General features: G+C 51.4%; 54 protein-coding genes (1 of these 54 running past the window's edge). 23 read left to right on the top strand and 31 right to left on the bottom strand.

Annotation, left to right across the window (positions count from 1 at the left end; translation table 11 throughout):
• Positions 1 to 213: 213 nt before the first annotated feature.
• The gene (locus ACO0K9_RS21335; RefSeq protein WP_422988182.1) at positions 214 to 3393 is read right to left on the bottom strand and encodes a sensor histidine kinase; all 3180 of its coding nucleotides are present in this window, start codon (positions 3391 to 3393) and stop codon (positions 214 to 216) included.
• 363 nt (positions 3394 to 3756) lie between these two features.
• Between ACO0K9_RS21335 and ACO0K9_RS21340 the strand changes: the two genes are divergently transcribed.
• The 4 genes from ACO0K9_RS21340 to ACO0K9_RS21355 all read left to right on the top strand — a co-directional run bounded on the left by ACO0K9_RS21340 (position 3757) and on the right by ACO0K9_RS21355 (position 8491).
• Positions 3757 to 4098, top strand: coding sequence for a four-helix bundle copper-binding protein (locus ACO0K9_RS21340; RefSeq protein ID WP_422988184.1), 342 nt, complete (start codon positions 3757 to 3759; stop codon positions 4096 to 4098).
• Between the two features lie 146 nt (positions 4099 to 4244).
• The gene (locus ACO0K9_RS21345; protein ID WP_422988186.1) at positions 4245 to 5816 is read left to right on the top strand and encodes an oleate hydratase; all 1572 of its coding nucleotides are present in this window, start codon (positions 4245 to 4247) and stop codon (positions 5814 to 5816) included.
• Positions 5817 to 5874: 58 nt separating this feature from the next.
• Positions 5875 to 6909: a zinc-dependent alcohol dehydrogenase gene (locus ACO0K9_RS21350; RefSeq protein ID WP_422988188.1), complete on the top strand. Its 1035-nt coding sequence runs from the start codon at positions 5875 to 5877 to the stop codon at positions 6907 to 6909.
• 199 nt (positions 6910 to 7108) lie between these two features.
• On the top strand, positions 7109 to 8491 hold the full coding sequence (locus tag ACO0K9_RS21355; protein ID WP_422988190.1) for an NAD-dependent succinate-semialdehyde dehydrogenase: 1383 nt from the start codon (positions 7109 to 7111) through the stop codon (positions 8489 to 8491).
• Between the two features lie 37 nt (positions 8492 to 8528).
• On the opposite strand, the gene ACO0K9_RS21360 is transcribed toward ACO0K9_RS21355, so the two are convergent.
• From ACO0K9_RS21360 to ACO0K9_RS21395, 8 genes are all read right to left on the bottom strand, one after another.
• On the bottom strand, positions 8529 to 9158 hold the full coding sequence (locus tag ACO0K9_RS21360) for a GNAT family N-acetyltransferase (RefSeq protein ID WP_422988192.1): 630 nt from the start codon (positions 9156 to 9158) through the stop codon (positions 8529 to 8531).
• A gap of 32 nt (positions 9159 to 9190) precedes the next feature.
• On the bottom strand, positions 9191 to 9967 hold the full coding sequence (locus ACO0K9_RS21365; RefSeq protein ID WP_422988194.1) for an enoyl-CoA hydratase: 777 nt from the start codon (positions 9965 to 9967) through the stop codon (positions 9191 to 9193).
• A gap of 17 nt (positions 9968 to 9984) precedes the next feature.
• A complete protein-coding gene (locus tag ACO0K9_RS21370; protein ID WP_422988196.1) occupies positions 9985 to 10899 on the bottom strand; it encodes an alpha/beta fold hydrolase in 915 nt (304 codons plus the stop codon).
• Between the two features lie 100 nt (positions 10900 to 10999).
• The gene (locus ACO0K9_RS21375; protein ID WP_422988198.1) at positions 11000 to 12196 is read right to left on the bottom strand and encodes an acetyl-CoA C-acyltransferase; all 1197 of its coding nucleotides are present in this window, start codon (positions 12194 to 12196) and stop codon (positions 11000 to 11002) included.
• A 190-nt stretch (positions 12197 to 12386) separates the two neighbouring features.
• Entirely contained in the window at positions 12387 to 14774 is a 2388-nt protein-coding gene (locus ACO0K9_RS21380) for a 3-hydroxyacyl-CoA dehydrogenase/enoyl-CoA hydratase family protein (protein ID WP_422988200.1), read from the bottom strand.
• A gap of 57 nt (positions 14775 to 14831) precedes the next feature.
• A complete protein-coding gene (locus tag ACO0K9_RS21385) occupies positions 14832 to 16622 on the bottom strand; it encodes an acyl-CoA dehydrogenase C-terminal domain-containing protein (protein ID WP_422988202.1) in 1791 nt (596 codons plus the stop codon).
• A 73-nt stretch (positions 16623 to 16695) separates the two neighbouring features.
• On the bottom strand, positions 16696 to 17298 hold the full coding sequence (locus ACO0K9_RS21390) for a TetR/AcrR family transcriptional regulator (RefSeq protein ID WP_422988374.1): 603 nt from the start codon (positions 17296 to 17298) through the stop codon (positions 16696 to 16698).
• 323 nt (positions 17299 to 17621) lie between these two features.
• Positions 17622 to 17999 carry an RNA-binding S4 domain-containing protein gene (locus ACO0K9_RS21395; RefSeq protein ID WP_422988204.1) on the bottom strand — a complete coding sequence of 126 codons (378 nt, stop codon included), beginning with the start codon at positions 17997 to 17999 and terminating at the stop codon, positions 17622 to 17624.
• Between the two features lie 271 nt (positions 18000 to 18270).
• Here ACO0K9_RS21395 and ACO0K9_RS21400 point away from each other — a divergent pair, with 271 nt between their 5' ends.
• Genes ACO0K9_RS21400 through ACO0K9_RS21425 form a run of 6 tightly spaced genes read left to right on the top strand, consistent with a single transcriptional unit; the run spans position 18271 to position 21854 of the window.
• Positions 18271 to 18909 carry a TetR/AcrR family transcriptional regulator gene (locus tag ACO0K9_RS21400; RefSeq protein ID WP_422988206.1) on the top strand — a complete coding sequence of 213 codons (639 nt, stop codon included), beginning with the start codon at positions 18271 to 18273 and terminating at the stop codon, positions 18907 to 18909.
• Positions 18910 to 18962: 53 nt separating this feature from the next.
• A complete protein-coding gene (locus ACO0K9_RS21405; RefSeq protein WP_422988208.1) occupies positions 18963 to 19403 on the top strand; it encodes an AAA family ATPase in 441 nt (146 codons plus the stop codon).
• Positions 19400 to 19831, top strand: a complete 432-nt coding sequence (locus ACO0K9_RS21410) for a tRNA(His) guanylyltransferase Thg1 family protein (protein ID WP_422988376.1) — start codon at positions 19400 to 19402, stop codon at positions 19829 to 19831. The genes ACO0K9_RS21405 and ACO0K9_RS21410 overlap by 4 nt, the downstream gene beginning before the upstream one ends.
• Positions 19806 to 20168 (top strand): hypothetical protein, encoded by a 363-nt coding sequence (locus ACO0K9_RS21415; RefSeq protein WP_422988210.1) that lies wholly within the window; start codon positions 19806 to 19808, stop codon positions 20166 to 20168. The genes ACO0K9_RS21410 and ACO0K9_RS21415 overlap by 26 nt, the downstream gene beginning before the upstream one ends.
• Positions 20169 to 20198: 30 nt before the next feature.
• Positions 20199 to 20975 (top strand): hypothetical protein, encoded by a 777-nt coding sequence (locus tag ACO0K9_RS21420; RefSeq protein WP_422988212.1) that lies wholly within the window; start codon positions 20199 to 20201, stop codon positions 20973 to 20975.
• A 3-nt stretch (positions 20976 to 20978) separates the two neighbouring features.
• The gene (locus ACO0K9_RS21425) at positions 20979 to 21854 is read left to right on the top strand and encodes a hypothetical protein (protein ID WP_422988214.1); all 876 of its coding nucleotides are present in this window, start codon (positions 20979 to 20981) and stop codon (positions 21852 to 21854) included.
• Positions 21855 to 21861: 7 nt separating this feature from the next.
• On the opposite strand, the gene ACO0K9_RS21430 is transcribed toward ACO0K9_RS21425, so the two are convergent.
• The 13 genes from ACO0K9_RS21430 to ACO0K9_RS21490 form a co-directional block, all read right to left on the bottom strand.
• On the bottom strand, positions 21862 to 23124 hold the full coding sequence (locus ACO0K9_RS21430; RefSeq protein WP_422988216.1) for a hypothetical protein: 1263 nt from the start codon (positions 23122 to 23124) through the stop codon (positions 21862 to 21864).
• Positions 23121 to 24830 carry an Hsp70 family protein gene (locus ACO0K9_RS21435; RefSeq protein WP_422988378.1) on the bottom strand — a complete coding sequence of 570 codons (1710 nt, stop codon included), beginning with the start codon at positions 24828 to 24830 and terminating at the stop codon, positions 23121 to 23123. Before ACO0K9_RS21435 ends, ACO0K9_RS21430 begins: the two co-directional genes overlap by 4 nt.
• A gap of 15 nt (positions 24831 to 24845) precedes the next feature.
• Positions 24846 to 26555 (bottom strand): hypothetical protein, encoded by a 1710-nt coding sequence (locus tag ACO0K9_RS21440; protein ID WP_422988218.1) that lies wholly within the window; start codon positions 26553 to 26555, stop codon positions 24846 to 24848.
• 116 nt (positions 26556 to 26671) lie between these two features.
• A complete protein-coding gene (locus tag ACO0K9_RS21445) occupies positions 26672 to 27487 on the bottom strand; it encodes a DUF429 domain-containing protein (RefSeq protein ID WP_422988220.1) in 816 nt (271 codons plus the stop codon).
• Positions 27484 to 28647, bottom strand: a complete 1164-nt coding sequence (clsB, locus tag ACO0K9_RS21450) for a cardiolipin synthase ClsB (RefSeq protein WP_422988222.1) — start codon at positions 28645 to 28647, stop codon at positions 27484 to 27486. Before clsB ends, ACO0K9_RS21445 begins: the two co-directional genes overlap by 4 nt.
• On the bottom strand, positions 28644 to 29459 hold the full coding sequence (locus ACO0K9_RS21455) for an endonuclease/exonuclease/phosphatase family protein (RefSeq protein ID WP_422988224.1): 816 nt from the start codon (positions 29457 to 29459) through the stop codon (positions 28644 to 28646). Before ACO0K9_RS21455 ends, clsB begins: the two co-directional genes overlap by 4 nt.
• Before the next feature lie 11 nt (positions 29460 to 29470).
• Positions 29471 to 29947 (bottom strand): dihydroneopterin triphosphate diphosphatase, encoded by a 477-nt coding sequence (nudB, locus tag ACO0K9_RS21460; protein WP_422988226.1) that lies wholly within the window; start codon positions 29945 to 29947, stop codon positions 29471 to 29473.
• Between the two features lie 187 nt (positions 29948 to 30134).
• On the bottom strand, positions 30135 to 30617 hold the full coding sequence (locus ACO0K9_RS21465; RefSeq protein ID WP_422988228.1) for a cache domain-containing protein: 483 nt from the start codon (positions 30615 to 30617) through the stop codon (positions 30135 to 30137).
• 331 nt (positions 30618 to 30948) lie between these two features.
• The gene (locus ACO0K9_RS21470; RefSeq protein WP_422988230.1) at positions 30949 to 31755 is read right to left on the bottom strand and encodes a CsgG/HfaB family protein; all 807 of its coding nucleotides are present in this window, start codon (positions 31753 to 31755) and stop codon (positions 30949 to 30951) included.
• 30 nt (positions 31756 to 31785) lie between these two features.
• Positions 31786 to 33588, bottom strand: a complete 1803-nt coding sequence (aspS, locus tag ACO0K9_RS21475) for an aspartate--tRNA ligase (RefSeq protein ID WP_422988232.1) — start codon at positions 33586 to 33588, stop codon at positions 31786 to 31788.
• Between the two features lie 61 nt (positions 33589 to 33649).
• On the bottom strand, positions 33650 to 34252 hold the full coding sequence (locus tag ACO0K9_RS21480; protein ID WP_422988234.1) for a DUF502 domain-containing protein: 603 nt from the start codon (positions 34250 to 34252) through the stop codon (positions 33650 to 33652).
• Positions 34253 to 34306: 54 nt separating this feature from the next.
• Entirely contained in the window at positions 34307 to 34639 is a 333-nt protein-coding gene (locus ACO0K9_RS21485) for an FmdB family zinc ribbon protein (protein WP_422988235.1), read from the bottom strand.
• 116 nt (positions 34640 to 34755) lie between these two features.
• On the bottom strand, positions 34756 to 36180 hold the full coding sequence (locus ACO0K9_RS21490; protein ID WP_422988237.1) for a sodium:solute symporter family protein: 1425 nt from the start codon (positions 36178 to 36180) through the stop codon (positions 34756 to 34758).
• A 378-nt stretch (positions 36181 to 36558) separates the two neighbouring features.
• On the opposite strand from ACO0K9_RS21490, the gene ACO0K9_RS21495 reads away from it, so the two are divergent.
• Positions 36559 to 37239 carry a Bax inhibitor-1/YccA family protein gene (locus ACO0K9_RS21495; RefSeq protein ID WP_422988239.1) on the top strand — a complete coding sequence of 227 codons (681 nt, stop codon included), beginning with the start codon at positions 36559 to 36561 and terminating at the stop codon, positions 37237 to 37239.
• Positions 37240 to 37367: 128 nt separating this feature from the next.
• On the opposite strand, the gene ACO0K9_RS21500 is transcribed toward ACO0K9_RS21495, so the two are convergent.
• Complete coding sequence (locus tag ACO0K9_RS21500) at positions 37368 to 38321, bottom strand: M28 family peptidase (RefSeq protein WP_422988241.1); 954 nt, start codon at positions 38319 to 38321, stop codon at positions 37368 to 37370.
• Between the two features lie 227 nt (positions 38322 to 38548).
• Here ACO0K9_RS21500 and ACO0K9_RS21505 point away from each other — a divergent pair, with 227 nt between their 5' ends.
• Entirely contained in the window at positions 38549 to 39679 is a 1131-nt protein-coding gene (locus ACO0K9_RS21505) for a GNAT family N-acetyltransferase (RefSeq protein ID WP_422988243.1), read from the top strand.
• A gap of 13 nt (positions 39680 to 39692) precedes the next feature.
• Positions 39693 to 40001 carry a single-stranded DNA-binding protein gene (locus ACO0K9_RS21510; RefSeq protein ID WP_422988245.1) on the top strand — a complete coding sequence of 103 codons (309 nt, stop codon included), beginning with the start codon at positions 39693 to 39695 and terminating at the stop codon, positions 39999 to 40001.
• Positions 40002 to 40108: 107 nt separating this feature from the next.
• Here ACO0K9_RS21510 and ACO0K9_RS21515 read toward each other — a convergent pair whose 3' ends face one another.
• Positions 40109 to 40699, bottom strand: coding sequence for a DUF938 domain-containing protein (locus ACO0K9_RS21515; RefSeq protein WP_422988247.1), 591 nt, complete (start codon positions 40697 to 40699; stop codon positions 40109 to 40111).
• A gap of 133 nt (positions 40700 to 40832) precedes the next feature.
• Complete coding sequence (locus ACO0K9_RS21520; protein ID WP_422988249.1) at positions 40833 to 41456, bottom strand: LysE family translocator; 624 nt, start codon at positions 41454 to 41456, stop codon at positions 40833 to 40835.
• A 149-nt stretch (positions 41457 to 41605) separates the two neighbouring features.
• On the opposite strand from ACO0K9_RS21520, the gene ACO0K9_RS21525 reads away from it, so the two are divergent.
• From ACO0K9_RS21525 to ACO0K9_RS21535, 3 genes are all read left to right on the top strand, one after another.
• Complete coding sequence (locus ACO0K9_RS21525) at positions 41606 to 42061, top strand: Lrp/AsnC family transcriptional regulator (protein WP_422988251.1); 456 nt, start codon at positions 41606 to 41608, stop codon at positions 42059 to 42061.
• 151 nt (positions 42062 to 42212) lie between these two features.
• Entirely contained in the window at positions 42213 to 43010 is a 798-nt protein-coding gene (locus ACO0K9_RS21530) for a type IV pili methyl-accepting chemotaxis transducer N-terminal domain-containing protein (protein ID WP_422988253.1), read from the top strand.
• A 208-nt stretch (positions 43011 to 43218) separates the two neighbouring features.
• On the top strand, positions 43219 to 43899 hold the full coding sequence (locus ACO0K9_RS21535) for a flavin reductase family protein (RefSeq protein ID WP_422988255.1): 681 nt from the start codon (positions 43219 to 43221) through the stop codon (positions 43897 to 43899).
• Positions 43900 to 43902: 3 nt separating this feature from the next.
• Here the strand turns inward: ACO0K9_RS21535 and ACO0K9_RS21540 are convergent, their stop codons facing one another.
• Positions 43903 to 45111, bottom strand: coding sequence for a hypothetical protein (locus ACO0K9_RS21540; RefSeq protein WP_422988257.1), 1209 nt, complete (start codon positions 45109 to 45111; stop codon positions 43903 to 43905).
• Positions 45112 to 45587: 476 nt separating this feature from the next.
• On the opposite strand from ACO0K9_RS21540, the gene ACO0K9_RS21545 reads away from it, so the two are divergent.
• Complete coding sequence (locus tag ACO0K9_RS21545; RefSeq protein WP_422988258.1) at positions 45588 to 47576, top strand: OPT family oligopeptide transporter; 1989 nt, start codon at positions 45588 to 45590, stop codon at positions 47574 to 47576.
• 53 nt (positions 47577 to 47629) lie between these two features.
• Here the strand turns inward: ACO0K9_RS21545 and ACO0K9_RS21550 are convergent, their stop codons facing one another.
• Entirely contained in the window at positions 47630 to 47785 is a 156-nt protein-coding gene (locus tag ACO0K9_RS21550; protein ID WP_422988260.1) for a YgaP-like transmembrane domain, read from the bottom strand.
• A gap of 175 nt (positions 47786 to 47960) precedes the next feature.
• Between ACO0K9_RS21550 and ACO0K9_RS21555 the strand changes: the two genes are divergently transcribed.
• A complete protein-coding gene (locus tag ACO0K9_RS21555) occupies positions 47961 to 50195 on the top strand; it encodes a DUF6600 domain-containing protein (RefSeq protein WP_422988262.1) in 2235 nt (744 codons plus the stop codon).
• 356 nt (positions 50196 to 50551) lie between these two features.
• Positions 50552 to 51367, top strand: a complete 816-nt coding sequence (locus tag ACO0K9_RS21560) for a substrate-binding periplasmic protein (protein WP_422988264.1) — start codon at positions 50552 to 50554, stop codon at positions 51365 to 51367.
• A 37-nt stretch (positions 51368 to 51404) separates the two neighbouring features.
• Here ACO0K9_RS21560 and ACO0K9_RS21565 read toward each other — a convergent pair whose 3' ends face one another.
• The 3 genes from ACO0K9_RS21565 to ACO0K9_RS21575 form a co-directional block, all read right to left on the bottom strand.
• Positions 51405 to 52022, bottom strand: a complete 618-nt coding sequence (locus ACO0K9_RS21565; protein WP_422988266.1) for a DUF4337 domain-containing protein — start codon at positions 52020 to 52022, stop codon at positions 51405 to 51407.
• A gap of 293 nt (positions 52023 to 52315) precedes the next feature.
• Positions 52316 to 52534: a hypothetical protein gene (locus tag ACO0K9_RS21570; protein ID WP_422988268.1), complete on the bottom strand. Its 219-nt coding sequence runs from the start codon at positions 52532 to 52534 to the stop codon at positions 52316 to 52318.
• 74 nt (positions 52535 to 52608) lie between these two features.
• Positions 52609 to 52944 carry a PadR family transcriptional regulator gene (locus tag ACO0K9_RS21575; protein ID WP_422988270.1) on the bottom strand — a complete coding sequence of 112 codons (336 nt, stop codon included), beginning with the start codon at positions 52942 to 52944 and terminating at the stop codon, positions 52609 to 52611.
• A 230-nt stretch (positions 52945 to 53174) separates the two neighbouring features.
• On the opposite strand from ACO0K9_RS21575, the gene ACO0K9_RS21580 reads away from it, so the two are divergent.
• The 4 genes from ACO0K9_RS21580 (at position 53175) to ACO0K9_RS21595 (ending at position 57219) form a co-directional block, all read left to right on the top strand.
• Positions 53175 to 54440 carry a sensor histidine kinase gene (locus ACO0K9_RS21580; RefSeq protein WP_422988272.1) on the top strand — a complete coding sequence of 422 codons (1266 nt, stop codon included), beginning with the start codon at positions 53175 to 53177 and terminating at the stop codon, positions 54438 to 54440.
• Positions 54433 to 55203, top strand: coding sequence for a LytR/AlgR family response regulator transcription factor (locus ACO0K9_RS21585; protein ID WP_422988274.1), 771 nt, complete (start codon positions 54433 to 54435; stop codon positions 55201 to 55203). The genes ACO0K9_RS21580 and ACO0K9_RS21585 overlap by 8 nt, the downstream gene beginning before the upstream one ends.
• A gap of 5 nt (positions 55204 to 55208) precedes the next feature.
• A complete protein-coding gene (locus tag ACO0K9_RS21590; RefSeq protein ID WP_422988276.1) occupies positions 55209 to 56615 on the top strand; it encodes a DUF4407 domain-containing protein in 1407 nt (468 codons plus the stop codon).
• A 265-nt stretch (positions 56616 to 56880) separates the two neighbouring features.
• Positions 56881 to 57219, top strand: coding sequence for a hypothetical protein (locus ACO0K9_RS21595; protein ID WP_422988278.1), 339 nt, complete (start codon positions 56881 to 56883; stop codon positions 57217 to 57219).
• Between the two features lie 32 nt (positions 57220 to 57251).
• On the opposite strand, the gene pcp is transcribed toward ACO0K9_RS21595, so the two are convergent.
• A protein-coding gene (pcp, locus tag ACO0K9_RS21600) for a pyroglutamyl-peptidase I (RefSeq protein WP_422988280.1) crosses the window boundary here: on the bottom strand, positions 57252 to 57671 show its 3' portion. Its footprint extends 231 nt past the window's final position; the window shows 420 of its 651 coding nt (coding positions 232–651); the start codon falls outside the window, past its right edge; its stop codon occupies positions 57252 to 57254.

A 57671-nucleotide genomic window follows, 5' to 3' on the forward strand; every position in this document is an offset into this window, starting at 1 on the left:
ATTCCTGTGGCTTGGGCTAATTCCACAATGGCACGATTGATGGGAGGTATCATTTGTTGAATTACCCATTCCTTTTGTTCTGCCGTATAGCGTACTCGTTTCATCTTACTCTGCCTTTCGCTCTCCATTGAGTTATGTTTCTGATGACGCGACATCTATCCTGACATGGAGGGTCATTTGGAAAAGTAAGCTCGCGCTGTACCGCAGTTGGCTCTACTTAATCCTGCCCGGCAACAAGGATTTCAGTTGATTGGTCAGATTCGATATCAGGCTCGATACCAGACTTGAACCTTTGTCTTCCACATACACTATGCTGGCGGCGATAGTGAGCACGACTTCGCTTCCTCCGGTTACGCCATTCAAGATTTCAAGCTCGCCTCCCATTCCTGATGCCCGTTCCCGCATACCTGTCAATCCCCAGTGACCTGGACGCTTGCCCTGCTCTCGTATTTCCTGCGGCATACCCTTCCCATTGTCTCTGACATGCATGGAAAAATAGTCCGTGCCATAAATGAGATACAGCATTACCTGCGTTCCCTGTGCATGTTGGAAGGCATTCAACAACGCTTCCCTACCTATATAAAATATCTCACCCTGAATATCAGGCTTGATCTGCGCATGGCTACCTGTCGACGACAAGGTAAATGTCACTGGATAGTTTTCTTCCAGCGTTTTCCCCAAATCACGCAACGCTTTTTCCATGCCATCAGTAGCATTCTCGCTCACCCTCAGATTCATGACCTGATCCCGGCCTTCTGCCAGAACCTGGTCTGCCTGTCGCAACAGCTTACCCAACACAGGGCGTGAACTGACTTCTGGCGGCAAGCGATGGGCGACAGCCTGAAAACCCAGAATCAAGGCTTGTACACTTTGCAGGAAAGTGTCATGCAAAGCTCTGGCAATGCGTTCCCGCTCTTCTATGCGCTCAGTCATGCGTTCAGTAATTCTTCTCATTGTTATACGCAATCGCACCAAATACAGCAGATAGAGCATGACAAAAAAACCTATTGTGCAGACAGTGTAAAACCAGTACTTCTGGTAGAAAAATGCCTCAATTGAGAAATCCAGTGTGGCACCCTTCTCATTCCATACACCGTCTTCATTGCCTGCGATTACTTTAAAGCGGTAAGGCCCAGGTTCAAGATTGGTATAGTGGGCAGAACGTCGGGCACCTACCGTTTGCCATTCGCCATCTACCCCTTCCAGCTGGTATTTGATTTTTAGTTTTTCAGGATAGCTGAGACTCAAGGCCGTGAATTCTATGTCCAGGCTTTTCGTTCCGGCTTTCAGGGTAATGGCATTGCCCGTCAAGTGATGTTCACCATCGGTCACCAGATCCGTAATTTGAACCGTCGGTGCAATTGCATTATGAAAAAGCGTATCGGTATCAATGTACGCAAGCCCTGTAGTACTGACCATCCAGAGCCGCGTCTGCTTTTCTGCAACTGCTATAGGTGCTACTTTGATTAACGCTGCACCACTATAACCATCAGACGAATTCAGCAATTCATAGTTGATGCGCTGATCTGGATGACGAATAAACGCCTGCCAGTCAGCATACCGGATGTGCAGCAAGCCTTTGGAACCATTTAACCATCGATCACCATTTGGCGTTACCGCTACACCGGAAATCAAGGTGAGTATGCTGCTGTCACTATCAACAGTCAGGCGATGAAAGCGTCCGTTAATCATGACGGCAGTGCCGTTGTCTCCGGAAATGAGGGTGTCATACCTGGCATCTATAAAACCTATCGTACCCAGGTCTATCCCTTCTGTCGGGCCGAATTCTCTTATTTTTCCATCATGGAAATCGATGACTTTGTTATTGATGTAGCTGAGCCACAGATGCCCCTGATCATCTGCCGACATATTAGTGGCCCCTGTTGGGATGCCAAGCTGAATGCCACTGGTCCAGTGTCCATCCTTGAGGCGACGCAAACGAAAACTATAATCGTTGTCCCAGATATTCACCCCATCATCGACCAGCAAGCCTACTTCGGCCTGACTTGTCTTGCCCAAGCCTGCATCGCTGAAAGGCAAAGAAATGCGTTCTACCTGATTGTTCAACCGCCGTTCAAGATACTTGTCGCCGCCAGCTAAAATGCTGCCATCCAATCCGCGTGTCACTCTGGTATATGTTTGATCTTTGCTGATCAATGTCGTTGTTCCCCGAGCGTAATACCACAGCCCACCGGCGGGCTTGGTGACTATCCACAATTCGTCCTCGCCAGCGGCGGCAATCGAATAGAAGCGCGACTCTTCGGGCAAAGAAATGGACCGTATCTTGTTGGGTCTGTAGCGCTCCAACCCCAGTTGTGTTGCCACCCAGATGTTGCCTTCGCGGTCTTCCAGTATCGTGTTGGTCCTGGGGCTGTTTGGCGTAGCGACTTTTGGCCGGATTTTTTTTGCAAGACTACCTGGATTGAATTCTGTCAAACCTTGCAGTTCGTTCTTTGGTATTCTGCAAAGCCCTTGCAGACAGTTAACACTCCAAAAACTGGCTTCACGATCAAAAATGCCTTCACGTGATCCACGTCCGGTTAATCGCGCCGGTCGCGGAATGACTGTGGCATGCTGTCCCATGTCGACCTGGATGATTTTGTCCAGTGCGGCCATCCATAACTGTCCATCCGGGGACTCTATCAAGGACAGATCGTCTCCGCTCAGTCCGACAGGGCGGAAAACCTGATTCGTACGATCAAACAGAAACAAGTGATTTTTTGAGCTGGCCCACAATTGCCCGTATTGATCCAGCAGTACTGCCATCGCCCGGTTGCCAGGAAAACCTTGCCTCTCGTCGATTTTGGTCCATTTACCGTGCTGAAAACGAACCAGACCTTTGGTGGAAGCCACCCAGATGCTGCCGTCTATGTCAGACTCTGCCTCATACATTGCACCGACAATTCCCCCGTCATCCGGCGTGTAATGCTTCAGATGCCCGTTACGCAATACGCTGAACCCGCCGTAGGAATAACCTATCCATAGCTCGCCATTGGGCTGAGAAACAATATTCGCCAGGCGTTTTCTGCGCAGGGATTCACCTGGATAGGGAGTGAATTCTGAAAACTTCACCCCGTCGTACCGGAATAAGCCATTCGGTGTCGACAACCATAGCCAGCCATCCCTGGTCTGGGCCATGGAAATAATTTCAGCGGGGACGCCATCTTTCGCACCCCAGACATCACGGTGATAGTCGGCCAGCGTCAGTGGCTCTGTCGAAGACAGTGCGGGGGCCGCACCCAGTATGCCGGGCAATACAATAGCCAGGCAGTAAATCACCCGTACCTGGCGTCTGATGAAACAGGCAAGAAAATTGTTAAGTATGCAACCATTCCAAGCCTTGCACGCCACATTCAACACGACCCGGTTAACCAGTACAGACACAGAAGCCATTCCCATTTCAATTCTATTTCACTCCCATTGAATACCAACAAAGATCAACTCAGCGGATATTCGTATGATTTCTTTACGGAAAGTATATGGTATACAATTTTTGAATACAGGTTTTACTTTTTTTGCGATGCACAATCGACGCACCGTATTGCTCATCCCACAACGTCAGCACCTCAGCCAAGAACCATCACCGGGGATGGCACTGCAAACGATAGATATAGCTGCGTCATGTACGTCAACGCACATTCCATATCTTAAAAACGACGTATATGTGGGCTTCATGCTCATACGCACTATGCATAGTATTCAATGCTGCGCGCGGGCTTGATACCCCATCTGCCATGCTTATACAGGGAGCGCGTCATGAAACTTAAGCCACTCAATGAAAAAATGGAGCAATGTCTTGCCATCTGCCTGGCATGTCATCGCATCTGCACCGCCACAGCCGCCCATGTCATGCATGGGGATAGCAATCACAGCGAAGTGCTGCATCTTGTCAGCCTGCTTGACTGCGCCCAGATTTGCCTGGTGCATGCCGATTTCATGGCACGCCGTTCACCGCATCATTCTCATCTGGCCAGGGAATGTGCAGAAATCTGCAAGGCTTGCGCCACTCTTTGCGAAGCCCATGCAGACTCCGACGGCATGATGGACGATTGTGCAAAAGCCTGTCGTGCTTGCGCGACAAGCTGTACAGAGATGTGAATGACGAGCCTTGAATACTGCCAGGTTCTGCCTTTTGAAAACCCGGCTGTTATTTGTCATAGCACAAACCATGCACTTCAAAAGCGCGCCAAGCTTATATCAGGTCAATACATGGCTATACACATACTCTTATCCACTAGGAAATCATGACTACCAATACAAAAGCATATCTGATCGGCGGTGGCATAGGTTCGCTGGCAGCAGCGGCATTTATGATACGCGACGGCAAAATAAAGGGCGACCAGATCTCCATCCTTGAGGCGAGTTCTCTCATCGGTGGCAGCCTGGATGGTGCGGGAGATCCCGAACAAGGGTATTCATTACGTGGTGGTCGCATGCTGACCACCGACAATTATGAATGCACCTGGGATTTGTTCAAATCCATACCCTCATTACACCATCCGGGCAAATCGGTATTTGAAGAAACCCAAGAATTCAATCAACAGTTCCAGTCCAATTCAAAAGCCCGACTGGTCGACAAGCGTCGTGCCAGGGTGCCGGTAACATCCATGGGTTTCTCCATGCATGACCGCATGGAATTACTGAAATTGACCATGACAGAAGAAGCTGACATGGGCAACGGCAGGATTACCGACTGGCTTTCGCCTTCCTTTTTTGAGACAGAATTCTGGTTTATGTGGGCCACCACCTTTGCCTTTCAGCCATGGCACAGTGCGGTCGAGTTCAAACGTTATCTGCACCGCTTCATGATGGAATTTTCGCGTATAGAAACCCTGGCTGGTGTCAAACGCACTGTCTACAACCAGTATGATTCGCTGGTCTTGCCGCTGCAAACCTGGCTGAAACAGAATGGCGTTCATTTCATCACAAATTGTCAGGTACAAAGATTGACGCATACCGTCAACGACTCTTCATTGACCGTGACCGGCCTGGATTGCCAGCGCGATGGTATTCAAGAAAGCATCGTCGTCAATGAAGGCGACCTGGTGTTCCTGCAAAATGGATCCATGACCGATGCATCCAGTCTGGGGTCCATGAGTAGCGCGCCAGAAAAACGCAGCAAGCTTGATAGCAATGGCTGGCGCCTGTGGGAACAACTTGCTGCCGAACGGCCAGGCATGGGTAACCCCACAGCATTCAACAGCTGTATTGCACAATCGAATTGGGAATCTTTTACCGTCACACTGAAAGACCCACGCTTCTTTAACCTAATGCAAGAGTTCAGTGGCAATGAAGCCGGCACCGGTGGATTGGTGACATTCAAGGATTCCAACTGGTTGATGTCCATCGTGCTGGCGCATCAGCCACACTTCATCAACCAGCCAGAAGGCATTCAGGTGTTCTGGGGTTATGCCCTGTTTCCTGACCGCATAGGCGATTATGTCGCCAAACCCATGAGCGAATGCAATGGCGCTGAAATCTTGCAAGAACTGCTGGGGCATCTGCGTTTCGATACCGAAGTATTTGACAACGCCAATTGCATCCCATGCAGGATGCCTTACATCACCAGCATGTTTATGCCCCGTTCTGCTGGTGACCGTCCTTTGCCGGTGCCACCCGGCACCAGGAACTTCGCCTTCATCAGCCAGTTTGTCGAAATCCCCGATGATGTCGTCTTCACGGTGGAATATTCCGTCCGCGCGGCCCAGATGGCGGTCTACAAACTGCTGGCTGTCGACCGTCAGGTTCCACCTGTTACCGCACATGACAAATCAATCGGTACGAAAATGGAAGCTTTCATCAAAGCATTCAAATAACCGCACGTACGTAAGTTACGTAAGCCATATCGCCAAACACCTACTTTTGGAGAATCACATGACACTGACCATGCAAGCCGCCGTAGTTGAACAATTTGGACAAGCCCTGGTGTTGAAAGAGTTGGCTATTCCCGAACCTGGGCCGGGCCAGATCCTGGTCAAGACCGAAGTGTGTGGTGTGTGCCATACCGATCTGCATGCCGCCGGCGGTGACTGGCCACTCAAGCCACCTTTACCTTTTATTCCTGGCCATGAAGGTATCGGCATCGTTGTCGCACTGGGAGCAGGCGTCACTGCCGTCAAAGAAGGCGACCGCGTCGGCGTGCCATGGCTGTATTCGGCCTGCGGGCATTGTGAATACTGTCTGGCGGCGCACGAGCCGGTTTGCCCAGATGCGCAGTTCGGCGGCTATACAAAAAATGGCGGTTTTGCCGAATACATCATTGCTGATCCCAATTATGTTGCCCATATTCCTGCAGGTCTGGCAGCGCGTGAAGCTGCGCCATTGATTTGTGCCGGTGTCACCTCGTACAAGGGCATCAAGGAAACCCAGGCCAAGCCGGGCGACTGGATCGTCATCTCCGGTATCGGGGGTCTGGGCCATCTGGCTGTCCAGTATGCTAAAGCCATGGGCCTGCATGTCTGCGCAGTAGATATCGACGACAGCAAGCTTGCCCATGCCCAGCGTTTGGGTGCTGAGGCCATCGTCAACGCCAAAACTGCCGATGCCATAGAGATGGTCAGAGAAGTGACTGGCGGCGGTGCACATGGGGTACTGATTACGGCACCTTCACTCGCCGCATTCAAGCAAGGCGTGGGCATGACACGCAAGTTTGGCACTTGTGTTTTGGTGGGCTTGCCACCTGGTGAATTTCCTACCCCGCTGTTTGATGTCGTGGCGAATTGCATCACTATTCGTGGCTCTTTTGTCGGTAATCGTCGTGACATGGCAGAAGCCTTAGCCTTTGCAGTCGACGGCAAGGTCAAGGCCGATATTGAACTGCAACCGCTGTCTGCCATCAACAAGGTGTTTGAACGACTCAAACATGGTGAAGTGCCTTCACGTGTGGTAATTAACTTCCTGCCTGACTGAACTCAGCACCTGGCAGAGAAACGCGGGATCAATATATCTACGTATGCGCGCCACCTATACGCGCCACCTATGCGCGCCAGCGCACCGAAAGACAAGACATTGGGGACTAGCATCAAAGAACTCACCCGGTAAAAAATGCATGCAGCACCATCGCTGCATGCACAATTTTTTGCCAATTATTCAGAAAATGGCCCCTATCATGTCCTATCAAAGCATCAATCCCTACACTGGTAAAACCCTTAAAACATTTGAACATTCCAGTACTACACAACTGCAACAATCGCTGTCAACTGCCGATTCTTGTTTCAGTGTGTGGAAGCACACCAGCTTCAAAGAACGCGCCGCCATCGTCGCCAGAGCTGCACAACTCTTGCATGCACAGTTCGACGACTTTGCCAGGTTGGCTACGCTGGAAATGGGCAAACTCATTAACGAAGCACGCGCCGAAGTCAAGTTCAGTGCCGCCATCCTGGCTTATTATGCAGAACATGCTGAAAGCTTCTTGAAACCTGTCGAACTCAATCCAAAATCAGGCCAGGCGCATATGGAATGCAGCCCACTTGGTGTGCTGTTTTGTGTTGAACCCTGGAACTTCCCTTTCTATCAACTCGCCAGGGTGGCCGGGCCGCAACTCATGGCAGGGAACGTGATAGTCGTGAAGCATGCTGCATGCGTGCCACAATGTGCTATCGCATTCGAAAAACTCTGGATTGATGCAGGTGCACCGCTTGGTGCTTATACCAACCTGCTGATCTCCTATGAACAATCAAACATCGTCATTGATGATCCACGCATCAAAGGCGTCGCTCTGACAGGTAGCGTCACTGCGGGCAGGGCCGTTGCTGCACGCGCCGGACAAAACCTCAAAAAATCCACGATGGAACTAGGCGGCAGCGACGCCTTCATTGTGCTTGACGATGCCGATATGGATAAAACCATCCCGTGGGCAGTATGGGGTCGCATGTACAACGGTGGCCAGACTTGTTGCGCTGCCAAGCGATTCATCGTTCTCGAATCTATAGCCGATGAATTCATCACCAAATTCCAGCAAGCATTGTCAGGACTGACCCCGGGTGATCCTATGGATGAAAGTACCACGCATGGCCCCTTATCAAGCGAAGCAGCCTTGCTTCAACTGATTAAACAGGTCGAAGTCGCTGTTAAACATGGTGCCAGGGTCCTGATGGGTGGCAAACGACTGGATTGCCCCGGTTCATTTATGGAAGTGACTATTCTCACTGATATCAAACCGGAGAATCCGGCCTTCCGCGATGAATTTTTTGGTCCTGTGGTTTCATTCTATCGTGTCAAGGACGAGGCCGCCGCCATAGCGCTCGCCAACGATTCTGATTTTGGTCTGGGTGGCTCTGTCTTTACCAAAGATCTGGCCCGTGGGCAAGCTATCGCAAGTCAGGTCGATACCGGCATGATGTTCATCAATAATCTTGACTGGGCTGACGCAGATCTGCCATTCGGTGGTATCAAAAATTCTGGCTACGGACGAGAATTGGGCGACATGGGCATACAAGAATTCGTCAACAAAAAACTGGTCCGCACAACGGATGGCACTGCGCCAGGCTGAAATCTGTTTCTATGCGGCGCAGTGCTTCCCGTTGAAATTAGTACGGAATATGCGCCGTCGTGTATGGCGAGCGTATGCGCCATCCCAGCGATGAATATAAACGCTGTCCTGCAGCAGTAGCGACCAGTATCTGGGTCGAGGCACTGGATCGTCTTGTCGAATGCAATGCCCGCATCAGACAGGCACCCAGGCCACGTCGCCGGTGTTCAGCCTGGGTAGCAATTCTGTCGTAGATGAAAAAGCCATTGTGCTCTGCTGCATCACCGCTGGCGGCGAGTTCCCCTGTATCGGTCAGGATGCGTGCCGTGGTGGCAGTGGCACTGGAAGTCAGTTGCACGGTATAGCCAGGTGCGAGTGAAATATCGTCGACACAAAAGTCTTCGCCTGTCATCACATAGCGCAGGTCCTGCAATTGCCAGCGCGGTGGTAACAGGGCCTGCAGTTCTTGCTCGCTGCCGCATAATTTCAGGAAAATTTTTGGCGTGACAATCTCGTCTGCAAGTTGACGCAAACCATCTTCAACACCCGCAAATACATAACGCTGCAATTCGTCTGGAAGTTGCGTATCAACCCGCCAGCCGCCATGATCTGCAACCGGCGCCGGCAAGCCGCGTGCGAAAGAACGCGCACGTAGCCAGCCGGTGATCAGTTCGGATTCAACAGACATCTGTTTGCAATCACTGTTCTTAAGAAAAAATCTTAGTTGAACTGACTAAAATCCGGTTTGCGCTTCTGGAAGAATGCCATGAATGCTTCTTTCGCTTCCGGGCCACTGAGCATGGCGGCAAAATGTTTATTTTCTTCCAGCATCTTGGCGCTGATGGCGGCGGGCTGGTTGCCTTTCATCAGGCGCTTGGTGACACGTATGGATGCTGCCGGCAAAGCGGCCAGTTTGGCGGCTTGTTGCTGGGCATAAGGCAGTAATTCTTCGAGTGGCAAGACCTTATTGACGAAACCCATCTCAAAAGCTTCCTGGGCGCTGAAAGCTTCGCCCAGCATGAGTTTTTCTGCGGCGCGCTGATAGCCTACGATTTGCTGGAACACCATGCTGGAGGCAAATTCAGGGCACAAGCCCAATTGCGTGAAGGGCATGGAAAGTTTGGCATTGTCGGCCAGGTAAATCATGTCGCAATGCATGAGCAATGTGGTACCTATGCCGACTGCTGCACCAGACACAGCAGCAATGACAGGCTTGCCAAGTTCATTCAAGGCCTGCATGAACTGGTACACCGGTGGTAAATTATCTGGTGAGGCGATGCTGCCAGAATTTTTCATGAAATCTTCGAGATCATTACCTGCTGTAAAAATCTCGGGCTTGCCGGTAATCAGGATGGCACGCACGGCCACATCTGTTTCTGCATCACGCAGGGCATCGGCCATGGCCTGGTACATGGCCTGGGTAATGGCGTTTTTCTTTTCCGGACGATTGAAGCTGATCGTCAAAATACCGTTTTCTTTGTGGGTCAGGATATCCATGGTCTAGTCTCTTATCTTCAGGTCGATTGTTTTATTGGAGCAGTGTTTGGAGCAATATTGGGAGCAGTATTTGGAGCACTGTTGAGCCATTGCAAGGCTTGCTGCCATAGTGTATGCCGAAATTGCGGGCGGAAAAAACCGAAATGCCCGATACGTTTTGCATTCACTTCTGTGGGGTGGATATAACGCCGTTCCACTGCCGCGTTACTGTAATAATCATGCATGCTGTCTATGCTGCGACGGCTCATCATTTCGTCATCGGTAAAGCTCATGCACAGTATGGGTTTGTGGATTTTATGATGGCCGGTCTGCATGGGGCTGCCATCTTTCTCAACAAAATAGGCCGGGCTGCGGCACCAGCGCGACCACTGATAAATCACGCCCTTGGGCAAATCGCCCACCTTGCGCATTTTTTTGCCAGGGAAATAACCCCACAGACGCGTGTACAGCGGCACCAGGAAATACCACATCAGCCAGACAAAACGCTTCAACTGCGGGGAATTATCACGCCAGTAACCGCTGCCACAACCTATGGTCAGCATGCCATCAATCAGGTGATTGTCTGGCACCAGGCCCGGCAATTGGCCGCCCAGGGAATGACCAACAATCAGCAGCGGCACATCTGGCTGCCATTCCTTGGCGGTTTTCAGTGCAGCGTTATAGTCTTTTTCTGCCCAGTCATTGATATTCGCCTTGAAACCACGCAGCGATTCACGATACTGATCCGGAATGGATTCGCCCATGCCACGATAATCGAAGCTTAATACGGCGATACCGTGTTCGGCCAAAAATTCAGCGAAGGGTTCATAGAAATTCTGTTTCACACCCATGGCCGCAGGCATGACTACCACCGATTGTATGCTGACTGCAGGTGTGAATTTTTTTGCTGTCAGCGTAGTGCCGTCAGCCGTCACAATTTGTATCGTCTCCATCACAACTCCTTCGGTGCGGATGCGCAAGCATCTCGTAAAAAAACCGCGCAGAAAAAAAGTAATCTGCGCGGTTTGATTTTTTCCTGTGTTGGCTTACAGCTTACATGCGTTCAAAAATACCGGCTGCACCCATGCCTGTACCTACACACATGGTGACCATGCCGTATTTCAGGTTGTTACGATGCAGAGCATGAATTGTCGTTGCTGAACGTATCGCACCCGTCGCGCCCAGTGGATGCCCCAGCGCAATCGCGCCACCCATAGGGTTGACCTTGGCCGGGTCTAGACCAAGGTCTTGTACCACGGCCAGTGATTGTGCAGCGAACGCTTCGTTGAGTTCAAACCAGTCGATCTGGTCTTGCGTGATGCCAGCAGCACGACATGCCGCCGGGATGGCTTCTTTAGGACCGATACCCATGATTTCTGGCGGTACGCCACGTACTGCAAAAGAAGCAAAACGTGCCAGCGGTGTCAGGTTGAATTGCTTGAGGATTTTTTCACTGACGATGATCAGAGCACCAGCACCATCCGACGTTTGCGAGCTGTTACCGGCTGTCACGCTGCCTTTGGCGGCGAACACGGGTTTCAACTTGGCCAGACCTTCGATAGAGGTATCGGGACGTGCGCCTTCATCGCGGCTGACGGTGCGGGTTTTCAATTCGATTTCGCCGGTAGCCAGGTTAGGTAAGCGGTCAATGATGTCAACCGAGGTGGTCTCGGCATCGAAGTAACCGGCGTTTTGGGCAGCGATAGCACGTTGGTGCGATTGCAGGGCAAACGCATCTTGCGCTTCGCGTGACACTTTCCATTGCTGGGCCACTTTTTCTGCAGTCAAACCCATGCCGTAAGCCATGCCGACGTTTTCATCTTTCAGGATAGCCATGTTCATGGATGGGCTATTACCCATCATAGGCACCATGGACATGGATTCGACACCACCGGCGATCATCACGTCAGCCTGGCCGACGCGGATGCGGTCTGCCGCCATGGCAACAGCAGTAATGCCGGATGCGCAATAGCGGTTGATGGTGACGCCACCGATAGTATTCGGCAAACCCGCCAGCAGTACGCCCATGCGTGCCAGGTTCAGGCCTTGCGGGCCTTCAGGGAAAGAGCAACCGATGATGGCATCTTCAGCCAGTTTAGGATCAAGATTAGGCACCTGTGCAAAAGCAGATTGCAGTACGCGCACCAGCAAATCATCAGGGCGGGTGTTACGGAACATGCCACGACCAGATTTGCCGATCGGGGTACGGGTAGCAGAGACGATGTAGGCGTCTTGGAGTTGTTTAGTCATTTTTGATTACCTCAATTCGTTAAGGTCAGCTAAAACTTATTCTCAACAAAGACCCCTCACCACAGAGGCACTGAGACACAGAGGAAAGGTGGAGAAAATCGAGTTGCCAGGCTGTTCTCTGTGTCAACTCTGTGTCTCGGAGTCTCTGTGCTTCGGTGGTGAGAGGTCTTGGATCTTAAGTTTTTCCTTTTTAGTTACGGACTGGCTTACCAGTTTGCATCATGCCCATAATGCGCTCTTGTGTTTTTGGATGATTCAGCAATTCCATAAACGCCTTGCGCTCCATGTCCAGCAGCCATTGCTCGCTGACCAGGCTACCGTTATCGATGTCACCACCGCTAACCACTTCAGCAATCATTTTGCCCAGTTTGAAATCATGGGCAGAGATGAAACCGCCATCACGCATATTGATCAGTTGTGCAGCAATCGTGGCAATGCCATGACGGCCCGTGACTGGTACCAGTTTGCGCATTGGGGCGCGGTAACCGGCATCAAACATGGCGCGCGCTTCGACCTTGGCGACGTGCAGCAATTCATAGGGGTTGAAGACGATGACGTCATCCGCAGACAGGTAACCCATCTTCTGTGCTTCCAGCGCCGATTTGGATACAGCGGCGGTGGCAGCATTGGTGAAGTAGTTTTTCAGGAACTGCAACAAATCCGTGCCTTTGGCATCTGCCGCTGCACGTACTGCTGCTTCTTTCAAGCCACCACCACCAGGTACCAGGCCCACGCCCACTTCAACCAGGCCGATGTAAGACTCAATGGAAGCGACACGTTTGGCCGTGTGCATCATCAATTCGCAACCACCGCCGAGCGCCAGGCCGGAGACAGCAGCAACCACAGGGATGTTGGCGTATTTCAAGGCCTGATGGGCATTTTGCAGGCGAGAGATCGCAGGTTCAATCGCTTTCACGCCACCGGACATGAACAAAGGCAGCATCGCTTGCAAATCAGCACCGGCAGAGAATGCACCGCCGTCGGCAGCATCAGCACTCCAGATGACCAGGCCCTTGAAGTTTTTCTCGGCTTCAGCGATGGCTTTTTCCATGCCTTCAATCACGCCTGGACCAATCACATGCATCTTGGTTTTCAGCGACAAGACCAGTACGTCGTCATTCTGATGCCAGATACGGACAGATTCATCTTCAAAGAAAGTCGTGCCGGCAGTTGCGCCAGTTGCCACGCCCGTACCCAGTACCGGCGCACGGAAGGCTTGACGGTCGTACACAGCCAGGTTGGAGCGCGGCACATAAGTGCTGCTTGCAGGTGACCAGGAACCTTCAGCGGTGTGCACACCCGTGCGTCCGTCAAATACCCAGGTTGGCAGCGGTGCATTGCACAGTGCCTTGCCAGCATCGATATCTTCCTTGACCCAGCCTGCCACTTCCTGCCAGCCAGATGCCTGCCATGTCTCGAACGGGCCTACGTTCCAGCCAAAGCCCCAGCGCATGGCGAAGTCGATATCGCGTGCATTGTCGGCAATCGTTGCGCCATGCACAGCGATGTAGTGGAAGGCATCGCGGAAAATCGCCCACAGGAACTGTGCCTGTACATTGGTCGATTCACGCAGGGTCTTCATTTTCTTGACCGGGTCTTTTTCTTTCAGCATGCGGGCGACGACTTCGTCCGCCTTGGCACCGCCAGTCACATATTGTGCTGTGGCGAAGTCCAGACGCTGGATGTCTTTGCCGACTTTCTTGTAAAAGCCTGCACCGGATTTTTGACCCAGGGCACCTGCAGCGACCAATTTGGCCAGCACTTCAGGGGTTTTGTAGACAGCGAAGAACGGATCATCGCCCAGATTGTCTTGCATGGTCTTGATAACATGGCCCATGGTATCCAGGCCGACCACGTCAGCAGTACGGAAAGTACCGGAAGAAGCACGACCCAGTTTTTTGCCGGTGAGGTCATCGACGACGTCAACTGTCAGGCCAAATTTTTCTGCTTCATAGATCGTTGCCAGCATGCCGAAGATACCGACGCGGTTAGCGATGAAGTTAGGTGTATCCTTGGCGCGGACCACACCTTTACCCAGGGAAGTCGTCAGGAAGCCTTCGAGCTGGTCGATGATTTCTGGACGGGTAGCAACGGTAGGGATCAATTCCACCAGATGCATATAGCGTGGTGGGTTGAAGAAATGCACGCCGCAGAAACGGGCTTTCAGTTCTGCATCAAAGCCTTCAGACAAGGCGGTGATGGACAGGCCGGAGGTATTGGAAGCGAAAATCGCATTTGGCGCAATGTGCGGGGAAACCTTCTTGTACAGGTCATGCTTCCAGTCCATGCGTTCTGCAATGGCTTCGATGATCAGGTCGCAACCGGCCAGCAAGTCCAGGTTGTCTTCGTAGTTGGCTACTGCTATCAGGGCGGCGTCATCCTTGTTGCCCAGTGGCGCAGGATTGAGTTTTTTCAAATTCTCGATGGCGCGCAGGACGATGCCATTCTTCGGGCCTTCCTTGGCAGGCAGGTCAAACAGGACTACAGGTATCTTTGCATTGATACAGTGAGCAGCAATTTGCGCACCCATCACGCCAGCGCCCAGAACGGCAACTTTTTTAACGATGAAATTGGTCATTTTTAACCTCAGGTAGGACGCGCCACCCTGCGTGAGCAGGGTGGCGCGCATGTTTGATTAGAACAAGTCAGCTTCGAGTGCCAGCAAATTGGCAGAACCAGAACGCGCCTGGCGGATCAGCATCGCTGTTTCCGGATACAAACGGGCAAAATAGAAACGGGCTGTTGCCAGTTTGGAGATATAGAATTTGTCGCCAGAATCCTGCTTTTCAAGAGCGATCTTGGCCATTTGTGCAAAGAAATAACTGTAGACCAGGTGACCAACGACACGCAGATAAGGGACGGCAGCAGCACCGACTTCATCTGGATTCTGGAAAGCCTTCATACCGATTTCCATGGTCAGCTTGGTGACTTTGTCACCCAGCTCAGCCAATGGCGTGATGAATTCTGCCAGTGCTTCGTTAGTGCCATTGGCTTCCACAAATGCCTGTACCTTGGCACCAAATTTACGCAGTTTGGCACCGTTGTCCATCAAGATTTTACGGCCCAGCAAATCGAGGGACTGAATGGTATTCGTGCCTTCATAAATCATGTTGATACGGGCATCGCGTACATATTGTTCCATGCCCCATTCAGCGATGAAGCCATGTCCACCATACACTTGCAGACATTCAGACGTTGCAGTCCATGCATTGTCAGTGATGAAGGCTTTGATGACTGGTGTCAGCAAGGCGACTTCGTCAGCACAATCCTTGCGTACCTGTTCGTCAGGGTGGTTGAATTCTTTATCCAGTTGCAGGGCAACGTAGGAACAGAATGCACGCGCACCTTCGGCATACGCTTTTGCCGTGAACAGCATGCGGCGCACGTCAGCATGAACGATGATAGGGTCAGCTGGTTTGTCTGGTGCTTTAGGGCCAGACAGGCTGCGCATCTGGATACGGTCTTTGGCGTATACCAGTGCGTTTTGATACGCAACTTCTGTCAAGCCCAGGCCTTGCATGCCGACGCCCAGACGTGCGGCATTCATGAATACGAACATCGCATTCAAACCCTTGTTCGGGCCACCGATCAGCCAGCCGGTTGCGCCGTCCAGGTTCATCTGGCAAGTGGAATTGCCGTGGATACCCATTTTTTCTTCAATCGCGCCGCAGAAAATAGGGTTGCGTTCACCAATGCTGCCATCTGCATTCGACAAGAATTTAGGCACGATGAACAGCGAAATACCCTTGGAACCTTCTGGCGCACCCGGCAAGCGTGCCAGCACCAGATGGATGATATTTTCTGCCATATCATGTTCACCGGCAGAGATGAAAATCTTTGCGCCGGTGATTTTGTAGCTGCCGTCAGTCTGTGGTTCTGCTTTGGAACGCAGCATACCCAGGTCAGTACCGCAATGTGGCTCGGTCAGGCACATGGTGCCAGTCCAGTCGCCGGAAATCAGCTTAGGCAGGTACAGGGATTTTTGTTCTGGCGTGCCGTGTTCATGGATACATTCATACGCACCATGCGACAAGCCAGGGTACATGGACCAGGCCTGGTTCGACGAATTCAACATTTCATAGAAAGAATTGTTGACCACCAGTGGCAAGCCCTGACCACCGAATTCCGGGTCGCAAGACAATGCCGGCCAGCCCGCTTCCACATATTGTTTGTAAGCTTCTTTGAAACCTTTTGGTGTGGTGACAGTGTGGTTAGTCTTGTCGTGATGGCAGCCTTCGCGGTCACCGGAGTGATTCAAGGGGAACAGTACAGCGGAAGTGAATTTGCCGCCTTCTTCCAGAATCTGGTTGATGATGTCGCCATCAACATCAGCATGCTTGGGCAGCTGTTTCAATTCTTCTTCTACATTCAACAGCTCATGCAACACGAACTGCATATCACGCAATGGAGCGATATATTGACCCATGATTTTCTCCTGACGGCAAAGTTATAACGGTAAATGTGGATACAAATTTTTTTTGCGGCAATGCATACCAAAATCAAGCAGTAATATGCGCCGGCGCGTAATACTCGATCATTCTTTCAAATCCGGTTTCGGCACGGCCTACACTACCTGGCTTGCGCAAGAAACGCGCATCATGGTGCAAAGCCAGGATGAGGCCGTACATCTCATACACAATCTGTTCAGGATCAACATCGTTACGCAAATGGCCCAGTTGTATCGCCTGCGCAGCTGCCCGCTGCAAGGCACCCTGCCACGCATGCACCATCCCGACCAGTTCATCCCTGATCGGCCCGGCCCGGTCATCGTATTCGGCAGCACCGCTGATATAAATACAGCCGGAAGCAATTTCTACCGTGACACGCTTGACCCACAAGGCAAACATGGACTGCAAACGCGGCAAGCCACGTTCTTCTTTCATGCTGGGATAAAACACTTCCTGTTCGAAATGATGGTGATACAGCTTCAGCACTTCGATCTGCAAGTCTTCACGCGAGCCGAAATGGGCGAACACGCCAGACTTGCTCATGTTCATCTTGTCGGCCAGCAAACCGATGGTCAGGCCTTCTATGCCGTCACGACTGGCAGCATCCAGGGCTACATCCAGAATGGCAGCACGGGTCAACTCCCCCTTGCGCATGAATTTTGATGTCATATTCATATTACATTGATTGTGTTGAAAAGATTCATGCTTACATAGACCAATATTAAAAAGTGATGCAAACAAATGAATTTATCGAACGCTCGTACTATTATGCACGGCGCATGAAATGTCAAACCAGATTCCGTCTTTAGAGGAGAGTATCTATTATGTTTTGCCTCCTTTGATCCCGCTTATGACTTGCTTATGACTTGCTTATGACTTGCTTTTGACTTGCTTTTAACTTGCTTCTGAGCCGTAATGACCTTGTTTATCACCCGGCTTTTCATCTGAATTTCATTTCCTCAGCTTGCAGACCCGCTTTAGCTGCGGGTCTGGTCCAGTTGTCGCCTGTCGCGCTTGGTGGGCCTGCCAGGCAGTGCTGCGGTTGGTTCACGGAAATACTTCCTGTCTTCTGCCGCCTTGGCGCGTTTTGCGGTGCTTTCCGCAGTTTCTTCATACATGGTCTGGGCAACGGTCGCCGGCCCGCGCATTTCCAATATGCGCATTACCCGGACCTGCCACACTTGTTCAGCCTGCTGTACCTCGATCAGGTCGCCCACTTTGACATTGTGGGCAGGCTTGATGCGCTGCTCGTTTTGCATCACGCGACCCAGCTCGACTGCATTGGTCGCCAGGCTGCGGGTTTTAAAGAATCTGGCTGCCCATAGCCATTTATCGATACGGGTGGTGTCGCTCATGAAAGATGTCGCTTTTCCTGAAAAGGAGAGTATGTAAAAGCCAAGCATAACGCTAAAAAACACGTTCATACTATTTTGATGCAATGTATGGCAGCTGTCAGGCAAATACAAGCCATTTTTGCCCACACTTTGTGCATGCAACAAAGCCCGTCAACAAGTTGAGCTATGTTGCAGTGCGCATAGACAATAAACTGAACGACCGTACAATTCGGCAAAGTTTTGCATTATTTTATGTCTATTCGCATGCTTGCCAATTTGGTCGGATCAGCTCATGAGCTCTGTTGAAGAACTAAGTGGAAAAAAGCGCGCAATTCTCATTGCCGCTGAGAAATGCTTCGCCGCACAAAGCTATGAAGGCGTCTCCATCCGCGACATCGCGCATGAGGCCGGGGTACCGATTGCCCTCATCGGTTACTACTTTGGTGCCAAAAATGAGCTGTATTACGCCATTTATGAACACCACAGCGGTTATATCGCCGAACGCCTGAACGGCTTGCGTCATGCACGCGCACACAGTGCATCTGATACTGCACTTGAAGCCATCATCGCCGCCTTTGTGCTACCTGTGCTCAGGCTCAATGAAAAAGCCGATGGAGCCAATTTTTCACGTATGGTCATGCGCGGTGTCATTGACCAGCATGAAGCCAGCGAACGCATCACCCGCGAATTCTATGACCCCATGGCGCGTGAATTCATCGCCGCACTGCACGATGCCCTGCCCCATGCACCCGCCGACAGCATCTACTGGAGCTATCAGTTCGCCCTGGGTGCCCTGCTGCACCACGTCGTCGATATCCGCATAGAACGACTGTCTGACGGCCTGTGCCCCGCCCGGCAGGCTGACCTGGCAGCACCATACCTGCTACGCTTCATTACGGATGGGGTACGGGCGGTTACGCGGGTGAATTAACAGCATGACTGCATGTAATACAATGCAATACCAACCTAGCATTGTAGAAATGAATGGAAGCAATCATATTTATAGGATTACAGGCAAGCGGTAAATCTTCTTTTTACAAAGAACATTTCTTCAATAGCCACCTGCGTATCAGCAATGACTTGCTGAAAACCAAAAACCGTCATACACGCATGCTGGACTTTTGCTTTGACACCGGCATGCCTTTTGTAATCGACAACACCAATCCGACCAAAGAAATCCGGGCAAAGTATCTGGAACAGATCAAAGCCAGGCAATGGCGGGTAACTGCCTATTACTTTAAAACTGATCTGGAAAGAGCTCTGGCATGGAATGGCCAACGGCAAAGCAAGGATTTGGTTCCCAAGGTCGGCATACTGGATACGCATAAAAAATTGGAAATTCCTGATTATGATGAGGGTTTTGACCACCTGTATTACGTCGATTTTATAGATGGACGATTAACTGTCACCGATTGGAAAAAATGAAGTTTGATGAACTTGAAAAAGTCATGCGCGCCTATGAAACCGCCCATGATGACTGCGTGCCGGTCGGAACTTATATGGTGGCACGTATAGATGGCCGTGGTTTTACCCGCCTGACCAAGGAAACCTGCGCATTCGAAGCGCCGTTTGACATCAAGTTCCGCGACCTTATGGTGGAGACCTGCAAGCATCTAATGAACTGCGGTTTCAAGGTTGTCTACGCCCATAACCAGAGCGACGAGATTTCCCTGTTGTTTGACCTGAATATCAATGCCTTTTGGCCGCAAATTGAGGAAATACAATTCCCTGTTGGCAGGCGAAGCTTCCGCCAAATTCAGCCTGATGCTGGGTCAGGTGGCTGCTTTCGACTGCCGTATCTGCCAATTACCCAGCTCAAACCTGGTAGTGGATTATTTTCGCTGGCGCAATGAAGATGCCCACAGAAATGCCCTGAATGCCCATTGCTACTGGCAACTCAGAAAAGAAGGAAAATCACAAAATGAAACCACCAGTTTCATAGAAGGCAAATCGCTCGCTGAAAAAGAGGCGCTGCTGCAAAGCAGGGGCATAGATTTCAAAACTCTGCCTTTATGGCAAAAACGCGGCACTGGTCTGTACATGGTTGACGAAGAAAAAATTGGCTTTAACCCCAAAGAAAATCGGGAAGTCGTCAGCACACGAAAAGTCTTGAAGACAGACTATGAATTACCGCAGGGGGACGCATATAGTGAATTCTTGTGGCATCTTATAAGCAGCCAAAGTACTTGATCTTGCATCATCAAATTTATCAGGAAAAAAATGACTCAAGAATCCTATCAAGAGCAGATGAACTACTGGCTAGATTTATGGAAAAAAGGGGAACCTGTATTACCCCTTTTGATATCAGTATGTGAAGAAGGTATTGCAAAAACAGGTGAAACAAGTTTTTTCTCGAATGCTCCAATTGAGGTACAGGAGCGCATACTCGAAGATATCCAGCTCTTTCGACAACATGGGTCCAGAGTGTTTTTTATAGTGGGAGGAAACTTCTATCATGACAAAACCAAGGAAATGGAGAAAGTGATAGAGATACTTGAAACGGGCAACTTGATCGATAAAGAAGCCATTCAGGTATTGCCATTAACAAATGCCATAGAGGGCGTTACGTTCATTCATGGTGGAGAACTTTTGCAAGAAATACTGAACTATGATCCCAAACTAAGCGATTGCAGTTTTACAGAATTCTCAATACGACGAACTATCCCTCATTATTCTGCAAAGTACATAGCAGAATTTTCTATACTGTTCGAACACTTCGTGCGCAATTACCTAGACGAGGAAAAATTTGAACGGACATTGGTTTCACGATGGGCAGCGAGTTTTTCACTCACAGATGCAATTCAACAAGCAGCACAGCTGGAAAAAATATTTTTCCCTACAATGTCTATCGAGAAACAGAAAATTGGTAGCCGACATTACTACGAAGTCAGGTTAAATGATTTCTTTGGGCACTCTACGGTTTTTCTTTGCAAGGAAATTAAACTTGTAAAATTAGAACATTTGAAAATCGATGACGAGAACTGCTCAGGCGAATAACAGATGCCGAATGACCACCACGATAGCAGGACACAGCAAATCCCCTTTCAAGCCTATTTGCTGGCCCCTATGTTTGCGCCGCTTACCTGGTTATTTGTGGGCGTGGCAATATGCCTTTACGGACGCGGTCTGAGTCTGGCGGCATTTGGCATGAAATTCATGTTCATGCTGCTGTTGCTGCCAGGCTCATATGCATTGTGTATTCCCCTGCTGCATATCTGGGCGAGTCTGGTACACAGGCATCAAATGAGCAAATACGCGGGCGTTCTGTTCGCCACTATCCCTGCACTGGCGTTAGGTGTGTTGTATGCGCAGCCCGGGTTCCAGTATGCCCGGCATTCAACGCAAAGCCTTGCGTATCTGGCATACATGCTACTCACTTGTCTGGGCATGTTTATAAGCCTGATAAACCTGTCCCCATCCAAAGATCGAAACACCTACCCCGCATGTCTGGCATGGATGTGCAGGCAAGCCAGCATCTGGGGTCTATTTTCGCTATTCAAAGGTATTTTAGCCCTGGTTATCATATGCTCAGCAATATATGCAAATTCGCTAGCCCTGAATATTAACTTCTCGCACCTATTTTCCGTACAGGATAAACAGGAGATTTTTCTCGATGAAGCATTTTTAGCCTCGGTTTTTGATGTCAATCCAGGGCATTTTCTCGACGGGTGTTTTTATAGCGGTATCATATTGGCGGTAGCCGCGATGGCATCAGCGCTACAGGCAAAAATACGTGGAGAGGATACCTTGTACCGTGCAACGGGCTGCATTTGCGGTGCGCTTGCCCTGGCTGTTTTTGATCCCAAACTCGGCGCATATGCGGTATTTGCTTATGGCATTTCCAGCTACGCGATAGATATAAGGGCAAGAAAATAAATCAAACTCAATTTCCAGAGCCAGAAAACAGGTGCTGAAACACCTGGGGAGAAAAATACCAGCTAGCAAAAACAAATATCAGCACACAGATACTTATCTTGATTAGCAATTTCGATATATTGGTCAACCAGCGCCTCATGTCTGATTTTCTCTTGTACTTTTTCTTTTGAATTTCTTTGGATTTTTCCTTTCCACTGCTAGCAGGTTGCAGAGTATGGCACATCTCAAAATAGTTAAGCCACCATTGCACTGAAGCGCCATTCACTTCAAAAATCAGGACATCTCTGGCTTCATTGTGCAACTCCTGCATCAATTTATGCATAGCCCTGAAATACTCGCCATGTTGCAAAAACTCAATGAATCGCTCTTCGTCCGGCTTCATGCGCAAGAGTCTGTATGCCATCAAAGCAGGGCTTCCCCCAGGCATATCCAGCATATTATTACTCCACACACGTGCATTGGACCGTCTTAATAAATCAAGGATAGCCTGTGACTTGGGACGTCCTTTAATGCCTATCCTATTTTCTTGCCAGTGATAGTGAGCGTTCAGGGATTTAACCAACAGGTAACGGCTGTCAAAGTCTTCATTGATTACACCCACAAATGCCAGCTCAAGCTTGTTCTTGAAATCCAGATTTTCCCAGCCTGCTTGCTGCAATAATTGCCTGAGCTTTTCTGCTCTGAGCTTCGCATCGGTCCTGAGTAAAGTCTTGCAAACCATCGCCGCTGCGACATAGGGATCAGGGCTGGTATCAAGCACGACCTTGTCAGCACCACCAGCAAGACGTTCGCCGGTCTTATCCGAAAAATAGCGTGTTTTCGGTCTTGGGCCTGGTGCCAATTTCTGCGTCATCTGCTGTTCAAGCTGGCGGTCTGACTCCAGACTCAGGTCCAGCCTGGGCATCCAGTCCAGGGCCTCATCCAGCAAATGTGCTGGAAATGCCAGTTTCTCTTGTTTTTCTGCAGTGGTATCGTATGGTGTTTGCTGACCATGCCCGGTAATCTGTGCCTCGATTTCTTTCGTATCTGGCAAAACCGATTCAAACGCCGGGCTTATTTCTGGTAGCGTAGCATGATCCAGCTGCACGACAGGCAAGGCGTGGGGGCTGTCCGCAACCATGGCCAGGGCATCTTCATAAGCACGGCGCAAAGCCTGAAAACCTTCTGGATCAACCTCTGGATTGACCTGTTTAAGCAAAGCAGCATAGGCAAGTTTGATTTGCCGTTTGTCACTGGTAGCCGCTATACCCAAGCGCTGAAACGGGCTCATAACAAGGGAGCCCCTTCAAACCGTGTCAGCACTTCAGAAAAAATTTCATTGGCTTTTGCGATTTCCCTTGGATTTTGCCTTTCCAGAATTTGCTCATATTGACTGATGCGGGCAGCCACCCAGTCACGCCGGTTTCCGAGGTTTTGTTCATAGAGACGTTTCATTCTCTCCAGTAACGCCTGGTTTTCAAGCTGATCACGCGGATGAATTTTTAAGGTTTTCATCACTTCCTGGCTCTGTGCTATCTGGTCTGCAGACATGGAACCAGGATTTTGCTCGATCAGCAACATCTTGCTTTCGCCCGTTTCCTTGAGGGTAGCCTCTACTTCCAGCAAGCCATTGATATCATAAGTAAAACGCACATCTATGCCACGCTGGGCACCAGGTGTAAACGGCAAGTAAACTTTGAGCGCACCGAGGGCAATATTGTCTTTCACTTCGCGGCTTTCTCCTTGAAAGATACGAATATCAATGCATTCCTGGCGATCATTGATGGGATAAAATTCTTGTGAGCGGCTAACCGGCACGACAGTATTGCGCTCTATCAGAGGACAGAAAAGACCAGTCCTGAGTTCATTGCGTCCATATTCTTCTGATACCGCTATACCCAGTGAATAAGGGCTGACATCAGTCATGACCACATCATTGAGGGCAGCATCACGTGCTTTTAAGCCTGCCTGTACGGCGGCACCAATAACGATTGCCTCGTCGGGGTCAATATCACGACTTGGGAAACGGCCAAACAAGCGGGTCAACATGCGGTGCACCATGCTCAGCCGGGTGGAACCACCCACCATAACGACACGGTCAAGCTCTGCGGGTTTGATATTGGAATCACGTAATGCGCGCTCTACCGGAATACTCAAGCGCTGCAGCAATTCATCACAGAGTTTTTCATACATGTCAGCGCTGACCTCCCAGCGCACTTCACGCTCTTCAAAGTAAAAAGAGAACATTTGTTTATCGCCGCTAGAAAAGGCACGCTTGACTCTCTCAGCCTCTATGCGCAATTGCGCAGATTGAACTGGTGTCAAATGCCTCTCCACGATACCTGCGAGCTTGCCAGCTTCTGCCAGGAAGCCTTTGAGCAGGGCATCAGTAAAATCTTCACCACCCAGGAAATTATCACCGGCGGTAGCTCTTACTTCCATGATACCGGCAAACAATTCCAGTATGGAGACATCGAAAGTGCCACCGCCGAGATCGAATACAAGGAACTGTGATTCTTTAGGTGCGTTATGCAAGCCATATGCGAGTGCTGCCGCAGTAGGTTCGTTCAACAATCGCTCCACTTTCAGGCCTGCCAGTTCACCGGCAATGCGAGTTGCCTTGCGCTGGGTATCATTGAAATACGCTGGCACTGTTATCACCGCTTCAGTTACTTTCTCCCCCAAATAAGCTTCGGCATCAGCCACTAGTGCCTTGAGTACCAGGGAGGACAACTCCTCTGGCCTGAAACTACGCTCGCCCAGTTGAAAGCGTTTTTCAGTTCCCATATAGCGTTTAAAGAAAGCCACTGACGAAGCCGGATTGCTCAACAACCGGTCACGCGCTGGCAAACCAACCAAGACTTCGCCCCGCTCATTGATACTGATACAGGACGGTGTCAATTTATGCCCAAGAGCATTCGGTATCAGTTGCGCCTTGCCTTCATTCCATGCAGCAATCAGGCTATTGGTGGTTCCCAGGTCTATGCCAACTATCATTTTCAAAACCTTTTGCTAATTTTTTTCAACTGAAGCTGTTTTTTGTACCGGCCAACCATATGCAGCGCATTCTCTGGCGATTGCCGGAGTCCAGAAATAACTGGGTAAAGCTATCGCAATACCTGGCACATCATCATGTATGAGTATTGGCAAATAAGATGAGAACAAGCACCCTCCTGGCAAATGCTTACGCGTCAATACCAGAACTGAAGTGCATAAATCATCACTGGACAAGCGGTATGGTATTTTCATACCCAATATACATGCACCTTCATCGGTAATCGCATCTGCGAGAAAACTCAGGCGCGCATCGATGGGCCGACATCCCTTATAAGACATGAGTTTCAAGGCGACTTCGTTAAGTTGCTGAGGCGACAGTAAGCCCCGAGGGTCAAAAATGATTTCAGCCAGACGGTCAGATTTGCCATCTGTATAAAGGTCATTATGGGCCTGCACGATACAGCCCCAAACCAGTCGCCCGCCATGATAAAGCTTGCTATATTTTTGGAACCACTGATCAAAATATTTCCCCTCAAACCAGGCGATTCTTTGTATCGTCAAAAAATCTTGCTGGTGCAAAGGTAAAGCATTAATCATTCTCTGTATGACAGGCATCTCATCATTGATTTGCCTTACTCTATGCTCTTGTGCTGCCTGTCCCCAGGCTTTAAAAACATCGCGCAATTGATGGCCCCTGCCTTTACCGAACAGGTGCTGCAATATAATTTGCACAGGGAAAAACACATGCCCCGACTGCCCTCCACTGGCATTAAAGACAGCAATCAGCGAGGTTGCCGGGCCGGATGGAACTTTAAGCTGGCCAGGAAAGCGAAGGCTGAATTGTGGATAGGTATACCAATCAACCTGCGTGCCTGCGGCCTTGGCGATAACTTTGCCGCAATATATAGCAACGCAAAGAAGGAAATTCATGTTTGCCGTGCGTTCCAGAAAATCAGTCTCGCCAATCGGCAAACTGGATTTCAGTTCATTAAGGAGATAATCAACACGCAGTAAGCTCGAAACACTGAAATCAAGCTGCAACTGGTAGAGTGCTTTTTGAAAGGCAATACCACCTTCAAACGGATAGCGCTCTATTAAAGCATCGAGATAGCGCGAGGCAATGTCATTGCTACTGGATGCGGCCCCAGTCAAGGCCGCTATGGATGGGCAAAGCGCAGCTACCGGCAGCGACTCTGATTCAAACTTGACTTGTGAGGGTTTTACTTTCCTATCGTACTCAAGTGGCCTTACCCAATGCTCATGACAACTCTTTCTGAGCCTGGTCACAAATGCAGGCAAAATTTCATCCAGCAAATAAAATGCAGTCTCAGGATAGCGTCGGACCTGAACCATGCCCGTTATCAAGCCCGTACCCTTTTTCGTGTAGGCATAAGGCAGCACCAGAGTAAGTCCAAATAAGGCCAATGGAACTTTTCCAAACTCGATATATAAAGCGTGCGTGCAAAAGGAGTCTGGTGTAGCCACAGTTCTGCTATCGACCATTAACTTCACCAGCGTACCCGGCATATTGATTTGCAACCAGGCTTTCTTTTGCTGTTCCACATCCAATCCATCAGCCTTGGGAGTTTCTTCCCAGCGGCGGCCACTTTCATGTATTTCATAGAAAGTCAGCGGCCAGTCACGCGTAGCCAATATCTGGAAGGCTGCGGCGGCGATTTCAACCGCATGGTCTATGGCGGCAAGTGTAGTCGGGGTCAACAACATGAAACATTATTCTGAAGAATGAACGATAAGCTTACCAGAGAAAGTCCGCACGTCTCCCTGGCAAGAAAAGAACATAGTTTAACACTGCGAATTACGTTCCGCGATCGTCGTTTATTTTACTTATTGAAAACATTTGCCCCAACTATCCACCCTTCCAGCGCATCAAACGCAGGCAAACCATAATTCTGCTCATGCCTTTTCCAAGCCCATGCGGCCAGCAGCATGCATAGCACCGCATCCAGCAAATCGGCGCTGCCGTCGTCTATCAGTTCGTTTCTGAAACTTCCCAGATCCAGTTTGATCTTCCACGGCGTGTTGCCGGCTTCCAGTGCATCGGCAATCTGCACACGTGCCTGCCTGCGTTCGGGCGTCTGTTTAGCCTTCTCGTCGCTCTTGTAAGAGGCTTTCGTTATGCTGCGTGCCACCATGCCCGGATAGGCTTCCAGCGCGATACGTTGCGGGTCACCCACATGCATGCCGGGGATGCTGACCCCAGCATCCAGCAAACGCGGTGCCCCTGCGTGCAGCATATAGGCGACGGGTGGGTTGACCCATTTCATGGAGGGCGAAGAACCTGCGGGGATGTCGGTAGCCCTGTGGGCGAATTTATTGCCGACGGCACGGGCATCGCAAAAAGCCTTGAATTGCAAGCGCATGTCGGTGCGCGAAAGACTTTGCAGATGGCGCATCAAGCCCGGCCAATCAGTTGGCCAGCACAGATGCTCCACCAGTTCTCGCGGCAGGGAAAACGGCAGATCAAAACCCGCCAGCCAGGGGCCGGGCTGCCTGAGCCAGGTTTCAAATGCCGCAAAGTCAGGCTGGCTGGTCAGCGTTTGCAATTGCAGTTGATCTGCATGCAGGATACCACTGGCAACGGTGATGCATTTGCGGCGCGTGGGTGCGGAAGTAAAATCAACACCGTGCAGCTTCATCCGTAATGTCCAAATGTGACGATGCGCATCAAGCCGCGGTAGATCAGGTAGGCAATGCCATGCCAGACGTGCCGGTACCATGCTTGCCTATGCACGTCGGCCGCCAGAATCTCTACGCCATCTGCCAGCCCCTGCTCCAGTTCACACGACAAAGCGGCAGAAAAATCACAGTCGCGTATGACGATATTCGCTTCATGATTGACGAACAGGCTCAGTCCATCGAAATTGCTGGATCCCACAGTCGCCCAGTCTCCATCCACCACGGCCACCTTGGCATGTAATTGTGTCTTGCGATATTCAACGATGCGCACACCTGCCTGCAACAGGGGGCCATAAAAGGATTGCGCCACTGCGTCCTGCAAGGCGAATTGACCGACGCCCAGCAAGAGCACGACATCCACCCCGCGTGATGCGGCGGATATCATGGCTCGCCTGAATTTCCTGCCCGGCGCAAAATAAGGTGTCACCAGGATGGCACGTTTTCTGGCCGTTCCCAGGGCATGCAAGTAGGCTTTTTGTATGGTAGTGCGATTGCGCAAATTGTCCCGCACCACCAGTGCGGCTGCGGTGATTTGCTTGCCGCCACTTTTGGCATCCGCATGCAGATGGCGCATCAGGGCAAAGCGCGAGCGAAAATCCAGGCGCCCCAACTTGCGCCATTGCGCCTCCACTTCCAGGTGCACATGGGCGACCAATGGCCCAGTCACCCGCACCGCAAAATCCCAGCGCGGGGAAGGCAGGACGGCACCGGAGCCATCATCGGCCATGCTATCGTCAATAATATTCAAACCACCAACCATGGCGACTTGCTGATCGACGACACAGATTTTTCTGTGGGTACGCGCCAGGCCACGTTTGAACCAGGGATTAAAGCAGCGACAATCGACACCCGCATCGTTGAAATGCCGGGTCAGGTCAATTGCCGCCTGACGATCACTGCCTATCCAGTCGATGACCACCCTGACCTGCACACCACGGGCAGCGGCCTGTATCAGCGCGGTCTGTACGGCAACAGCGGTCTGGTCGCTGGCGAAAATATAGGTTTCCAGATAAATTTCAGCGCTGGCCTGATCAATCTCACTGATCAGTGCGGGAAAGAACTGCGCGCCACTGTGCAGCAGCTGTATATCATTGCCAGCGACGAAATGCAGCCTGCTCATGCAGCTTCAGCAGGAGTCGACAATTCCAGGCTGACCATGATAGGCACATGGTCTGACAGCGTGGTCCAGGGCGCGCCCTTGAGTACCTCTGCTTCATTGACTTTGAAGCCGCGCAAATAAACCCGGTCCAGGCATAGCCATGGCAGGCCGGCAGGAAAGGTGCGGGCATGGCGACCCTTGTTTTTGGCAAACAGGTTACGCATATTCCGCAATGAAAAACGCGGCATGCCATGGTGTGCATCGACATCAAAGGCTTCAAACACGCCCAGTTCCTGATACAGGGTCTGACTCAGGCGTTGGCTCCAGTCGTTGAAATCACCGGCAATGACCAGCGGTGCCTGGGCAGGCAGATCACGCTTGATGGTCTGGATCAATGCCTGTATCTGACGGCGACGGCTAGCAGCAAACAGGCCCAGATGGATGACGAAACAGTGCACATCGACTTCCTCCACACGCACTACGGCATGCAATATGCCACGCTGTTCATAGGCATGATCAGACACATCATGATTCGCAAAGGAAGCAATCGGATAGCGACTCAACAAGGCATTCCCATGGTGGCCATGTTCATACACGGCGTTCATGCCATACACCGCCTGGTGCGACTGCCCGGCCAGGAAGTCATGCTGGCCTTCTTGCGGCCACAGCGTGTGGTTTTCTGCGTGCAGGTCATGCTGGCCCTGCACTTCCTGCAGGAATACCAGGTCCGCATCCAGCAGATCTATTGCATCCTTAATGCCATGTATGCGCGCCTTGCGGCCAAATGCACTGACGCCCTTGTGAATATTATAGGTGGCGATGCGCAGTTTCATTGTGATTCTCTTTAACTGGTAAGGTCGGTATGGGCCTGCATCAATTCAATCAATTTTGGCAATTGCAGAATGGCTTCGGCATTCGATGCAGAAAAACAGCGATCTGCCGCCTCGCGCCACGGCAACCACTGATACTGCAAGTGTTCGCGTGGTGCCAGGCGTACCGCGACATCAGGGCTGACACACAGGCCAAACACATGTTCGGTATTACGCGTCACGCCGGGTGCATAACGGTGACGCCAGACCGGGTAAATGTCGTACACATTCGACAATTGCCAGTCACGCAGAGTGTATTGTGTGGCGTCGATGCCGGTTTCTTCAGCAACTTCGCGGATGGCAGTCGCCATCAGGGCTTCGTCCGGTGTGTCTTTGGAACCGGTCACAGATTGCCAGAAACCGGCCTTATCAGCCCGCTCTAGCAACAGCACATCAAGTGCTGGCGTATAGATAACGACAAGAACAGATTCGGGGATTTTATACTCAGGCATGGTGCTTATGGATGCGACGCAGAGCCATATGGATATCTTCGACAGCACCATTTTAGCGCCTTTAGCGCAAGCATTTTTGCTATTGTGCAAAGTAAACCGCTGCGCCCTGAAACTCATTTCATGGCGCAGCTTTACACACTGAGTGCTGACCCGCCCTATTGACGAGCCCGGTCAGGTGACAGCCTACTTATTTGGTGAAATACGTCCCAACACAGATCATGCTGTCACCGGCACCACGTTCACAGTAGGAGCGCTTCAGCTCATACGACTGGGTCGCCGGGTTATTGAATTTGTAAGGACCATACCACCCTTTGGACGATGCCTTGACGATATCAATCATGCCCTTGATGAAGGCATTGCCATCCACATCCTTCATGGAGATGAGGTTTTTCCCCACCATTTTTGCATTGGCACCCTGTGCCAGGCAATTGCCGTCGAAGTCATAGACAAATACATACAGGTCTTTATCCTTGAATGCACCATCAGGATGGTCTGTAAATACCTTATAGGCTTTTTCTGCACCGGCAGATTTGACCAGGGCTACGGCTTTTTTCACCATGTCCTGTGCCTCGGCTTCACTTCCATGCTCGCCAGCGGCATAGGTCAGTGGCGTCAATGCCATTGTTGCCAGCAATGCAGCAGGCAGTAATTTTCTCAATAAGCTATTCATGGTTTCTCCTTGAAAGTGATCATTCGCTGACAAGACAAACTCAATCCCGGCAGTCAATAGTTTCTTTATAGCAGTTTTATTTACTGCGTTCTCAAAAGAAACAAGAGTTCACATTGGCCTGTTTATATTGCGCCGCCACTAAATAGACCATGTCCCTTGCAAAAAAAATCTCAAGTATTTAACCAGAAGTTTAGCGCATGCACAGCGCGTCGGCACAAGCTATTTCCACGCTTGCTGTGCTGCAAAAGACGCGGTGTCAGACCTGGCTTGCGATTGTAGAAAAACAAAAAGGCCTGCATCGCAGACCTTTTTGTCTATAGCATGACAACAACTATTTTTTAACTGGTACAGCCGGAGGCAATTCTTTTTCTTGCAACTTTCTGACCTGCGGCACCAGTTTGTTGTGTGCATCCAGAAAGGCTGCGACGATGACCTTGGCTTCATTGGTATTGCTCCAGCCGGCACCAAAACCACCACCGCCCGCGCCAAAACTCAAACCACCCATACCAAGATCAGTTGACTTGGCAGAACCAGTTGATGCGGCCAGTTGCTCGGTCGTTTCATTGTCCGTCAACAGCAGAGCTACCTGGGCTTCCTTGAAGCTGACTTTTTCGGCATACCCAGTAAAGTTTTTCAGAATAGGTATCATGCCCATGATGGCTCCTATGCCACCACCGGCCTTGCTTTCTGAAAACGTCAGGCTGGGCGTGATGGTGTATTGCGCTTCATAACCCTTGCCTTTGGCAACGGTAGAATTTTTACGGATGATGCCCTGGTCTTTCAGTTCCTGTTCCTGTATCACCGCTTTCAGGCCAGATGACCGATCCACCACGCGGAAGCATCCGCTTTGCTGCGCCAGCAAACGTATCAGCGGCACCGGTGATGACGGCAGGTTGTACTGGCTGCTCATCACGTAGCCATTGGGGTTTTCCACCAGTGACAGGGTAGCCACTGGTGCATCACACTTCACCAGGCTCTTGCTGGCACCTTTGGCACCGGCAGGACCGGCAGCACCAGTCACTTCAGACGAGCCCTCACCCAATTCGGTTTTCTTTTCACCGCAGGCAGCAAGTAACAGACTGGCACTTAACAATAAGAACAGGGTTTTCTTGTTACTGGCTTGAATATTGAAATTCATTGTTGTTTCCCGCTGTCGTCAGTAAAGAAATTACGCGATTTTTGGTTCAACCGCACGCAAACGGATATGCAATTCACGCAATTGTTTTTCGTCAACTTCAGACGGTGCCTGTGTCAACAGACATTGTGCACGCTGGGTTTTCGGGAAAGCAATCACGTCACGGATGGATTCTGCACCGGTCATCATGGTAACGATACGATCCAGGCCAAAAGCCAGGCCACCATGTGGAGGCGCGCCGTATTGCAGGGCATCGAGCAAGAAGCCGAACTTCAATTGCGCTTCTGCATCATCAATCTTCAATGCGCGGAATACCTTGCTCTGTACATCAGCACGATGGATACGTACAGAACCACCACCCAGTTCCCAACCGTTCAGGACCATGTCGTAAGCCTTGGCGATACACTTGCCCGGATCAGTTTCCATCAAATCTTCGTGGCCATCTTTTGGTGCCGTGAATGGATGATGGGTCGCAGTCCAGCGGTCGTTTTCTTCATCATGCTCAAACATCGGGAAGTCAACCACCCACAATGGTTTCCAGACATCGTCGAACAAACCGTTGGCTTTGCCGAATTCGCTATGACCGATTTTTACGCGCAAGGCGCCGATGGCATCGTTGACCACCTTGGCTTTGTCTGCACCGAAGAAAATCAGATCGCCATCTTGTGCGCCTGTGAGTTCCAGAATTTGTGTCAATGCAGCTTCATGGATGGACTTGACGATAGGAGATTGCAAACCCTCACGGCCTTGTGCCTTGTTATTGATCTTGATGTAGGCCAGGCCTTTAGCACCATAAATGCCGACGAACTGGGTATAACCATCAATCTCGGAGCGTGTCATTGCTGCGCCACTTGGTACGCGCAAAGCAACTACGCGGCCATTATGCATGTTGGCTGCATTGGCGAAGATTTTGAATTCCACATCCTTGACCATATCGGTCAATTCAGTGAACTGCAGCTTGACGCGCATGTCTGGCTTGTCGGAACCATACAGGCCCATCGCTTCCGCGTATTCCATGACAGGGAAAGGATTTGGCAGATCGATGTCCAGCGTATTTTTGAAGACCAGGCGGATCATGCCTTCAAACATGTCGCGGATTTCCTGCTCGTTCATGAAGGAAGTTTCGCAATCGATCTGGGTAAATTCTGGCTGACGGTCAGCACGCAAATCTTCATCACGGAAGCACTTGGTGATCTGGTAGTAACGGTCAAAGTTGGCCACCATCAGCAACTGTTTGAACAATTGCGGGGACTGTGGCAAAGCGAAGAAGTTACCAGCGTTGACACGCGATGGCACCAAGTAATCACGTGCGCCTTCTGGTGTGGACTTGGTCAGCATCGGTGTTTCGATATCGATGAAACCGTTCGCATCGAGGAACTTGCGCACTTCCATCGTCACCTTGTAACGCAGGCGCAGGTTGTTTTGCATTTGCGGACGACGCAAATCCAGCACGCGGTGGGTGAGGCGTGTGGTTTCAGACAGGTTGTCGTCATCCAGCTGGAACGGTGGCGTGACGGAAGGATTCAAGACCTCGACATTATGGGCCAGTACTTCGATCTTGCCGGATTTCAGGTTGGCATTGCCAGTACCTTCTGGACGGCTGCGTACCACACCAGTAATGCGCAGGCAAAATTCATTACGTACGGTTTCTGCCGCTTTGAACACATCAGCGCGGTCAGGATCACAAACAACCTGCACCAGGCCTTCGCGGTCACGCAAGTCAATAAAGATCACGCCGCCGTGATCGCGACGACGGTGCACCCAGCCACACAGGCTGACGGTTTGGCCGAGTAATTCCTCAGTAGTGAGGCCGCAGTAATGGGTACGCATGGACATATTTCTTACCTGTCTGTATTCAAAATTAAAAATGATTTGATGCGGTGGGTAACCACATCATTTATTTGGTGGGGAGATGCTCGGGAGCCACCACGCCCATGGAAACAATGTATTTGAGTGCGGCATCGACACTCATATCCAATTCTATCGCCTGATCTTTCGGCAACATCAAAAAGAAGCCGGATGTCGGATTGGGTGTCGTCGGCACATACACGCTGACAAAGTCACCTTTCAGATGATTGACCACATCACCACCCGGTATACCAGTCAGGAAACCAATAGTCCAGCAATCGCGACGCGGATATTCGATCAGCACTGCCTTGCGAAACGCATTACCTGAAGACGAAAACAGCGTATCCGATACCTGTTTGACACTAGAGTATATCGAACTGACGATGGGAATGCGTTGCAACAGGCTTTCCCAGGCCTTGAGCACATAATTGCCGATAAAGTTTTGTGCCAGCAAGCCGGTGACAAAAACGATCAACAAGGTCAGCACTGTACCTATGCCCAATACTTTGAAACCGACCAGTTTTTCTGGTCGCCATTCAACCGGCAACAGCAGCAATGACTGATCCATGGTACTGATAACGGCATGCAGCACCCACAGCGTAATTGCCAGGGGCACTAAAATTAGCAGGCCAGTAATAAAGTATTTACGCATGGTAATCGATTCACTCTTGATAAATAAGACAAAACAAACTGGGGCAAATGCCGGTCAGACCGCCTGATTACCGTTTGCTGACGTTGACGTTGACGATGCTGGTGCTGGTGCTGGGGCCGCGGCTGCGGAAGATGCAGCGGCTGCGGCCGGCTCAGTTGATGCCGGTGCAGATTCGCTTGCTGGCGCTGCTGCTGCGCCGCCGGAACCACCACGGAAGTCAGTGACATACCAGCCCGAACCTTTGAGTTGGAAGCCGGCAGCGGTGACCTGTTTCGTAAAAGAAGATTTGCCACATGTTGGGCATACGCTCAGCGGTTCATCGGAAATCTTTTGCAATACATCTTTGGCAAATCCGCATTCTTGACAGCGGTAAGCATAAATCGGCATGGCTTTGCCCCTAAAAAAACTGATAAAACCCTGAATTATAAAGGTTTTTGATCAGAATTTGCGCATTGCATCACAGCCAGGTCTATGCCAGGGCCAATGTCGGACCTGTATCGGCCCTATATCGCCATGGTCTTGCGACTGAACTGAGGCAGTAAAGAACCCACAATCATCCCTGTCATACTCATCAATACGCCCACCAGTTGTGGCGGCCACAAGCCTTCAGGAACCAGGACCTCCATACTTACCCAGGAAACAATACCAAGAATGATGGATGCCAGACCACCCTGCGTGGTCGCGCGCTTCCAGTACAAACCGAAAGCCAGCGGGACAAAAGCAGCCACCAGGGTTACTTTGTAAGCATTTTCCACCATTTTATAGATGCTGGATTCAGTATTCATGGCAAAAATAGTAATGATAACGGTGAAAACCAGCACGACTATACGCATCATGCGCAAGAATTGCTTGTCACTTTGCTTGGGGAAGAATGGTTTCAGTATGTTTTCAGAGAAGGTCACAGAAGGTGCCAGCAAAGTTGCACTTGCACAACTCTTAATGGCAGACAGCAGCGCGCCAAAGAACATCACCTGGGCCAACATCGGCACCTTGGTCATGATCAGGGTAGGCAAAATCAGTTGCGAATCCTTGTCGATCAGGCTTTCCACCATTTTAGGATCGATCAGGGTCGCCGAATAGGCCAAAAACATGGGGATAAAGGCAAAGCAGAAATACAATACGCCACCCAGTACAGATGCATTCCCGGCAATTTTTTCATTTTTCGATGAAGCCACGCGCTGGAATACATCCTGCTGCGGTATCGAGCCCAGCATCATGGTAATCCAGGCGGCAAAGAACCACAGGCTTTCCTTGGCGGTAGGTGCAGGCCAGAACTCCAGCTTGCCGGCATTGGCAGCATGTTCTATGACCACACCGGCACCGCCGACCATGCCCGACACCTCCCAGCCTATATATAGCATGCCGACCACGATGATGATCATCTGCAGGAAATCCGTGATCGCCACCGACCACATGCCCCCCATCAGGGTATAGATCAGTACGCTGCCAGCACCGATGATCATGCCTATATCCATCGATATATAGCCCCCGGACACCACGCTGAACACCAGGCCCAGCGCCTTGATCTGGGCGGCAACCCAGCCCAGGTAAGACACCACGATACACATCGTCACCATGACTTCGGCAGTACGGCCAAACTTGTTACGGTAATAATCACCGATCGTCAGCAAGTTCATGCGGTACAGCGGGCGGGCAAAAAACAAGCCCACAAATATCAGGCACAGGGATGAACCAAAGGGGTCAGCGACCACACCTTTCAAACCATCCTTGACGAAGGTCGATGAAATGCCCAGCACCGTCTCGGAACCGAACCAGGTCGCAAACACGGTTGCCGTCACCACATACATGGGCAGGGAACGCCCGGCAACGGCATAGTCTTTGGAGTTGTTCACATAACGGGCGGCATACAGACCTATCCCCACAGAGATGACCCAGTACAGAATGACAAACCAGATTAATGTATTCATGAATAGCCACGTGATGATATCAATAAAAAAACCCGCATTTTTGCTGCGGGCATTATAGACGTAAGTTACACGAAGTTTGAGCCCGAAGTGGGTGATTTTGTAACGAACTGAAGCTTTATTTTCTTTGTTGAGCGCTGTCGCCACATCAATCGGATCACTTGTCTGTTATTCAAGCTATTTGCACAATAAAAGTGCAGGTAATTTGATAAAAACCAGCAAAACCATGTCAGACCCTGCACCACGCCTGAATTGTAAAAATTTGTTATATCGCAATGACTATTGTAGAATCAGGCATGACTTGCACTTTTTGCAGGTTACCTAATAAACCAAGCCGCTTACCTTTTACAGGTTTAAGGCAATTCTAAGATAGGGATATCCATGGAACTGGCAAGTACCCAACAAGGTTACGGACCTGCGCGTGAGCGCTTTATCAGCAAGACTTTCAATCACCTCGGCGGTGCCATTCTCGGTTTTACGGCGATTGAAGTCGTCTTATTCAAGACCGGTGTAGCAGAAGTATTGGCCCAAGGTATGCTGAGCATGTCATGGATTATCATACTTGGTGCCTTCATGCTGGTGGGTTGGCTGGCTTCACGGGCCGCCCATACTGTCGAAAGTCTGGCGATGCAATATGTGGCACTGGCTGCCTACATCCTGGCCGAAGCCATTATCTTTATTCCCCTGCTGTTCATTGCCAACCAGGTTGCGCCTGGTGCCATCGCCAATGCCGGCCTGATTACCGTACTGGCAACCGTAGGCCTGGTCGGTGTAGCTTACATGTCACGCAAGGATTTTTCTTTCCTTGGCAGTATCCTGAAATGGGCTGGCCTGGTAGCACTGGTCCTGATCGCTGGCGGCCTGATATTTGGTTTCCAGCTTGGCTTGTTCTTCAGTGTCGCCATGGTAGGACTGTCCGGTGCGGCGATTTTGTATGATGCATCGAATGTCATCCATCATTACCCGGAAGACCGTTATGTGGGCGCTTCACTGCAATTGTTTGCCTCTGTGGCCATGATGTTCTGGTATGTACTGCGCATCCTGATCAGCCTGCGCGATTAAGCTTCTCCCAAAAACATGCGCTGCCAAGCCAGCGCATGACATGTCTGCCTTCCCCCCGTCTGCCTTCCTCCCACTCTACCTTCCCCTTTAACTGCGCTGCTCCCGCCCCCTGACCTGGCGGTAGTCTTTTACTGCTTATTCCTGAAATTTATCGTCAGCAAGGCCTGATCCAGCAAATAACTGGCTTTCGACAGCAAATCTACCGCTCCCAGGTAAAACTGCGGGTTGATCTTGTCCGCTGTATCGGTAGGCTGATGATAATCAGCATGGTCTTCGACACCAAAATAGATATGCGGCACCCCAGCCGCGAAGAAAGGATAATGATCTGACTGTTTGGTCCAGTCATCTGTGCCCTGCTCCACCCTGTCATGACCAAACATCAGCTTCACACCCTGGTTGCCATCCAGCGGAGCCAGCAAGGTTTTCAATACGGGTAGTTGATGTGTGCCGCTGGCATACAGCTCACCCTTGTCGCCACGGGCAATCATGTCGAAATTCATCACCATGCCTATCCGTGCCAGATCAGCCGCAGCCTGTGTCGTATAGGCACGGGAACCACCCAGATTGACCTCTTCGGCATCGAACAGGATAAACATCACATCATGCCTGGGCGGCTGGTTTTGCATGGTCCCGGCAATCGCCAGCACCGCAGCAACGCCAGAGGCATTGTCGTCAGCACCGTAATAGATTTTGCCATCACGCACACCCAGGTGATCATAGTGGGCAGAAATCACCATCCTGGCAGCGCCGGCATGGTCTTCCAGGCTACCGGCACGGCAAGCCAGGATATTGCGCCCCGTCTTGCTTTTTCCAAGGCGCGTCTGGAAGGTGAATTCCTGCACGAAATCCTGCCCGCAGGGTAGGACACCGATCTGTTTCAGCCGCTGGATAATATAATCACGCGCTTGCGCATTACCCGCTGTATCACTGGCCCGCCCCGCCATGTCTTCACTGGCCAGGCGCTGGACGTCGATCAGCACTTGCGATGTTGCCTCATCCGCCAGCGCCATGCCAACTGGCAGCAACAAGCTCAAAAGCAGAAAACACAGACCACGCAGCAGCAATTGACGTAATTCAGGCATATAAACATTCCATTCAAGATGAAGATAACAACTTCCCGGGTAATTCAGACTAAAAATGCATTAATGTGCAGACTAAGCAAGCCCAACTACTTTACAGGCTTGCAATTCCCTCAGGAACGTGGCATAAACGCCGACTTGATAGCCGCTACGTTGATATTCCTGTTGAATTAGAGATGATGTATTTACTGACAAGCTGACGGCTTGCGTCTTACCAGAATTTCCCATTGATGTTGAACCCAGAAAAATTTGTTCTTACTACCGAAGCCGGCTTTGATGCCCTGGCGGCGTCCTGGCGTCAACTGGAAACACAGGTAGCGCATTTACTGCCCTTCCAGACGTTTGACTGGAACCGGGTCTGGTGGACAGTATTTTCAGATTCTTCGTGGTTTCACAAAGATGAACTGGCTATCTGCACCTTATATCAGGACCAGCAACTGGTTGCCGTCATGCCGCTGACCAATACCCACGTCGGCTTCCACAATCTGTTCATCTATCGCTATGTACGCCCGTTTGGTGCGGACCCCAACCTCACTGAAATTCGTATCCCGCTGACCCTGCCCGCCTATACCGAAATCATATTACAGCAATGGGAAGATTTGTCGAAGCAGGAAACCTTTGGCCTGACCGAATTCCAGGTCATCCACACCAGGGAACATGCCGCGCATTTTCTGGCAACGAATACTGCCGTGCATCCGCTGGAAACCAGGGATATCCCGAATTTCATCCTGCACCTGGATACCGACTGGCCCAGCTTCAAGACCAGCCTGAAACGCAATATCAAGGAATCGCTGCGGCACTGCTATAACTCACTGGCACGCGATAACTTGCAGGCCAGGTTGCAGGTGTGGCGCGGCAATGCAGAAGTGCGGCAAAACGTCGATGCCTTCTATGCCCTGCACAACGCCCGCGCCACGGCAACAGGCACGGTAGAACATCCGGATTATTTTGCTGACGACAAACATCGCAGCTTTATCATGGCCTTGCTGGACAGCCCGTTTGCCAGCAGAATCATGCTGTTTGGCCTGGAACTGGGCGGCAAGACTGTCGCCATGCGCATGGCTTTTGCAATGGGTGATGAGTTATACCTGTACTATTCAGGCTATGACCTGCACTATGCCAAATACAGCATCATGACCACGCTGCAAGCAGAAATTATACAGTGGGCATTTACCCAGGGCTTGAAACGCATCAATCTGTCTGTCGGCGACGATGTATCCAAAACCCGCTGGGGACCAGCCGTCATCCACTATGTCGAATACCAGTGCGTCAAGAACAATCCCTGGCGCAGAAATCTGGGTAAAAATATCCTGAAGATGCGCAAGCTGCGCAAATCTTGGTCAGTTGGCAAACAGGAATAAAAAAGGACTCAACATGATAGACGCATTAATCGCCGGACGTATCTATGGCCAGGTCGAAGAACGCTCAGGACAAAATGGTTCTGTCTACGTCACCTGTAAAGTACGCGCCGCAACGGATGACGGTGAGTTCATCATCTGCAATGTGATCACCTTCAATGATGCAACACGCAAAACTTTGCTGGCCCTGGGTGATGGCGACAGCCTGTCACTGTCGGGGGCGCTGACACCCAAGGTCTGGACCGACAAACAAGGCAAGGCCAGACCGGCTCTGGATCTGATTGCGCACACCGTGATCACGGCGCATTTGAATACCGCTGAATAATCGTTGCCACGCAGTAGGATGCGCCGTGCGCACCGTTCGGAAAAATTTGATTAGTTGAGGTGGTGCGCGCAGCGCACCCTACAGCCAATATGTCTACAAGCCCGCACCTACTTCACCAATACCAGCAAACGATTATTCGCTGGCATCGCAATATTCTCCGACAGGCGCATGCCATGCTTGCCTGCCAGTTCGATGATCTTTTCAATATCGCGTATACCCATGTGCGCCGCCTGCTGCTTCAGCGAGGCATCAAACTGCTGATTGCTGGCACTGGTGAATTCACCAGCGTAATTGAAGGGACCATAGATTAAAAACCGGCCCGGTTTTTCCAGCACCCGGGCCACACCAGCGAACATCAGTTCCACTTCTTCCCATGCCATGATGTGGCAGGTATTGGCAGTAAACACGGCATCAAACTGCTGTTCTGGAAATGCGGTTTTACCTATATTCAATTCCAGCGGCGGCAATACATTTGGCACAGCCGTCTCATCCAGCCAGGCCTGTATGCTGGGGTGGTATTCCAGCCGGTCACTGGTTTGCCATAGCACATGCGGCAAATGCTGCGCAAAAGTCACCGCATGCTGTCCCGTGCCACTACCGATTTCGAGCAGGCTCTGACAGCCTGTCAATACCGGCTTGATGGCTTGCAAAATAGGGGCGCTGTTTCTTTCGCAGGCAGCGGAAAAAAGTTTACTCATTCTGGATACTTTCGTTTGTTACCTTCAGCGTGAAGCCCGTACTCTACGTTGAAACAGGTAATGCCACAATACAGAAATTTTTCCACTTAGCGACGCCTGTGCATTACTGACCGACCAGACCGGCCAAACTGGCTTACGCCCAACTACCCACACTCAGTATCTGCCAAACGGCAAAACCCAGCAGCAAGCAACCACCTGTGCGGTTAATCAGCGTCATTACTGCAGCGCTGATTTTCTTGCGTATCAATGCCACACCACTACTCAGGATTAACCACCACAAGGCTGACCCTGTAAACACGCCTGTGACCATGAAGGCTGCAGCAGAAGGATGCACCGCAACCGGGCCAGCGATGCTGGCGAACACGGCAATGAAGGACACGATGGTCATGGGATTGGTGATGGTCAGCAAGAATATGGATAAAAATGTTTTGACGACAGGCTGCTTGCCTGTCTCGTCCAGATCCACGGCCTGGGCTTTGCTCAAGATCAGCTTAACGCCCATCCATGCCAGGAACAAGGCCCCGGCTATCGCCAACGGCGTACTCAGCGACACAAAATAATCAGTAACGGCCACCATGCCAAAAGCCCCTATGGCACCATACACGGCATCAGCGCAGGCCGCCCCCATGCCGCTGACAAAGCCGGTACGCATGCCATGTTTCAGCGTGCGCTGTATGCACAACAAACCTATGGGACCAACCGGCGCTGCAATCGACAGGCCAATCAGCATTGCTTTAAAAAATAAACTCCACTCCATGGATACCCCTGACAATAAGAACGTAAGGTTCCAAGAAAAACATGTATCAAGTATGAAGATTTTTCTTGCTCATTCACATGGAAAAATTCAGGCAGAACTGCTACATTGCCTTAATTATTCTAGCAAATCTGCATCTTGACTTAAATATTATGGATATCGATGCCAAAGCCTGGAAAATCCTGGCAGCACTGCAACGCGACGCCCGCATTTCCTTGAAGGCACTCGCGGATGAAACAGGCTTGTCCCTGCCGGCCACATCTGAAAGAGTAAAACGCCTGGAAGAAGCAGGCGTCATTCGGGCGTACAGAGCAGAAGTGAATGCCGAAGCCATTGGCTTGCAAGTCCAGGCTGTGATCGGCATCACCGTGCCGCAACCCCAAAAAGGCAGCCTGATCAGCCTTCTCAAATCCCTGCCCGAGGTATTGGAATGCCTGCATGTGACGGGACAGGATTCATTCCTGCTGCGCGTGGCGACGACGGACCTGCGTCATCTGGAAAGTTTTGTCGGCAATATCAATCATTATGGAGAAACCCGCACCTCCATCATCATGTCGGCACCGATACCGCTACGCGCATTGACGCCCATGCCAGATCACAACAAGTAAGCACAGATAGCAGGCTAGATGAGCCACAAGTTTGCGTTACATCAAACCTTGTGTATGTAACCAGCCGGACTAGTTCCATCGAGGAATGGTCTTTCGTTCATCAACAGCCTAGCCTGAGCGCCATTACATTCGATACGCAAATGGAGTTGGCATGCAACGCAGAACATTTATCACCGGTGGCCTCATCCTGGCTGGGGGTCTGTCACTACCATTCACTGCACTAGCCCAGGTAGCAAACATCAACGACGCCATCAACAAGGCGGGTCGCCAACGTATGCTGACACAAAGGCTGGCCAAGGCCTATCTGCAAATTGGCCAGGATGTGGAAACAGAAACCTCAAAAAAAATCCTCGATCAGTCGATGTCCAGTTTTGACCGCCAACTGGTAGAGTTACATGCATTTTCCCCAACCACCGACATACGCGGCAATTTGTCCCGCATGGAACAGACCTGGCAAGAATACAAGCAAACCCTGGTTGGCAAGGCAGCCAATAAAGAGGATGCCAAGACTGTGTTAAAGCTCAGCGAAAACCTGTTGCAAATGGCTGACGAGGTGACCATGCAACTGGAAAAACATGCTGGTGGCAGCACAGGAAAACTGGTCAACCTGGCGGGCCGTCAACGCATGTTATCGCAACGTCTGGCCAAGCTGTATCAAGCTACAAATTGGAATATCGCCCCGGCCAACGCAGCGGCCACAATCGAAACCACTCGCAAGGAATTCGCCGCTGCCATGCAAACCCTGCAAGCCGCCAGTGGCAGCAATACCCGGTTGAAAGATGAATTATTACTCGCCCAATCCCAATGGGTCTTCTTCGACACAGCCCTGCACCAAAACAGCGACGGAAAACTGCAACGCCTGTCTGCCAGCAATGTGGCAACCACCAGTGAACGGATACTGGAAGTGATGGACAAGATTACCGTGATGTATCAGCAGTTGACTGGTTGACGAAATTTTTACCAGAGTGAAAAATTCTATCATCCATTCCGTCGGAAATTTTCACTCTGCTTGCTGTGAGCTTGCTTTTGATTTTTGCCATCCAATATGCCTGGTGCTTTGCAAGAATAGTCCCGCAAATTTCATGTCCGTTTCTGGCCAGCCCAAATAAAATGCAAGTCGCATACTTCCTCCATCACCACCCACAAGCGAGGAAGAAATGCATATCAATAGCGAATCAGCCATTTTATATTTTGGCACCCCGGTCATCCTGGTCAGCACCGTCAACGAAGATGGCAGTTTTAATCTGGCACCGATCTCATCCATATTCTGGCTGGGCTGGCGGGCCATGATAGGTGTGGGTTCGACATCACAAACCGCGCGCAATCTGAAACGCAGTGGTGTCTGTGTGTTGAACCTGGCTTCTGTCAATGAAGTGGCGGCAGTTAACCGGCTGGCACTGACCACCGGTTCCGATGCCATGTCGGCCTGGAAGACTGCACGCGGCTACCGTCTGGAAAGAAACAAGTTCGCATTGGCGGGCCTGACACCCCAGGCATCAGAAACCGTGGCAGCACCGCGCGTGCAGGAATGCCTGGTACAGCAAGAAGCTACGGTCGCCGCCATGCATGGCATCGCCGACGACGAAGCCAAGCTGCGCGGTGGCATTCTGACTTTCGAATTGCGCATACAGCGCCTGCATCTGGATGCTTCTATCCTGCTGGATGGCAACCCTGACCGGGTCGATCCCGACAAGTGGCAACCGCTGATCATGAGTTTCCAGAAATTTTATGGCCTGGACAATCAGCAATTGCATCCGTCGACACTATCAAGCATTCCGGAAAAAGCCTACCGCAGCCCGGATGTCGACAAGGCACGCCAGATACTGACAATCGCTTAAGGCCTAGGCCATCATGGAAGCTGTCTTGGGTTTCGACAAAAGTTCGGCAAACACTTGCCAGCGACTGTGTTCATTTCCCGGTTGCGACAATTTTTCTACATAGGCCTTGGTCATATCCTGACCAAGGTTGTAGTTGATGACGTAGGAACGATGCCTTTCCATGAAGCGCAAGCGCTGCCTGGACCTGGCTTCGTCCGACAAGGCATATTTCATCAGCATGGCGACGGCGGCTTCGGTGTCGATATCACCATCCAGATAGAGTTGGGCAACCATATTGCCGGCGTAAGACAGCTTTTGCAGCACGGCCTGCACCTGATAATAATGTTCCACCCTGGCCGGATCTATGCCTGCCAGCGGGAACAGTTGGGCTTTTTCAAAAGCCATCCGTTCTGCATGCGGAAATGCGACTTCGATACCGTAATTGGCACTGCCCTCAGCCAGAAAAGACATGGGTGAATACAGCGGGTAGATACTGTATTCGACCCAGCCGTTTTCATTCACCAGGTGTTTTTCAATCAATAAATTGAAGACATGGTGACCGGGGTAGCCTTCATGGCTGGCCAGGTCGATGGCACGGCTGATGAACATCGGGAAGTCGGTATTCACCTGTATCAGGCTATAGCTATTTCCCTTGTACCAGTTATAAGCACTCCAGACCTGGTCCTTCACATATTCCACCTTGAAGCTTTCTTCTTCCGGCAGGCTGATGTATTTCCTGGTGCGCGCCCGGGCCTCATTAATGGCAGCACTGAACACGGCATCCAGTTTGTCTTGCGGAATTTCAAATTGCTTGTTGTAGCTGCTCAGGCGCGTGTTCAAATCACCATCACCGGGTAAAAGCTGATCGAGTTCAGCCAGGATGGGTTCAAAATCAGCCGGACTCAAGTCTGGCGAACGGGCATCATACAAGGCCAGGGATTCTTCATTGAAGGACAGTGTCGTCCCCGCCAGGTGGGCGATGTAGGTACGCAAGGCAGCCACATGCAGGCGCAGGAAATCCTGGCGCAACTCTTGTCCGGCCGCTGCTGGCGGCAGGGCATACGCTAGCCTGGTCAATTCTTCTGCCTGTTGCAACAGCTCGCTCAGGAGTAATTTTTGGCTTTCTGTCTGCCATTCCGGCGGGCCATAATAGGCATCGACATAGCCCGGGTCATGCTGGCCAGTGGCAAGGACCAGTTTTACATAGGCTTCGGCAAGCTGATTGAGTGTCATGACATGTCCTAGCTTTAATTTGTTGCAAGTATTTTACTGTGCTTGGACCGCAAGCACACAGCCAAGTTCAAACCCGTGAAAAGTCGGGCTGAATACAAAAATTGACACGCTGTTCAGCTAACACTATATTGCGCTACCGCCCATGATCAAACATCACGAAACCGACCCATGGCGCGACTCTGAGGATAAGAACCTGTTTACGATCTGTAGCGAGCGAGCGTCAGTGGGGTAAGGGTAACAAAAGCGCAGCGCAAAAAGCGGAATGTACTTAGGTACATGAGCATTTTGAGCAGCGCATGAGCCCCGCGTGGACTCCGATTGCGCACGCGCAGTAAGATCGGAAACAGGTTCTAAGAACGTGTCCCACAAGGACGCGGTGCTACTAACAGAACAAGAACATACACAAAATTGTTCCAGCAAGGAACCGCCACGCCGCAGGGCAATTTTGTGTAAGTCCGACCCAAAATGGAGAACATATGGCTCTGCAGCAACTGGACGAAGCACAGATACGCACCTGGACACGACGTCAAAAAGATCAGTGGTGGTTTGACAACATCTACCAAAAGGATATGGCGCAACTGACCTTGCGCTCGGCGCTGACCGGTTTTTTGCTGGGTGGCATACTGGCGGCTACGGCACTGTACATCGGTGCCAAGACCGGTATAGGCATAGGTGTCGGCCTGACTTCCGTGATTTTGTCCTTTGCGATTTTCCGTATTCTGCATGGCCTGGGCATCACCTCTGACTACACCATACTGGAAAACAACTGTACGCAATCCATCGCCACTGCGGCCGGATACATGATCAATCCGCTGATTTCCAGTCTGGCTGCGTATATGCTGATCACCGGCAAAATCATCCCCTGGTGGCAGATGATGGTCTGGGTCACGGTAGTTGCGCTGATCGGGGTACTGGTCGCTTTTCCGCTGAAGCGCCGCTTTGTCAATGAAGATCAACTACCCTTCCCGGAAGGCCGCGCCTGTGGCGTGGTGCTCGATTCTTTGTACACCGATGGTGCCGGCAGTGGCCTGTACAAAGCCAAACTGCTGGGCTATACCAGCCTATTCGCCGGTTTGTACCAGATGATAGTCAGTGATGGCTGGATGCGTCTGATACAGTTCAAGATACTGCGCATGGATAAATGGGCAGGCATGACAGAAGCCTGGAACCTGCCCGAACGTCTGGACACCTATTACTACACGGCTGCCACCAAACTCCACTGGTGGATACCCAACATACTCGGCACTGACATACGCCAGTTGGGCCTGCGCCTGAATCTGGATGTTGCCATGTTCGGCGTGGGTGGGCTGATGGGCATACGGGTCGCCAGCAGCGTCATGCTGGGTGCTTTCATCAACTTTGTCTTGCTGGCACCGTGGATGATACAAAAAGGGGATATCGCAGCACGCGCCATGCCGAATGGCACCATAGTCCCTATCTCGCGCACTGAAATTGTCAATCAATGGGGTCTTTGGTGGGCAGTGACCATGATGGTAGTCGGCTCTTTAGTGGGCCTGCTGGCCAAACCGGAACTGTTCAAGGCTGCCTTCAAATCCATGACCGGAAATGGCAAAAAGGCCGTGGATGCAGGCCCCGATCCGCTGAAAGATATTGAAGTACCGCTGTGGATTTCCTATATCGGCGTACCAGTGCTGTGTGTCATTGCAGCCTGGCTGGTGAATCTGTTGTTTGGTGTTCCCTTCATCATGGCCATGGTCGCCTTCCCGTTGATTTTTGTGCTAACTATCATCTGTATCAATGCCATGGCACTGACTTCCTGGGCACCTATTGGCGCACTGGCAAAAATCACCCAATTCAGCATGGGTGCCATAGACCGCAGCAACCCGGCGAATAACCTGTTACCAGCCGGCATGACTGCAGACATTGCCTTCAATGCCTCTGCCTTGTTGTCTGACATCAAACCCGGTTATATGCTGGGTGGCAAACCCAGGCATCAGGTCATCGGCCATATCATCGGCATTTTTTCTGGTGCGCTGGCTTGTATCCCCCTGTTCTTCCTGCTGTTCCTGCCGCCTGACCACGACGGCATACGCAGCACCGCTACTATCGTCAGCGAACAGTTCTCCTTCCCATCTGCCTTGCAATGGAAAGGCGTGGCCGATATTATCGCCAAGGGCATCAGTGGCTTGCCGACTTCTGCCATCATCGCCATGGCAGTCGCCGGCTTGTGTGCTGCTTTTATTGAAATCACCAATGTCATCACCCGGGGCCGCCTGCCACTGTCTGCCGTGTCCATAGGCCTGGGTGTGATATTGCCACCGGAATCCTGTTTCGCCATGTGGCTGGGTGCCCTGATATTCTGGTACATGGGCAAGAAAAACCCGGAACAAGGCACGAAAAAACATACGTTCTGGGTAGAAGGCTGCGAAGCCATCAGTGCCGGCCTGATATCCGGTGCTGCTATCCTGGGCATAGGGAATGCCATTATCAACGTTCTGATGTAAGCCAGGTGCAGGCGCTGCCAAATCAGTAAATCTGGCAGTGCCTGCCCCATATGTCAACGTAGTTGAGCGCGTTCCACACTGGCGGTCATGGCCCAAGCGCCCTCGCCAAATTGACGCACAACAGGCTTGCGGCCAAACAACGCGCATAGGGGGCAAAACCCGGTCACGCTGGTCAACGCTGCCACTGCCCCGCTGATTCCCGCTATCACACTGAAGCCGGATACTCCTCAGCTCATCGCCGCCAACACCAGGCATGCCAGACCGGCAACAAATCAAAAAAATTCAACTTTATGGAATTCTTTGACATCCAAAACACCCTTTCATGCGTTATGGATAAAACAGTTCTATTATTTCTAAATTACCCCTTCTGCCGGGAAGAGACAAATGAGTGCAAATCTTCGTTCTACTCCAGTCCTCAGCATCGCTGCATTGCTGATTGCCACCCTGTTTGTCCAGGTTCCGGCCCGGGCACAGGATGAGCCGCCAGGGCGTGTTGCCAGGGTCAGCTATTCCTATGGCGATATCAGTTTTGCTGATGCTGGCACCGACAACTGGTCCACGCTGATACCAAACCGCCCCATCGCCAGCGGTGACAGCCTGATCGTCGCGCCATCCGGCAGGGCTGAATTGCATGTAGGCGCGAATGCCGTGCGGCTGCAAGAAGGCTCGCGTATCAGCTTTACCACCCTCAATGATGAAAATACCCAGATCGACATGAAGCAAGGCAGCATGATCTTGCGCGTACGCACACTGGCGGGTAGAGAAAATTTTGATGTCAGCACACCGAATCTGGTGTTTTCAGTGCAAGAGCCGGGTGAATACAGAATCACTGTCAATTACGACAACAGCACCACCATCCTGGTGCGCAGTGGTACCGGCATCGCCTTGGGCGATCGCGATACCATCACCATCCGTGCTGGTGAGCAATCGCGCTTTTCCGGCAGCAATCTTCAGCATACGCAGATCGGTTCTGCCCCTCCTCCGGATACCTTCGACATGTGGGCCGCAGACCGTGACCGTGCTGAAGAAAATGTCACGACAGCCCGCTATGTATCACGCGAAGTCATAGGCTATGAACAGCTGGATGATTACGGTGCGTGGGAAACCACAGTCGAATATGGTGCCGTATGGTACCCAAGACAGGTCAGCAGCACCTGGGCACCTTACCGCGATGGTAAATGGGTCTGGGTTGCCCCATGGGGCTGGACCTGGATAGACCGTGCACCCTGGGGGTTTGCACCGTATCATTATGGCCGCTGGGCCTATGTCGGCACGCGCTGGGCCTGGGTGCCAGGTCAGTATCATGTACATCAGCGCCCTGTCTATGCGCCAGCACTGGTTGCTTTTGTCGGCAATAGCAATATAGGTATCAATCCTTCAAATGGTCACCGCAATACACCTGGTGTTGCCTGGTTCCCATTGGGTCCTGGTGAAGCCTATCACCCCGGTTACACGCATAACAGCAACTATATACAAAGACTGAATCAGAACGTCGTCATCAACAACAACACCGTCATAAACAATAATCGCGTTGTGTATGTGAACCAGAATATACGTAATGCCGTCACCGTTGTGCCGACCCAAACCTTTGTGCGTGGTGAGCATGTTTTGCCGGCATCAACCACCAAGATCATCGTGGAAAACCAGCGCACCCCAGTGGTCACCGAAGCACCTGCCCTGGTGCCCGGTAATAACAACCGCTTTGGCGAAGCCCGTCCACAAAATGTAGCGAACGGAGATCAGTACCGTCAAAGAATTTTGAAAAATGCGCAGTCACAAGGCGTACCGCAAGGCGCAGGTATCAACGCGCCCATGGGCAATGTCAATGCAACGCCCCGTCCACAGGACAATGCAACCAACCGCAGCTATGGTAATGGCATATCCAATAACGGCAACAATGCTAATAACCGCCCATCAGTGAACGTAGCACCGGTACAAACCGCACCTGCCAATACAGTGACCGTCGCACCGCCAGCCAGTGTCAACGCACCTGTGAATACTAATCCTGCGATTAACCAAAGACCTGCAGATAACAATACTGGCGTGCGTCAATACGGCAATGGCGGGCAGAATAATTATGCAGGTCGTCCACAAAACAATGTGGCTCCTGCACAAAACGCAGCCCCAATAGTAAGCAATCCACCTGTCAGTAGCGGCATCGGCGCATCGCTAGGTAATTCAATCAATCCACCTGTCCATAGCCCTAACACCAATAGCCCGGCCAATAATGCCATCATGACGGCACCCAATACTCGCCCTGCCGACAATATCGACCGGACACAAAGACAAGGTGGTGGCAGATCATGGGACAATAACGGCCAGGGCGAAACACGCAATGAAAGAGCCGTGGAACGCATGCCAGATCGCCCTGTCGTCGAAAGACCGGTTGAGCGCCCACGCGCCAGTTACACGCCACCGGTAGAACGTCCGCCGCAAATGGCCCCTATGCCACAACCACAGTCACAGCCAGCACCACGCGTGGAAGCACGCCCTGCACCTGCACCGGTAGCAATGCCGGCGCCGATGCAGGCACCAGCACCGGCACCAAGAGCAGAAAAACCGAAAGAAAAAGAAGAAACCAAAGCCAAGCAGCATGGCTTGAACGAACACGAGCGCTAATTAGTAGCGGCACTGCGGACAACAATGCAGCCTGCAGTAATGATCGTAATCGCTGCAACGTCGAACAGGAGGCAATACGCCTCCTGTTTTTTTATGCGACGGCGCTGCCACTGATTCGTCAGCATTGCCGCCAATCAGGCCCAGGTCTGTCATCGGCCAATTAAATGAAATACAATGAATGCGGCGTCCGCTTCACTTTGGCACACGCTCTGACAATGTTTTACCTATGCTGCTACCGCTATTTACGTAACTGTTGTAAATTCTGATTACGCTAATTTTCCAGGTTCTTTCGATCTGGTGATATTTTTTGCACCATAACATGCCGTTCCCTCATGCTTGCTGCATCACTCCACATTTTGTCTTTACCTCAACGTTTGCGGCATGCCTGCGCCCTGCTGGTATTTTCTTGCGGGGTTTGTCTGCTATGCACGCAGACGCAGGCGCAGACCCAGGCACAAGAACTGCAAATCTTTACTGAAGACTGGCCACCCATCAGTTTTGGCAGTGGCTCCAAAGCCGAAGGCATGGCAGTGGACGTGGTGCATGCCATGCAGGCACATATGGGCAGTAATCAGCCTATCCAGGTCGTACCCTGGGCACGCGGCTACAAGGCCTTGCTGGAAGAACCGAATACCCTGTTATTCACAGTAGGCAGGTCCGAAGAGCGCGAAAAGCTCATGGTCTTGCTTGGCCCCATCGCCATCTCGACCACGTCTTTATATACGCGCAAGGGGAATGCCGCACGGCTGTACAGCATGGGTGATGAAATACAAAAACTCAAGGTCGGTGCCTATCGTTCCAGCATCTTTGCCGATACCGCGCGCAAGAAGGGTTTTCAAAACATAGAACAGGCACCAACACCACAAATCATTGCCAATATGTTGCTGGCCAAACGTTTTGATTTATGGGTGGAAGGTAGTCTGGTGGTTTCTTCTGTGCTGAAGGACATAGGCCATACTGCTGACGATGTCGAGAAGGTTAAAGTTCTCGATAGTCTGGAACTGTATCTGGCTTTTTCCACATCCACTTCAGCGGCCACCATCAAGGCCTGGGAAGATGCCTTGCGCTGGCTGAAGAAGGAAGGCCACTTCGCCCGCATCCATCAAAAATGGTTGCCGAACGAATCCCCACCAATGGCCGTCATAAGGCTGGACCCGCCTGGCAAACCCTGAACTTGGCCTCAGGCCATGACGATATTTTCCAGATATTTCAAGACAACAAAGCCACCAGCGCCGTTGGATGAATCTGCCAACCCATTAATCCCGCCAGCCCCATAAGCACACCAAAACAGGTAGGTACCAGCGTCACGAAATACAGCCAGCGCTGCCTGGTCAGGGCAGTCACTGCCAGCAAGGAAATCGCAATCGCCAGCAAGGCATCCGACAAGTCAAACTGGTCATCCTTGTAATTAGCATTGTCATAATCGACCTGGTCTTGTTCGGCCTGTTTTTTTAGTTCTTCTTTTTTCTCGTGCTGTTCTTTGCCCAGCTTTACATAACTGTCTATGGCGGCCTGGTATTCTGCCTTCTGGTCGGCTGGCACATTTTTAGAGGCGAGGCGCAGTTGCAATTCGGTTGACTTGGCGAGTTCTTCCCGCATATTCCTGGCCTGGTAAAAAGCCCAATGATCGATCTTGTTGGCCTGCGATTGCTGCATGGCCTGGACGATATTGTCATCCTTGACCTTGCATATACCCATGAAGGTCGCCAGCAAAGCGACCGTAATCGCTACCATAATGTTCAACTGGTGGGTGATCTTGTTTTGCTGCTTATCGTCTTTCTGATCTTCCGTCAGTTGTTCCACGGTTTCAATAGGGTCTATGTCCATCTCTTTTCCTTACACAAGTTCGGTTAAACATCGAAGTATCCAGCATCAAGGACTGTTTGCCATTCCAGCCAATCGCATAACTAATTTGTCTGACGCAGCGACATCAGGTGACGCCCGTCACGCACAGCCTGGTACAACAAATATATGGCATATACCAGACTGGCTGGAATACACACCATATACTGAGCAGCGCAGATGCGCATAATAGTATCGCCATCCACGGTAAATAAACCGACATAGCGGGCGAAAAATCCACGCGCAGCTCTTGCAGCCCCTGCGCCGACATCCATAGCTTATGCCAGATCAGCAGCAGTGGAAAGCCACAACTTGCCAGGTCGGTCACCAGATCGCTGCCGCGTCCGCGTATATGTTGCCAGTCTTAGCGCTGGTCTGGCAAATTCTTGACACGCCAGTCCTTTTTTGACGCTCCAGTAAGCCACCTCGTCCTGAGTCGCTTCCCTACCGGCCTGTTCATGAATGGCATCCAGTTGATCGAGAATATTCGCCTGCAATTCACGTCCTATGCCTTCCCGTTGATGTGCAGGCAGTTCCTATCTGACTGCCTGTATATATTTTTGTAGCAGATTCATTTGCCAGTCTCCAAAATAGTGGCCAGTGCGCCATTGAGCAATTGCCATTCCTGCGTCAACTTCTCCAATAATTCCACACCCTCGGACGACAGGACGTAGTAACGCCTTTCCCTGCCTTCGCCCTGTTGCCATTCGCTGTTCAGCAAGCCCTGATCCGCCAGCCGCCTCACCAGGGGGTATAAGGTCCCCTCATCCATGTCTATGCCATGCTCCAACAAGGATTTACGCAAGGAATAGCCATACTGGGCCTGCCGCAACGAAGCCAGCACGGCCAGCACCAGTGCGCCTCGCCTTAATTCCAGACGCATTTTGTCCAGACGGTCTTCTGACATGCCGTATTCCTCTCTGTTTTTCACATACTGTGTACCACACAGCATAATACTATGCGCCACACAGTAAAAATACAAGGTCTTTTTCATGTTGCGCCTGATACCACTCAATCAGTTTGAATCCCTGGTATCCGGGATTCGTCAGAATTTTTTTGATTTCGTCGGAAAATGCAAGACGAAAGCCGCGCAGGCAATTATTCTTGGCAACAATTACAAACAAGAAGGAAACAAGCATGTTTACGACTATCTGGTTTATCGTACGGGCCAGTTTTGGCTGGAGCCTGCTGATCCTGTTCAGCACGATATTTATGGTCAACGTGGTTTTCAGAAATCACATGCCGGAAGAGATCATTTTCCTGCCTCTGATTGGGGTAGCGCTGGTGATGGGTATCAGTTTTTCCCATGTGCGCAGGGTGCGCCTGATTGCCAGCAAGATGGATGCGGGTACCCTCGCCAACCGCCAGCGTCGCCAGATAGAAATTCCGCTCGAGGCAAATGAAGCATTTGAGCTGGTGGATGCTGCCATACGTGAATTGCCGGGTGCGGAAGATACCGACAGCGCCAAAGACAGCCTGCAAATACGTGCCAAAATCAAACGCATAGACCCCTACCAGGCAAATTTTATCGATGAATTAAAGATGCTGGATTTTCTGGCGACCAAGCGTAACCAAATCCTGGCGACGATCACCCCTGGTGACGGTATCGGCAGCCTGACCCTGATTTGCGAACCGGAACGACCGGCCTGGACCGATTTATTCCTGGTCGATAATGGAACGAACCTGGAAAACGCAGAAGCCGTCACCCGCGCCATCACCCGTCGCATCGCCGAACGCAGGCGCAAGGAAAAAGCCAGCGCCACGCAATCCGTCACGGAAAAAGAACTAACCGTGGCCAAGCTGAATCTGCTGCATGCCCAGGTAGAGCCGCATTTTCTGTACAACACACTGGCCAGCGCACAATTATTGACGCGGGCTGACCCGGCGGCGGCTGATCAGATGCTGGGAAACCTGATCACCTATCTGCGTCATTCACTGCCACGCACCGAAGATACTGCTTCGACCATAGGTGAAGAGCTGGAACGGTCGATCGCGTATCTGGACATCATGAAGATACGCATGGGCACACGCCTGAGCATACAAATCCAGGTACCGGCAGAATTGAAAACCCTGCCCTTCCCCATGATGATGTTGCAAACCCTGGTGGAAAACGCCATCAAGCATGGACTGGAGCCCAAGACGGGTGGCGGCACGATCTGGATCATCGCCAGACAGCATGAAGGCAATGTTGCCGTCACCGTCGCCGATGACGGCAATGGCCTGGGTACAGAAATTGGCGGCACCGGTATCGGCTTGAAGAACGTCCGTGAACGCCTGCGTCTGGCGTATGCAAATACCGCCAGTTTTGTACTGGTTGGCAATTTCCCTTCGGGAGTGGCGGCCACCATCACCGTGCCTGTCATCAAGGAAGATGCGGCCGAAAAAGGAGAGCAACATGCCTAAGTGTGTCATCGCCGAAGATGAAAGCCTGTTGCGTGAAGCACTGTTGCAACAACTGAGCCTGGCCTGGCCAGACCTGGAAATCGCTGCTGCCTGCGATGATGGCGGCAGCGCCCTGGAAGCAATCGCCAACCACCAGCCGGATGTGGTGTTTCTCGATATCCGCATGCCGGGCCTGAGTGGACTGGAAGTGGCTGCCGCCATGACCGAAATCAGTCCACGTAGCCAGGTCGTGTTTGTCACCGCCTATAACCAATACGCGATTGATGCCTTTGAGAAAGGCGCAGTCGATTACCTGCTCAAACCGATCGCTCAGGAACGTCTGCTGGCCACAGTCAAGCGTCTGCAAATGCGCGTCCTGACTGGCGCTACTGACTTGCAGGCGATTACCAACCTGGTGCGCCAGCTAAGCGGTGGCCCGGCCGATGTACCCAGGCCAGCACCACTGGTTTGGATTACCGCCAGTGTCGGCACAGAAACCCGGCTCATCATGGTGGATGATATTGCCTACTTCCAGGCAGACAGCAAATACACCGTGGTCATGACCGCCGAAGGTGAATCCCTGCTGCGCAAACCGATACGCGATTTGCTGCAAGTGCTGGACAACAGCATGTTCAAGCAGATACACCGGTCCACTATTGTGAATATGCGGGCCATCGCTTCCATCACGCGGGACGACAGTGGCAAGGGGCTGGTCCGACTGAAGACGCGGCCAGAAACCCTGAGTGTCAGCCAGCCTTTCATGGCCTTGTTCAGGAATATGTGAATACCATGCGACTCTTCGATGGCCGCGCCTGGTTACGGGCAGGCAAATCCCTGCTGGCCCTGTCCGCCGCTGTCAGCCTCAAGGTGCTGGATCGGCAGGACAGCAATGGCAACTACCTGTATGCACGTGGCCGCCACAAATATTTTGGCATAGGTGCATTGGTCATCTTCTTTGCGCTGTTTTCCGGTTATGGCATGGCCCATATGCTGGCCAGCATGGTGAACGTCAGCAGCAGCGGTGCCAATGGTGCAATTGTTGCCGGCTGCCTGTGGGCCATGTTCCAGTGGTGTCTGGAACGCCAGATGATCATGTCCATTCATTCCGACAGCTCTTGGGTCAGCAAAGCCATCGGTATCAGTTGGCGCAGCCTGCTGGCCTTGCTGTCTGCCATCACCATGGTGTACCCCTTCTTTGTTGACAGCAACCGGGCTGAAATTGATGTCAAGGTAGGTGAAATGACCCGCACGCGGCTGATACAGAATCTGCAGACGGCACAAACAGCAACAGGTTTGCCGGTATTACAGCAAAGCCGTGCCGACCTGGATGAAAAACTGCACAAGGCAGAAGATGCCATACGCAGCGACCCACCCCAACTGGCAGAAATGCGCAAGCAATGGAGCATCTGCCGTGAGCGTGCCCGCGACGAAGAACGCAAAGGCATGAAGCAGATTGCCGCCTGGCAGCAGCCATTGGCAGGCGTCATCTCCGGCAATCTGGAAACAGCTTCACTGCAGCAAAAAATCACCACCATGCAAAACCGCATCCAGGCTGGCAAAGCCCGATGCCAGCAGCAAGAACAGGAAATCAACAGTAGTGTACTGGCCTGGAAGAATGAAAAAATCGCAGAAAAAGTACAAGTCGCCACAGCCCTCAAACAAACCCAGTCCAGCATCAGCAAAGCGCAGGATCGCAGTGAGATACTGGAACAAAAACAGACCGCAAAAATAGAAGCGGCGGCGGCATCCGGCTTTGCGGCTGACTTTGCTGCCACCTGGCAAATGTTGCAGGATGACCAGTATCGTCGCCTGCAATTGATCTGGTGGCTGCTCTGGTTCCTGACCATAGAAATGGTCGCCATCATCGTCAAGTTCAGTTCACATACGGATGTCGATGCAAAACTGAATAGCGATGAAGAACTGATCAAATTCGATATCGGTCAAAGCACACAGATGCGCCGCGCCGAACTGGCACTCAGGCAATTACATCATGCAATGAACATCAGAGGGCAGCAGGCAGCACTGCAAGCCGATGAAGGCAAAAGCGCAGCAGCACTTGCCACCCTGCAGCGACTTCAGGAACTGGAAAAACAGGCAGAAACCGGTAGTGGTCAGTCTTTTGAATCACGGCAGATGCTGCAACAAACCATCAGCGCCATTCATGCCAGCTTTGCAAGACTATTGCTGGCCAAATAAGGGGTCTGGCAAGTTACAGCATGGTTTATTAAAAGTACGTGTGTCCGGTAATTGTGTCCGTGGTGTCCGGGGTGTCCGGGGTGTCCGCCAGTGTCCGGCCTGGCGAAGCTGGGCGGACAGCCGGGCGATGTGAAAGTTCCATCAACTTGCTGTTTTTATGGGATTTTTTTATTTTCAGACCATGGCACAATCCTTGCAAAACACGGTTACAGGTACAAGTATACAATTGCCATAAAATTATTATTCAACTGGGGATGCAGGCAAAATGAAAAACATACTCATTGTTAAGCTGACATGCGCAACGCTTTTGTTGGCCACCCTGTTGCCAGCATCAGCCCGCCAGCCCTTGCCGGTCACACAGCAGGACGCGCAATTGATTTCCTATTTCAGGTCGTATGCACCAGCCGCGGAAGTCATGACCAAGAAATCGGATACCGGCATACCGGCCAATAGCGACACCACCGGCATGGAAAAAAATGCTGCATCCAAGAAAGCATCCGCCACAGGCAACGCAACTGATGGCGACAGGCAAGGCAGAATGAATGAGGCTGGCCTGCGCGATGACCGACTGGTGATGCCGCCAGCGCCACAATTACCTCAGTAAAGTTTTCCACCGTGTAGCTTCAATCTGCGGTTTCAATGCGTGGCACCACCGGCAATGACCATGTCTTGCCGGGTTTTCAAGATCGTTTCCAGCACATGTACCAGGGCTGTCTTCATCATGTCCAGCGGCATGCTGGCTGCCCCAGGGTGGGCAATGGCCTGCTCTGGCAGATAGGGAATGTGGATAAAACCGGCCGCCTGCACATCGTCCATCTTTTTTGTCATATGCATGAGGCCATAAAACACATGATTGCAGACATAGGTGCCGGCCGTCTGTGACACCGTGGCCGGTATGCCGCTCTGCTGCAAATCATGCACGATGGCCTTGACCGGCAGGCTGCTGAAATACGCTGCCGGGCCATCACTGATCACCGGCACATCAATTGGCTGGGCACCGGCATTGTCGGGAATGCGCGCATCATCCACGTTGATGGCAATACGTTCGATGCTGAT

This window comes from Undibacterium sp. Ji50W, assembly GCF_049340445.1.
GTDB lineage: Bacteria > Pseudomonadota > Gammaproteobacteria > Burkholderiales > Burkholderiaceae_D > Undibacterium.

What these genes read in the sequence shown, in the direction of transcription:
- ACO0K9_RS21335 (WP_422988182.1), bottom strand. Translation starts at nt 3,393, where the DNA reads ATGGCTTCTGTGTCTGTACTGGTTAACCGGGTCGTGTTGAATGTGGCG.
- ACO0K9_RS21340 (WP_422988184.1), top strand. Translation starts at nt 3,757, where the DNA reads ATGAAACTTAAGCCACTCAATGAAAAAATGGAGCAATGTCTTGCCATC.
- ACO0K9_RS21345 (WP_422988186.1), top strand. Translation starts at nt 4,245, where the DNA reads ATGACTACCAATACAAAAGCATATCTGATCGGCGGTGGCATAGGTTCG.
- ACO0K9_RS21350 (WP_422988188.1), top strand. Translation starts at nt 5,875, where the DNA reads ATGACACTGACCATGCAAGCCGCCGTAGTTGAACAATTTGGACAAGCC.
- ACO0K9_RS21355 (WP_422988190.1), top strand. Translation starts at nt 7,109, where the DNA reads ATGTCCTATCAAAGCATCAATCCCTACACTGGTAAAACCCTTAAAACA.
- ACO0K9_RS21360 (WP_422988192.1), bottom strand. Translation starts at nt 9,158, where the DNA reads ATGTCTGTTGAATCCGAACTGATCACCGGCTGGCTACGTGCGCGTTCT.
- ACO0K9_RS21365 (WP_422988194.1), bottom strand. Translation starts at nt 9,967, where the DNA reads ATGGATATCCTGACCCACAAAGAAAACGGTATTTTGACGATCAGCTTC.
- ACO0K9_RS21370 (WP_422988196.1), bottom strand. Translation starts at nt 10,899, where the DNA reads ATGGAGACGATACAAATTGTGACGGCTGACGGCACTACGCTGACAGCA.
- ACO0K9_RS21375 (WP_422988198.1), bottom strand. Translation starts at nt 12,196, where the DNA reads ATGACTAAACAACTCCAAGACGCCTACATCGTCTCTGCTACCCGTACC.
- ACO0K9_RS21380 (WP_422988200.1), bottom strand. Translation starts at nt 14,774, where the DNA reads ATGACCAATTTCATCGTTAAAAAAGTTGCCGTTCTGGGCGCTGGCGTG.
- ACO0K9_RS21385 (WP_422988202.1), bottom strand. Translation starts at nt 16,622, where the DNA reads ATGGGTCAATATATCGCTCCATTGCGTGATATGCAGTTCGTGTTGCAT.
- ACO0K9_RS21390 (WP_422988374.1), bottom strand. Translation starts at nt 17,298, where the DNA reads ATGCGCAAGGGGGAGTTGACCCGTGCTGCCATTCTGGATGTAGCCCTG.
- ACO0K9_RS21395 (WP_422988204.1), bottom strand. Translation starts at nt 17,999, where the DNA reads ATGAGCGACACCACCCGTATCGATAAATGGCTATGGGCAGCCAGATTC.
- ACO0K9_RS21400 (WP_422988206.1), top strand. Translation starts at nt 18,271, where the DNA reads ATGAGCTCTGTTGAAGAACTAAGTGGAAAAAAGCGCGCAATTCTCATT.
- ACO0K9_RS21405 (WP_422988208.1), top strand. Translation starts at nt 18,963, where the DNA reads ATGGAAGCAATCATATTTATAGGATTACAGGCAAGCGGTAAATCTTCT.
- ACO0K9_RS21410 (WP_422988376.1), top strand. Translation starts at nt 19,400, where the DNA reads ATGAAGTTTGATGAACTTGAAAAAGTCATGCGCGCCTATGAAACCGCC.
- ACO0K9_RS21420 (WP_422988212.1), top strand. Translation starts at nt 20,199, where the DNA reads ATGACTCAAGAATCCTATCAAGAGCAGATGAACTACTGGCTAGATTTA.
- ACO0K9_RS21425 (WP_422988214.1), top strand. Translation starts at nt 20,979, where the DNA reads ATGCCGAATGACCACCACGATAGCAGGACACAGCAAATCCCCTTTCAA.
- ACO0K9_RS21430 (WP_422988216.1), bottom strand. Translation starts at nt 23,124, where the DNA reads ATGAGCCCGTTTCAGCGCTTGGGTATAGCGGCTACCAGTGACAAACGG.
- ACO0K9_RS21435 (WP_422988378.1), bottom strand. Translation starts at nt 24,830, where the DNA reads ATGATAGTTGGCATAGACCTGGGAACCACCAATAGCCTGATTGCTGCA.
- ACO0K9_RS21440 (WP_422988218.1), bottom strand. Translation starts at nt 26,555, where the DNA reads ATGTTGTTGACCCCGACTACACTTGCCGCCATAGACCATGCGGTTGAA.
- ACO0K9_RS21445 (WP_422988220.1), bottom strand. Translation starts at nt 27,487, where the DNA reads ATGAAGCTGCACGGTGTTGATTTTACTTCCGCACCCACGCGCCGCAAA.
- clsB (WP_422988222.1), bottom strand. Translation starts at nt 28,647, where the DNA reads ATGAGCAGGCTGCATTTCGTCGCTGGCAATGATATACAGCTGCTGCAC.
- ACO0K9_RS21455 (WP_422988224.1), bottom strand. Translation starts at nt 29,459, where the DNA reads ATGAAACTGCGCATCGCCACCTATAATATTCACAAGGGCGTCAGTGCA.
- nudB (WP_422988226.1), bottom strand. Translation starts at nt 29,947, where the DNA reads ATGCCTGAGTATAAAATCCCCGAATCTGTTCTTGTCGTTATCTATACG.
- ACO0K9_RS21465 (WP_422988228.1), bottom strand. Translation starts at nt 30,617, where the DNA reads ATGAATAGCTTATTGAGAAAATTACTGCCTGCTGCATTGCTGGCAACA.
- ACO0K9_RS21470 (WP_422988230.1), bottom strand. Translation starts at nt 31,755, where the DNA reads ATGAATTTCAATATTCAAGCCAGTAACAAGAAAACCCTGTTCTTATTG.
- aspS (WP_422988232.1), bottom strand. Translation starts at nt 33,588, where the DNA reads ATGTCCATGCGTACCCATTACTGCGGCCTCACTACTGAGGAATTACTC.
- ACO0K9_RS21480 (WP_422988234.1), bottom strand. Translation starts at nt 34,252, where the DNA reads ATGCGTAAATACTTTATTACTGGCCTGCTAATTTTAGTGCCCCTGGCA.
- ACO0K9_RS21485 (WP_422988235.1), bottom strand. Translation starts at nt 34,639, where the DNA reads ATGCCGATTTATGCTTACCGCTGTCAAGAATGCGGATTTGCCAAAGAT.
- ACO0K9_RS21490 (WP_422988237.1), bottom strand. Translation starts at nt 36,180, where the DNA reads ATGAATACATTAATCTGGTTTGTCATTCTGTACTGGGTCATCTCTGTG.
- ACO0K9_RS21495 (WP_422988239.1), top strand. Translation starts at nt 36,559, where the DNA reads ATGGAACTGGCAAGTACCCAACAAGGTTACGGACCTGCGCGTGAGCGC.
- ACO0K9_RS21500 (WP_422988241.1), bottom strand. Translation starts at nt 38,321, where the DNA reads ATGCCTGAATTACGTCAATTGCTGCTGCGTGGTCTGTGTTTTCTGCTT.
- ACO0K9_RS21505 (WP_422988243.1), top strand. Translation starts at nt 38,549, where the DNA reads ATGTTGAACCCAGAAAAATTTGTTCTTACTACCGAAGCCGGCTTTGAT.
- ACO0K9_RS21510 (WP_422988245.1), top strand. Translation starts at nt 39,693, where the DNA reads ATGATAGACGCATTAATCGCCGGACGTATCTATGGCCAGGTCGAAGAA.
- ACO0K9_RS21515 (WP_422988247.1), bottom strand. Translation starts at nt 40,699, where the DNA reads ATGAGTAAACTTTTTTCCGCTGCCTGCGAAAGAAACAGCGCCCCTATT.
- ACO0K9_RS21520 (WP_422988249.1), bottom strand. Translation starts at nt 41,456, where the DNA reads ATGGAGTGGAGTTTATTTTTTAAAGCAATGCTGATTGGCCTGTCGATT.
- ACO0K9_RS21525 (WP_422988251.1), top strand. Translation starts at nt 41,606, where the DNA reads ATGGATATCGATGCCAAAGCCTGGAAAATCCTGGCAGCACTGCAACGC.
- ACO0K9_RS21530 (WP_422988253.1), top strand. Translation starts at nt 42,213, where the DNA reads ATGCAACGCAGAACATTTATCACCGGTGGCCTCATCCTGGCTGGGGGT.
- ACO0K9_RS21535 (WP_422988255.1), top strand. Translation starts at nt 43,219, where the DNA reads ATGCATATCAATAGCGAATCAGCCATTTTATATTTTGGCACCCCGGTC.
- ACO0K9_RS21540 (WP_422988257.1), bottom strand. Translation starts at nt 45,111, where the DNA reads ATGACACTCAATCAGCTTGCCGAAGCCTATGTAAAACTGGTCCTTGCC.
- ACO0K9_RS21545 (WP_422988258.1), top strand. Translation starts at nt 45,588, where the DNA reads ATGGCTCTGCAGCAACTGGACGAAGCACAGATACGCACCTGGACACGA.
- ACO0K9_RS21555 (WP_422988262.1), top strand. Translation starts at nt 47,961, where the DNA reads ATGAGTGCAAATCTTCGTTCTACTCCAGTCCTCAGCATCGCTGCATTG.
- ACO0K9_RS21565 (WP_422988266.1), bottom strand. Translation starts at nt 52,022, where the DNA reads ATGGACATAGACCCTATTGAAACCGTGGAACAACTGACGGAAGATCAG.
- ACO0K9_RS21575 (WP_422988270.1), bottom strand. Translation starts at nt 52,944, where the DNA reads ATGTCAGAAGACCGTCTGGACAAAATGCGTCTGGAATTAAGGCGAGGC.
- ACO0K9_RS21580 (WP_422988272.1), top strand. Translation starts at nt 53,175, where the DNA reads ATGTTTACGACTATCTGGTTTATCGTACGGGCCAGTTTTGGCTGGAGC.
- ACO0K9_RS21585 (WP_422988274.1), top strand. Translation starts at nt 54,433, where the DNA reads ATGCCTAAGTGTGTCATCGCCGAAGATGAAAGCCTGTTGCGTGAAGCA.
- ACO0K9_RS21590 (WP_422988276.1), top strand. Translation starts at nt 55,209, where the DNA reads ATGCGACTCTTCGATGGCCGCGCCTGGTTACGGGCAGGCAAATCCCTG.
- ACO0K9_RS21595 (WP_422988278.1), top strand. Translation starts at nt 56,881, where the DNA reads ATGAAAAACATACTCATTGTTAAGCTGACATGCGCAACGCTTTTGTTG.